Consider the following 56,717-nt stretch of genomic DNA (forward strand, 5'->3'; position numbering starts at 1 on the left):
GGGCTGAACTCCGTCATCCAGTCGGTCAAGCGCGCGGCGAGGGGGTACCGCAACTTCGAGAACTTCAAGGCGATGATATTTCTCCACCTGGGGAAGCTGTCGCTCGGGATCCCCGAGAGGTATGGTACCCACTAGAAACAGCGAAGGACCAACACTCTGCAGGAAAATCTTCGCGTTGCTGCAAATCGCGGCAGCGTGTCGCCTCGAGGAGGGGTACACTCTTCTCTGGGGTAGCATGTTTGAGCACGATAGGCGGTGATTGCGATGAACGTGAACGCGAAGACGGCGCATGGGGCTCTTCTCGCGAGCGCACTCGTATTATGCGGGGCGTCGGGGATGCTGCTCGGTTCGTGCTCGACCGGCCAGCCTTCCGCGCAGGAGTCAGCGAACCAGTCGGCGTACGAGACGGCTGCGTCGGCTGAAGGAAACGTTCTATCCCGTGCGGCTTCCGCGCCAGATCCGGCTTCGGCTGCGGTCGATGCTGCTGGATCCGTGCGCATCGGCAAGGACCAGGTGACGGTGCTCGTGCTCAACGGCTGCGGCGTCGAGGGCGCAGCTGCCGAGGTGGCCGAGAAGGTGCGCGGCGCGGGGTTCGAGAACGTGACGGTGGACAACGCGACCTACTTCAACGCTGCGTTGACGCGCGTGTCGTACTACCACAAGGAAAACAGCGCGGAAGCGGAGGAGCTGGCCGAGCTGTTGAAGGTGGTCGGGCCGGGGAGCGTGTACTGCTACGACAGCGATCAGTCGGGAGGATGGAGCGAGGATTACGACATCCTTGTTTTGGTGGGCGATCCTTCGGTTGGCGGCTTCGCGCCGCAGGGTGCGCAAGTATGACCGTTCCGTAAAATGTTATCAACAAAGTATCATTTGGCGGTATCATAGGTACGATCACAGACGAAGAACAACCCCTCGTTGAAAGAAGGACCCATGGCTTCCAGCATCTATGACTTTACCGTAAAGGATCAGCAGGGCAACGACGTGTCGCTCGCCGACTACCGGGGTCGCGTGCTGCTGGTGGTGAACACCGCCACTGAGTGCGGCTTCACGCCCACGTACGCCCAGCTCCAGGAGCTGTACACCGCGTTGCATGAGCGAGGCCTAGACATCCTCGACTTCCCGTGCGACCAGTTCGGCCACCAGGCGCCCGGCACGAACGAGGAGATCGCGCAGTTCTGCACGTCGCGGTTCGGCGTGACGTTCCCGCAATTCGCGAAAATCGAGGTCAACGGCGAGGGAGCCGACCCGCTGTTCACCTACCTGCAGCAGCAGAAGGGCTTCGAGGGCTTCGACGACGGCCACGAGTTGACGTCCATTCTGGAAGACCTGCTGTCGAAGGACGACCCCGACTACGCCGGCAAGCCGGACATCAAGTGGAACTTCACGAAGTTCCTCGTCGACCGCGAGGGCAACGTCGTGCGCCGTTTCGAGCCCACCGCGTCCATCCCCGATGTCGTGGCGCCCGCCGTGGAGGAGCTGCTGTAGCCTTTTCGGATCGCACCTATCTCGCGCAAGCGCATGAAGCGCGAACCCGCGAACCTGGCCGCCGCATCCATCGTGATGCGGCGTTTTTTTGTGCGTCCGAGTGTTTCACGTGAAACATTTGTACGGATTTGCTACTGGGAGAGCATCGGCCGAAATGCTCGCCTAAGGGTTGTTCTGGGTTCGCGCCCAGCGGAGGTCTTCTTGCATCGCGAATCGGGACGCGTTGCCCCTCCGTGCGGCCAGTCGCCCTCGAAATGGCAAAAAGGCATCGAATTCGGAAGGAATCGCGAGCCTCGGACGAGCTCGATGCATGGTGCCGGAAGCGAGCCATCCTGTGACCTGGTGTTATGCGAGGAGGAGGATTCCCGGTGCTCTTGCGCACTGGATGGAGACTTCCGAATTCGATGCTTTTTCGCCATCAAGTGCGCCGTCGGCCGCACGGGATACTTCGTGCACGGCCAGGGCGTGCAGTGGGAGGACTATGCCCACGTGCTGCCCGATCTCGCGCAGCGCTACCACGTGTTCGCCGTCGACTGCTTCGGTCACGGCGAATCGAGCCACGATCCGGCGCTTTACTCATGCGAGGCCATCGGGCGGGCGCTCAAGTCCTTCGCTGCGCAAAAGATCGGCGCGTGCTATCTCGTGTCGGGCCATTCGTCGGGCGGCATCATCGCCGCGTGGCTGGCCGCCAACGACGCCGAGCGGGTATCGGCATGCGTGCTGGAGGATCCGCCCTTCTTCCGCGTCACGCCGGTCGAGATGCAGCAGGAACCGGGCTGCTTCTCATGGAAAGACGGCTTCGTGGTGACGCACGCGTTCCTCCGGCAGGGCGACGTTGCCGACCCAACCGTGTACTACGCGCAGCACAGCTACCTGTTCAGCCTGTTCGGAGAGCTGCGGCCTAAAATCGCGGAGTGGACGGCGCAGGAGCGATCAGCGAACCCCGACGCGCACCTCACGCTGGCCTGGGTGCCGCACGACTGGGTGCGCGGCCTGTACTTCTACGACGACTTCGACGTGCGGTTCAGCGAGACGTTCTACGACGGCACGTGGTTCGACGGCATCGACCAGGCCGACCTTCTGCGCTGCATAACCTGTCCTGCCGTGTACCTGAAAGCGAAGACGAACTACGGCGAGGATGGTACATTGCTCGCCGCCAACTCCGACGAGGACGCCGCACGCGTGCAGCAGCTCGTGGCTGTCTGCGAAACCGTCGTCGTCGAATCGGGCCACGACATCCACTACGAGCGTCCGAAAACGTTTGCCGCCGTCGATCAGATGGCGTCGAAGTACTCGTGCCCCTCGTTCAGCGCGGCCTCGTACAGCTCGCGAGCCTGTGCGATGTCGTCGGTGACCAGACCGTCGATGCCATAGTCGATGAGGCGCGACATGTTGGCGGGGTCGTTGACGGTCCAAGCGTATATGATCTTCCCCGCCCCTTGCACTTCGTCGACGAGTTCCTGGGTGACGAAGAAGTCGTCGACGCTGAAATAATCGACATGCTCGATGCTCGAGATGGAGCCGTAAGCCAACGTCATGTCGTACATGGTGGGCATGGAGGGGTCGATCTCCTTCACCTTCGCGAGCGACTCGTAGGAGATGCTCGCGACGGCCACCTGGTCTCTCATATCGTAGGCGTTGATGAGGTCGACCGTCTTTCGCTCGAGGTCGACGCCGTGGCCGTCCGGCTTCACCTCGATATTCAACTTGATCTTGCCTTTGCACAACGCAAGCGCCTCTTCCAGCGTGCATATCCGCTGGTCTGCGAATGCGGGATCGAACCAGCTGCCGTTGTCGAGGTCTTTGATCTCGTCGTACGTGACCTGCCAGAACTCTTTATCCAGACCCGTCGTGCGCTTGAGGTTGGCATCGTGCATCACCACGAGCACGCCGTCGGCCGTCTGCTGCACGTCAAGCTCCACCCAATCCGCGCCTTGGTCGATAGCGTTCTGGAATGCAGCCAAGGTGTTCTCGGGAGCCTCGCGCGCGCCGCCCCGATGCGCGGTGATCGCGAAATCCGGCGCGGGCTCTCGCTGGCTTTCGGATTCGAATACCCCGTGCAAAGGGTCGTAGGACAGCAACGAAACGAGTCCGAGCATGGCGAGAAAGGAGCCGACCGCTGCGCGCGCGAGCCTCGTCCTGCACGTACGCGAGGGCTCGTCGATGCGGTAAGGGATGTCGATGCCCCGCTCCTGCGAGAATTCGTAGAACGTGGCGCTGAGGGCGGCATAGCTCAGCGGCGCGAACACGCAGTCGACCACGATAGTGAACGCGAACATCACGAGCGTGAGCGCGAAGGAGACTCCGAACGGCAGGCCGCCTTCTAGGATGGCGGCCAAGATGAGGACGCCGACGACTATGGCCGCGACCGCTCCCGACGCGAACACGGCGAACAAGGCCAGCAGACGGCGCGCCAGCCGCCAGGCGTTGCCGCGCAGCAGGCTCCTGCTCGAGATGCGTGCCTGCATCCAGGATTCGTCGCACAGCGTGAAGAAGTGAATGCCGAACGCCAGAAAAAACGCATGCAGGTACAGTGCGGCCATCACGATGACGAACACCGCGGTCAGCGCGCCGTTTTCCCAGATGAAGTCCATAATGAACTCGGGAAGCCGCACGCCGGTGAGCGCCGAGGAAGTGACGGTCAGGTTCGTGAGCGGAACCAGCAGCAGCACGAACAGCGCAAGAAGCCAGTTCGATGGGCGTGCGATGCGCCGGGCGGAAGAGAATGCGAGCCGGCTCGTTTCGAACACTCCGATGCGCCGACCCGTCTTTCCCGCCTGCATGACAACGACGAGGGCGCACATCTCGAAAAGGGCTCCGAGGGCTAGCACAAGCGCGGCCACGAGCAAAAACACCCACGCCAGCGGATTCGCGAATAGAGTCGTCATGTTCGTGTCGGCCAAGTAGGCAAGTCCGGCCGCTTCCATCGCGAGATCCACCATGCCGAAACATGCCGGTACGAACAGGATGGCGAACAAGAATCGGAAACCGAATTCGAACAGGATAGCGGTTCGCGCATTGGCGGCGAACAGCCTCCATGTGCTGCGTGCGAACTCCATGGCATGCGTCCTTTCGTCGGATGCGGTGGCTGGTTGTTCGAGCCATTCTACCTGATGCGCTGGTTGGGAGCTCGCGCACTGCGGCGTTAATCGAGGGCGAGCAGCGCTTTCGCTACGGCGTCGATATCCAGCAGGGGAAGCGTTCCCGACGGGAAGCTCGGACGGCGCTCGATGGCCAAGAGGGCATGTTCGGTTTCGTCGAGGTCGACGACGTAGGGCGTGCCGTAGAACTGCAGCCCCAACAGGCATCCTTCCCCTTCGACGAGCACGACGTGCCCCGGTCCAGTGTCGGGGGCTCTCGTGTCGACGATGGGAGCCAGCTCGTTGCCGCGGAACAGCACGCCGCAGAACTGCTCGGGCAAGAGGGCAAGGGGCTGCACGCGGCTGGCGGCGACCACTTCGACGATGGATGAGAACGCGATGGCCATGTCTCCGTCATCGGTGGGGATGACCAGCGCGTTATTCCGCCGAGCCTCTTGGCGGTCCTTGCCGATGAGCGTTTCAATCCAGTGCAGACGTTGGCTACGGTCGCGCATGGGTTCCCCTGTCCTTCGCCGCGTCGTTCAGAAAGCGCCGTACGCTTATCACGATGCAGGGTGAACCGTCTTGCAGGATGGCGTATCCGATGTAGCTCAGTTCGTGCATGCACCGGCGGTCGAGCAGTGCCGGAAGCTGCAGCATCGAGATCCGCTCGTAGCCCTCAACGTCGTCTGCGGCCAAAGCGTATCGTTCCCCCAGAGCTTCAAGCAGGACGGTATATGCGGGGTGCGCCGCGTCAAGCGGAAAGGGCTTGGCACCTTGGTTGAGCATCTCAATATGCGCGCCGTGTTCGTCCTCGTACCAGGTTGAGGTTGCTTTCGACCCTTCTCCCGCTGCGCCGCCGCGCTGGACGCGGGCGGGGTCGAACGCCTCGAAGCGCACGATCTGCTGTGCGGGAACTGCGAAGCGGACGCCTCCGGTGCGCAGCAGGGCGGCTTCGAACACGGTGAACGGCACGGGAAAGCGTAGGACGATCTCCAACGTGCCGCGTTCGGTGTTGCGCATCGTGCCGCGCCCGCCGATGCGCTGCAGCATGCAGCCTATCTCGTTCAGTTCTGCGAAGGCGTTGCCATCGCTGGCGGCGCTCGGCAAGAAGAATTGCGGCAGAAGGATGAACGCGCCTATCTCCTCGTCGGAATACGCGTCCAGCGGACGGGCGAGAAGGCCGCGTTTCGACGCTATCGTGGCGATACGGTGCGCGTCGAAGGGCCTGCCGTCGTGCTCGATGCGGCAAACGACATCCGAGCCTTCGTTTTCCAGGCGCAAGCGTATGGTTGCGCGTTCCGGTTTTCCCAGGTCGGCGCGTTCCTCGGCGCTTTCGATGCCGTCGCGGATACATGATCGAAGGGCGCGTCTGAGCGTTTCCTCGATGGATGCGAGCACCGAACGATCCAGATCCATGCGTCCTTGCTCGAGCTCCAGATCGACGGGAACGCCGAACTGGCGCCCGTAGTCCTCGACGAGCTTATGAAGCGATGGGGCGATGCGGTCGAACGCTTCGATGCGCGAAAGGGCGACGGTGGATCGCAGGTGGTCGAGGGTCTGCGCGTACGAGAACGCGATATCGCTGAGCACGCGGTCGTTCGGAAGGCTTTCGGCGTGCGCTCGCAAAGACCGGTTCGTCTCCTCCAGCTGCGCGATCAGGTTCGACAGCTTTTCGTCTCGCTCGCTGCGCGCATCGCGATCGGCGAACGAAGAAATCGCTTCGATCCCTCCGTTTTCTGCATCGTCTTCCTGGGGTGCGGAAGGCATCTCGAACGGCGGGATGCCTTCGGGATCCTCCACGATGGTGCAGCTGTCCACGAAGAACGCACCGCTGATGGCTGCGAGCACCCGCTCGGGCGTGCGCGAGACGAAGGTGACGAACAAGCCGTGGTCGCGCAGGTAGGGAATCGTCTCTCGACTGCTCTTGATCGCGTGCGGATGGCATGTTGCCGAGTCGCACAACGGCGCGATGCGGCGCATGACGAGCGAAGCGCGCGTGTTCTCGAGCCCGCAATTGGGCTTGAGCTTCGCCTGCACGGTGATCTCCTCGCGTTTCACGACCGGTTCCCTCCGTCGCGCTCTATCTGGTTCGATTGCGCGAACACGCAACGGTTCTTGCCCGTCTCCTTGCCGTGGTACAGCGCGCGGTCGGCCGATGCGAAGTTCTCGCCGAACGTGAGTTCCGGATCGTAGGCGCTCAGACCGAACGTGAGCGTGCACGAAAAATCGCCTAAGTCGTCGCTGATGGGATAGCTGGCCACTTCCTCACGCATCTGGTTGCACAGACGCAAGGCCTCGTGGTCGGGCGTGGAGAACAGCACGAGCAGCAGTTCCTCGCCGCCCCATCGGATGACCGGATGGTTGCCGGAGAGGTCGTCGAGGATGTCGGCGATGCAGACGATGGCGATGTCGCCGGCCTGATGGCCGCGCACGTCGTTGATGAGCTTGAAGTCGTCGATATCGCACAGGGCGAGCACGATGTTCGCTTCGCCGCTCATGCGTTCGATCTCTTGCTCCAGGTAGTCGGTTAAATAGTGGCGGCTGAACAAGCCGGTCAGCTGGTCGCGGAATGCGAGCGCCCGCATGACGTCCAGCTGCTGCTTCAGGGCGGCGTTGTCGGCGCGCAGGCGTTCGCGGTCTTCTCGGATGCCTTCCGATCCGCTCGGCGCGCTGCCTGTTTCGGTTCGGAATCGCGTCATGCCCCAGCTTCGCTTTCGTGCGGATCTGCATCGATTTTGAAGCGGCCGATCAGGTGCTTGAGTTCGTTCGCGCGATCCGCAAGCTCCTCTCCGATGACCGCGCTTTCCTCGGAGGCGGCCGAGTTCTCCTGCACGACCTGGGAGAGGCTGTCCATGCTCTCCTGTATCTGGGCAACCGCTTCGAGCTGCTGCTCGGAGGCGTGAGCGATGGAGGACATCGCCGTCTTGATGTCTTCGATAGAGGTAACGGCTTCCTCCATGTTCGAAGATGCGGAGCCGATCAGCTCGCTTCCGGCCTCGACGTTTTCGATGGCGCGCCCGGCGAGTTCGTCAGCCGCACGCGACGCTTCGCTCACCTGCGAGGCGAGGCGGCGGATCTCCTCGGCCACAATGGCGAAGCCGCGTCCGGCATCGCCTGCGCGCGCGGCTTCGACGGAGGCGTTCAGCGCGAGGATGTTCGTCTGGAACGAGATGTCTTCGATGGAGTTGGCCAGCTGCGAGATGCTCTGGGCGTTGTCTTTGATCTCCTCGATGGCGCACACGGTGCGGGCTATCGAGTCGCTGCTTTCCTCGACCGCGCCCAGTACATCGGAGGTGTTGGAATTCACGGTCAGGACGCTTTCGGTGTTCTCTCCCACCACGTGCGTGATGCTCTGAACGTTGGCGGCAAGCTCTTCGATGGCGGTGGCTTGCTCGGCGGAGCCTTGCGCGACGGCTTGGGAGCTGTCCGACATCTGCGATGACGAGCGAGCCACCTGCTCGGCTGTTTCGCTGAGCTGCTCGGTGGCGAAGCGCAGCGAAGCTACCGTTTCGTTCATGGACGAAGCGAGCGAGCCCAGCTCGTTGCCGGACGTGCAGGATGAGCGCACCGTCAGATCGCCGTCGGCCAACCGCTTCGCTATGCGGTCGATCTCCTGAATGGGCGCGGCGATGCTGTGCGTGATGCGCCTCCACATAACGATGACGAGCACGATGGCCGCCGTCCCTAGAAGCCCGATGGCCAGCGAGGTTCCGACCTCGACGCTGAACGAGTCTTTGACGAAGGCCTGCGCTACGTGCTCTGCGGTGTTCACGACCTCGGTGGACAGGTTGACGGTCACTTCCTTTTGCGCGAGGTACTCGTTCGAGTACAGGTCGATGGCGCGGTTGATGTCTCCCGCTTCGGCTGCACCGATCACGGCGTTGCGGCGCGCGCCCAGCTCGTCGCAGGCGTTCGAGAAGCGTTCTAGAAGATCGGGATCGGCTTTGAACAGCGACCGGACGACGTTCAGCTCGTTCATGCGTTGTTCAGTGAGATCCTCGATGGCCACCAGCGCTTTCTGTTTCGCCGCGTCGTTTTCTGCGTTAAGCAGCTGCTCGACGTACGTCGACATCTCCTCGATCGTGAAGCGAAGCGCCACGGCGCTTTTCGAAACCATGTACGGCCGGTTGTAGAACTCTTTGGTCATGGAGGCGTTCGCGTGGACGCCGTAGAGCGCCACTGCGATCGAAAGGGCGAACAGGGCGATGACGATGCCGTAGGATATCATCAAGATGCGGCTTATGCTGATGTTGCTCGGTTTCATGCTCATACGTTGGTCGCTTTCGCTTGTCTTCGATAAACGGAGTTCCCCTGGTATTCGAACAGCGTACGTTCGCGGATGATCTCGGCGTGCCCCAGCATGAGGTAGCTCGATGGGGCGAGGTGGCGGTGCAATGTCGCGATCACCCGGTTGCGAACTTCGGCTTTGAGGTAGATGATGACGTTTCGGCACATGATGAGGTCGTACGTCCTGCGCAGGACTTCGTCGTCGCAGAGGTTGCCCTGCGCCAGAAAGACGCGCGAGCGGATGCGCTCGGCAACGGTGTACAGCTGACCGTTCCGAACGAAGTACGCATTGCGCCAGCGACGGGGCACCCTGTTGATGCGCGATTCGGGATAGGCGGCCGTACGCGCCTCTTCGATCGCAGGTTGCGACAGGTCGATGCCGGTGATGCGAACGGAGGGGATCGGGTGGGTTCGCGCGTAGTCCTCGACCAGCATCGAGACGCTGTAGCATTCTTCTCCCGTGGAGCAGCCGGCGCACAGTATGTTCCACGGGCGGTTCGGCCGCTTGGCCAGCAATTCCGGGAAAGCCGTGGCGAAGAGGAACTTGAACTGCGCGCTTTCGCGCAGGAAGTAGGTGTAATGGGTGGTGACGAGGTTGACGAACCGGTTTCGCTCCTGCTGGTTTCGCCCTGACTCCACGAGGTCGAAGTACGCCGAAAACGACGGCAGCTGCAAACGATCGCGCTCGCGCGCGAGGCGGCATTCTAGCAGGGTGCGCTTCGAATCCATGTCCAGACCGTACGTCTGGGCAAGAAACGAGCGTACCTGCTCGAATTCGCTGTCAGTCATATGTTCCACGCGCACCGCTTCGTCGATGGATGTTCATGATGGCTACAGAATACCATTGATAGGGGCTCGATCCGGGGATGAGCGGGGGGGGGGGTGCATTTTTATGCGTTTTTTCCTGTTGCGGCAGGATGCGGCGCATGCCGGGCTCGGCTACGCAGACGGCTGTCCGGCCGCGAGGGGGCTTTGCCCTCGTGCAAGCGCCTGCGTCGATCCTTCTTATGACGCAGGCGCTTTTCCCCGTTGGCGTGGCGATGTTCGGCCTTGGCCAGTGCAGCTTACCTCACGTGGTCGTCGAGCCATTCGATGGCATCGCGGATGACGCGGTCCTTTTTGAACTCGTTGAATATCTCGTGGTAGAGGCCCGCGTAAATGCGCAGCGACTTGTCAGCCGACGACGCTTCGCGGAACATGTCGATGCTGTCCTGCGGGCTGACCAGGCCGTCGTCTCCGCCGTGCAGCAGAAGCACCGGGTCGGCGAAATCGGCGGCCTGCGCGCGCAGCCAGAGGTGGCCGTCGTGCACGGCGCGCAGCAGCGCCACCGAGAACTCCTTGATGACGAAGGGGTCGGCCAGGTAGGCCTCTCCCACGGCGGGGTCGGAGCACACGCCGTCGCCCAGCTCGTTGGGGATGTACGTCTCGGGGTCGAGCCCCTGCTCGACGGCGCCCGAGGCCAGGCTCGCGTGGTCGCGCGTCCAAGCGCCCGACAGCACGTAGCCGTCCAGCTTGCCGGGATGGGCCGTGCCGTAGCTGGCGGCGCCGAAGCCGCCCATAGAGTGTCCGATCATGAACACCGGCAGGTCGGGGAACTGCGCGCGGGCTTCTTCGACGAACAGGTCGGTATCGGATACGATCTGCGTGCGGTCGTCGTACCACACCTTCTTGCCCATGGAGCGCCCGTGCCCGCGATGATCGAAGCGCACGACGGCGTACCCGGCTTCCAGCAGCCGCTGCGTCACGTAGTCGTAGCGGCCGAAGTGCTCGCACAGCCCGTGGACGATGACGACTGCCGCCTTCGGCTGCTCCGGCGCGTCGATGCGTCCGACCAGCAGGAAGCCCTCGGGGGTCTGTTTCGTGAGTTGCTGCTGCATGCGCGTTCCCTTCTCTCGGGTCGATAAGCTGGAGCTATTGTAGCGCGTTGACGCGCGGGTATGGAGGGCAGGGGAGGAAGAGGAGAGGAGGCGGGGGAGGCGGGGAAGGTGGCCTCGGGTGGGGCCCGCTCTTCTGGGCGCGGGGTGGCGCTTGCGAGCGGGTGGGCGCGTTCCGCGCCGATTCGTGGCGGGCGCGGCGTGCGACCGGCGCGGCCGCTGACACCTAAGTCCCAAATCCCACTCCGCGCCAGAGAAGGGCTTGCGCCCTATCCCCGCGCCAAAAAGGGCTGACCCGACCCGGCTGCTCGCGTGCTTTCCATCCTGCGCGTTTGCCAAGGTTGCCCGTTTGCCCGACAATGGACGACAACGAAGAACGGCGCGGCGCGCGCAGCAATGGAAGGAAGCACATGGCCGGCAAGCTCATCATATGTCCTACGCCCATCGGCAACTTGGGCGACATGACCGAGCGCGCGCTCGAGGCGCTGCGGTCGGCCGACGCGGTGTGCGCCGAGGACACGCGTGTCACAGGCAAGCTGCTAGCGGCATTCCGCATCGAGAAGCGCATCGAGCGGCTGGACGAGGCGCTCATCGGCGAGCGCGCGTCGTCGTTGGTTGAGCGCGTGGCGGCAGGCGAAGTGATCGCGTACTGCTCGGACGCCGGCATGCCGGGCGTGTCCGATCCGGGGCTGCGCCTCGTGCGCGCCGCCCGCGAGGCGGGCGTGCCGGTGGAGGTGCTGCCGGGCGCCACGGCCGTGGCCACGGCGTACGTGGCCAGCGGCAGTGCGAACCCGCGCTTCTATTTCGGTGGCTTCTTCCCGCGCAAGGACGCCGAACGTCGCGCCGTGGTGGAGAGCCTGCGCGCGCTCGATGCGGCGCTGCTGTTCTACGAGAGCCCGAACCGCCTGGTGGCGGCCTTGACCTCGCTGGCGGAAACGGTTCCGCACCGCGAGATCGCCGTGTGCCGCGAGCTGACGAAGCTGCACGAGGAAGTGGTGCGGGGCCCGCTGCCCGAGGTGCGCGACGCGTTCGCCGCGCGCGAGCGGGAGGGCGCGGGCATCAAGGGCGAGATCGTGCTGGTGATCGACGGTCCGAGCGAGGCCGAGGACGCCGCCGCCGAGCAGGACGCCGAAGTCGCAGCCCGCGCCCGCGCCGCCGAGCTGAAGGCCGCCGGCGTGCGCAGCAAGGACGTCGCCCGCGCGATAGCCGAAGAGTTCGGCATCGCGCGCAACGCGGCATACGACATCTCGCTCGAGGCGTGAGGCGGCGCGCGATGGCACGCGGTGCCGGCATGGCCGGCTCGTCGTCGATGGCGCGTCCGTTCGCGCGGTACGTGTCGTTCAACGTGCTGGGCATGGTAGGCGTGTCGGTGTACATACTGGCCGACACGTTCTTCATTGCGAACGGGGTGGGGTCGGACGGCCTCGCGGCGCTTAACTTCTCCATCGTGCTGTACACGGTGCTGCAGGCTACGGGCCTCATGCTGGGCATCGGCGCGGCAACCGAGTTCCAGGTGTGCTCGGCGAGGGGCGACCGCACGGGGGCGAACCGGGTGTTCACCACGGCGCTCGTCATGGCGGGCTGCGCGGCCGCGGTGCTGCTTGCGGTCGTGGAGGCGTTCGCGACGCCGTTGGCGTCGCTTTTGGGAGCGGACGAGGCCACGCTTCCGCTGACCGTGACGTACCTGCGCACCATCTTCGCGTTCGCGCCGCTGTTCTTGTTGAACAACGTGCTGCTGCCGTTCGTGCGCAACGACAGTAGCCCGCAGCTGGCCATGGTCGCCATGCTGGTGGGAAGCTTCGGGAACATCGCGCTCGACGCGTTGTTCATATTCGGGTTCGGGTGGGGCATGTTCGGCGCGGCGTTCGCCACGGGGTTTGCTCCGCTCATGAGCATGGCGGTGCTGTTGATCCATTTCCTCAGGAAGCGCAACACGTTTCGGCCGGTGCGCTTGCATCTGCGCGCGCGGCTCGTGGGGCATATCGCGGCGCTCGGGTTCTCGTCGTTCGTGGTAGAGCTGTCGGGCGGGCTGGTTTTGCTGGTGCTGAACTTGGTGATCCTTGCGTTCGAGGGAACCATCGGCGTGGCGGCCTACGGGGTGGTCGCGAACTTCGCGTTCGTGGCGAGCGCCCTGTTCGTGGGCATCGCGCAGGGCATCCAGCCGCTGGCCAGCAACGCGTACGCGCGTGGCAGCGACCGCGACGTGCGCGCGGTGCTGCGCCTGGCGCTGCTGACGGCTCTCGTCATCGCGACGACGACGTACGCTGCGGTGGCGCTCGCCGCCGAGCCGCTTGCGCTCGCGTTCAATCGAGACAACGATCCGCAGCTCACGGCGCTTGCCGTGGACGGCATGCGCGTGTACTTCCTCGGGTACTTCTTCGCGGGGGCGAACATCGTGGCGGCGGCGTTCTTCAGCGCGGTGGAGAAGCCGGCGTATGGCCTGGCTATCTCCATCGTGCGCGGTCTTCCGGCCATGCTCGCGTTCGCGGCCGTGCTGGCGGCGCTGTTCGGCATGGCGGGCGTGTGGGCCACGTTCCCCGCGGCCGAGGCGGCCACGTTCGCGCTGACCGCCGTGCTTCTCGTGCGGTTCGTGCACGGGCCGCGCCGGCGCGATCGGGAGGTGGTCGCGTGAGCCCGCGGCAGCGTGCGGCGCGGGGGCGGGCTTCGGCCTCGCGTCCCGTTGCGCCCGTCGAGCCCGTCGAACTCGTGGTGGACGGCCTGGTCGTGCGGCTCACACGCAAGCGCATCAAGAACCTCAACCTGCGCGTGCATCGCGGCGGCGGGTTCGTAGAGGTGTCGGCGCCGGCGTACGTGCGCGATCGCGACATCGAGAGGTTCGTCCGCGAGAAGCGCCCGTGGATCGACGCGAAGCTCGCGCAGGTTGCCGCCTCGCCCGCCGCCGTGGCGGCCGAGGCGGGGCCCGAGGAGGTGGCGGCGTGGCGCGCCGTGGTGGAGGCGTGCGTGCCCGCGCTGGTGGAGGCGTGGGAGCCTATCATGGGCGTGAAGGCGGGCAAGCTGGCGTACCGCAACATGACCAGCCGCTGGGGCAGCTGCCAACCCGCCACGGGCCGCATCTGCATCAACGTGCGTTTGGCGCTCTATCCGCCCGAGTGCTTGGAGTACGTGGTGGTGCACGAGCTGTGCCACCTGCTGGAACGCGGCCACGGCTCCCGCTTCAAAGCGCTCATGGACGCCTTCATGCCCGACTGGCGAGATCGGCGCGCGAAGCTGCGCTAGGGCCTTGGTAGCGCCGCGCCCGTAGGCGCCCAAGCGTGGCGAGCACCGAGTGCTGAGCGCCACCCCGAAGGGCGCGGGTCGCGTCCGTGCGCGGCGCGCATTACGCGCCGGCTCGGAATGCGCGGGTCGATCTCGATACGCCCGCGTGCACCGTATGAAAGCCGCAGGTCGTGCCCTGCGTTCGTCCGAGCGCGTTCCCGATGCCCTTCTGCGCGTGGCCGGCGGGCCGCTTGACGGGACGTTCGGGCTTCCGCGGTAAAAACGGAACGGTGGGGGTGTTTTGCGCCCAGGTCGGCCTCGCAGCTGCGGGCGAGCGTCCGGCACGGTGAGGTTCCGTCGGGCGCAGGCGAGCGTCCGGCACGGCGGTCACCGTCGGGCGCGGGCGAGCGTCCAGGGCGCGGGCGCGACTGGCCTTGCCCAGGCCTGATCGCGGAATGTGTGCATCCTTCGCAAACCGCTTGCGCACGCTGCTATCATGGAACTATGGAAAGCGCACAGGCGATAGAGCGAGAACGGAACTATGGCAGCGCGGGTGATACCGCGCAAGGGGTATCCGACGGCTTGCCGAAGAGACAGCGCACCATCGTGCTTGCGGTCATGATGTCGGGCACCACCGCCGCGTGCATCTCGCAGAGCATGATGATAGCCGCGCTTCCCACCATCATGCACGAGTACTCCGTGAGCGCCTCGCTCGGCCAGCTTCTCACCACGTCCTACATCTTCACGCTTGGCCTCATCTCGGCTATGACCGCTTATCTGGTGCATCGCGTTGATTCGAAGAAGCTGTTCATCGCAGCCATGGTGTGCTTCGTCGCAGGTTGCGCGGCCGCGCTCGTCGCACCGAATTATCCGCTGCTGTTGGCATCGCGCCTGCTGCAAGCCGGCGGCGCGGGCATCGCGCTGCCGCTTATCCAGGTGGTGGCGCTGTCAGTGTACCCCAAAAGCGAGTACGGCCGTGCGATGGGCCTGGTGGGCCTCATCATCGGCTTCGCGCCGGCCATCGGGCCCACCGTATCCGGCTTCCTCATCGACTTCTGGGGCTGGCGCTCGGTGTTCGTCATCTTGGGCGCGGTGTCGGCGGTGGTTGTGGTGCTGTCGTTCTTCGTGCTGTCCGACGTGGTGAAGCGCGAAGGGTCGCGCGAGCGGTTCGACGTGCCTTCGGGGCTTTTGTACACGCTTGGCTTCTGCGGCATCATGCTGGGGACCACGGTTATGGAGTCGGACGCTGCGTTCGATCCTGTGTCTTTGGCGGCGCTCGCAGGCGGCGCGCTTGCGCTCTTCGTGTTCGCGAGGCGTCAGGCGCGCATCGAGCAGCCGCTGCTCAAACTGTCGTGCTTTCGCAACCGCACGTTCGCGATAGCCACTGTGCTGGTGATGATGTCCCAGATGGCGTTCATGGTCGGTTCCATCATGGTGCCGTTGTTCGTACAGGACGTGCAGGGCGGCAGCGCCACGGTGTCGGGGCTGACTATCCTGCCGGGCGCGGTGCTGCTAGGGTTCTTGAACCCGGTGACGGGACGCCTGCTCGACCGTTACGGTCCAAGGCCGCTCGTTGCGGTGGGATGCGCGGTGCTGGCTGCGGGCACGCTGGCGTTCGCGGCGTGCGACGCGGGTACGCCCGAGTGGGCGATAACCGTGTTGTACGGCGTGCGCACGGTGGGGGTCGCATGCCTCATGATGCCGATGACCGCTCACGCTTGCGCGGCGCTGTCTCTTGAAGACATCGCGCAAGGCACGGCCATCATCACGTCGTTTCGCCAGATCTTCGGTGCGCTCTCGTCGTCGGCGCTTATCACGGTTATGGCGCTCGCATCTTCCAACGAGCTAGGCATCGACGTCGGCGGTTTCGCTTTAAGCTTCGAAGTGCAGGCGGCCGTCATCGTCGTGGGCTTCGTCGTGGGCATGGCGTTTCTGCCGCGCCCGCAGCGGAAAACGCGCTAGAGGCGGCTCGGCTGAGCGTGGTTCGCGCTATGCTGCGGCTGCCAGGGACGGCTCGGCGTAGCGGGCCCTGATGTAGCGGTCGATGGCGTCGGCGGTTTGGCTCTGCTGTTCCGCGGGGGTGATGCTGGCTTCGCCATCGCCGCTTTGCGGGCCGTAGGCGCCGAAGCCGGCATGGTTGCCGCCTTCGATCTCCACGGTTTCGGCTCCCTTGGGCAGCAGGTCGGCGTTGTCCTCGAGCTTGGCGCGGTTGAGCATCTGGTCGTTCGAGCCGTACAGGGAGATGGCGCCCAGGTTCGTGCTCGACAGGTCGCTGGCGGAGTAGGATCCCAACAGCACGAGGCCGTCGAGCGTGCCGTCGCCGGCATGGTCGACCGCGTACTGCGCCGCCATCGAGCCGCCCAGCGAGTGGCCGCCCACCCACCAGGTGCCCACGTCGGGGAAGTCCGCGCGCACGCGGTCGGCTGCGTTGATGTCGAAGAACGCGAAGTTGAACGGCATCTGGACCACTACGGCCAGGTAGCCGCGCTCGGCCAGATCGCGCATGAGCGGCGCGTACGCGCTGTATTCCACCTTCGCGCCGGGGTAGAACACGAGGCCGACGGCTGCGTTCGGGTCGCCGAACGCAAGGTAGTTGTCTCCCTGCTGAACGGGCAGCGTCTCGGTCGACACGAGGTTGCGATGGTTCGCGTCGAGGTCGTGGTACGAGTCGCTCGCGTACGCGAAGAACGCGGCTGCCAGCACGCACAGCAGGATGGCGAGGGCCGTCAGCGCGACGACGAGCTTGCGCGGCTTGCGGCGCGCGGCGACGGGCGTGCCGCTTTCGGCCGCTTCCGTCGTGGGTGTGGGTTCGTTCGTTTCCATGACGAGCATGGTAGCAAAAGAGTGCCATGCGCGGTTCCGGATCTGCAACGCTTGCCTTGCATTTCCTCTTCGTGATAAGTATACTTGACATTGTGATAAGAAAACTTGGCAGAATGAACCAATGAAAACCTTGGGATGCCGTACGAGGATGCCCAGTTGGCAAAAAGCAATCGAATTCGGAAGGTGAGCGCGGTCCGATTCGGTGGCAAGTCCAACGTGATTGAGGATGTCGGCTCGCGACCAGGTATTTTGCAGAGTGGGTAGCCGCGTATCGCTGCGATCAGGGATTCAAACTTCCGAATTCGGAGGTTTTTCGCCACCGAGAAGCTTTTTGCGTGCTTGGTGAGGCATGAGTACAAATGTTTCACGTGAAACATCCGGAAGCGAACGGGCGATGCAGAAGGAGGCAGCCATGAACAAGGACGAGATTCTGGAGAAGAGCCGTCGGGACAACGACGGAATGGACGAGCGGTTCAAGCTGATGCAATGGCGTGCGAGCTACCTTATGCTCTCCGTGATGATGGTGGTATGGGCGTTGTTGTTCTTGTGGGATTCGCTTCATGGTCAGAGCACGGATGTGTCGTTCGCCATTGTCATGTCGGGCATAGCCGCCATGAACTTCTACCAGTTCTACCAGTTTCGTTACAAAACCGCGTTGGGTGCGGGCGTTTTGGTGACGGTCGCGGTCATCAGCGTCGTCGTCCACCATATATTCGCGACGATGTAGGGGCACTTCATGATCAAGCTACCGTCTCTCGGATTCGACGATGTGCATGACAACGACGGCGAGCTCGAACTCTGCAACCGGCTGAAGGCGGCGCGCGCCGAGGCGGGGCTTTCGCAGGCAGAGCTCGCGGGGCTCGTGGGCGTCTCGCGCCAGACCATCTCGTCCATCGAGACGGGCCTGTTCAACCCTACGGCAAAGCTGGCCCTCGTCCTCTGCATCGCGCTCGACAAGAAGTTCGAGGATCTGTTCTACTTCGAGTGAGGCGCGTGCAAGGGCGCGTCTAGGATCGACGGACGCGCCTGGCTCACTTCCAGATCTTGCAGGCTTCGGGGTCTTCGGCCAGCAGCAGGTCGCGTAGGGCTTGCAGGTCGTCGGCCGAGACGTCTTCGGGGTTCTCGTACTCCAGCGTGTCCGCCACGTGAAAGTCGAAGCCGTTCTCGCCGTGCTCGCTCCACAGCTGCTGCAGCGGACGGTTCGGGTGCCCGCCTCCGTTCAGCTTCGCCCGCAGGCTGTTGAGCTCCTTCGCCGCGTCGCGCGTGATGCCCAGAAAGTGCTGGCCCGTGGCAGTGCAGCGCAGTTCAACCACGCCCATGTCGGGGCGGCGGCTCTTGTATGCGTCTCGCAATTCCTTGCGTCGGTCGGTTTGCATGCGTATCACCTCGTCGTCCACGGTACCGCATGCCGTCCGGGCGCGCAATCTACGGAACGTCGACCGTTGCCCTCGCTCGCGGCGCTCCGTGCCCTCAATCAGGCCGAAGCCGGCTGATCGGCCGCGCCGGCCTGCATCCAGGCGATGTACGTGTCGGGGTAGTGGGCGGTCAGCGCGGCCGAAAGGTCGAGGCCGAGGAGCGACTGCACGGCACCGACGATGCCCAATGGGCTGACCAGCGCGTCGAGCGTGGGCACGCGGGTGGATGCCGTGGAGCCGAACGTGCTCAGCGTGGCGAAGTCGTCCTCGTCGCATCCTAACGCGTAGCCGGTGTTGCGCTGGTAGGCGGTCTGCACGATGGCGTACGAATCGTCGAAGTCGACGCTTACGGTGCTGGGCAGCGTGATGGTGGAGCCGTAGCGTCCGAAACCCCAGGAGGAAAGCGGCAGCTGCGTGACGATGTCCGCCTCGTTCACCACGTTGAAGATGTTGCCGAACCTCGGATCGTGCCGGTCGTCAGCGCGCGTGGCGCACGGGGCGGCGAACGTGTAAGCGTAGATGCCGGACGAGGGCGCCAGCGCCGACGCGTCGTCGTCCGGGTCGCCGAGGTCGGCGGCCAGCAGGTTCGCGATGGCCCCGCCGCGGCTGTGCCCTGTGATGAGAATGCGCGTGTGAGCGGGGTCGATGCCCAGATCGCTCGCGTAGGAGCGCACTGCTTTCTCGACCTCTTCCTCGGCCGCTTTGAACCCGCGGTGGTCGGCATCGTCGGAGCCGGCGCCCAGGAAGTTGAAGTTGCTGAGCCACTCTGCGCCGTACGTGCCGCGGATGCCCACGAACAGAAGCGTGACGGGCTTCCCGTCGCCGTCCGAAGCGATGGTCTTGCTGGCCAACGTGTACGCGGCCACGTCGCTCGATCCCACCAACAGTGAGCTGACCTCGTCGAGGACGCTGCTGCGCATCGCGTACGACTCGGTGCGCACGTCGTGGAATCCCAGCGCGCCAAGCGTCCGCTCGGCGTAGGGCAGCGAACCGGCCACGCCGTCGTAGTACTGGGATTCGGAATTGCACACCGCCGCCAACACGGAACAGGCCGTGGCCAGATCGTGCTGGTAGGTGCGGGCGTCGTGGAAGAACCAGGAGTCGTCGAACGTCAGCTGCGTGGATGTTCGTCCTGACGGGTTGTTTGGGTCGAGGGCGGCCACCACCTCGCTGCAGTATTCGGCGGTGACGGTGGTGCGCGGGGAAGCGGGGACGTGCGCGACGACCGCGTTTCCATTGGCGTGCGCGACGGGAACGAGCCCCGATTCGTAGCCCGTGTACCGGAGCTGTACCATGAACAGCGCGATGAGAAGGAGGCAGCCGAGCAGGGAAGCGACAGCCGACGCGAAGCGTCGCGCGGGGTTCGTCTGCATCGGTCCTCCTTCGCCATCGGTGAGTGCTTCCTTCGTTTCGGCCAGTATACGGTGTCGTGCCGCCGCGGTTACCGGTGCTGGCGCAACGCAAGTGAAACTTAAGCGTGCTGTAAGCATTTCTTAAGGTTTGGGGCACGTTGCGGCAAGGTTCGGGATTCCTTTGCATCGCGGGCGTGAAACATTCGCGTGCGATCTGCGGGGACGAGGGGTCGAAGCGTTTCCTCGTGCTAGAATATCCAGTTGCTTGCCAACTGGCGAACGAATGCTGGTTGGCGCGCGTCGTCCAAGCGCGCCGCATCATGAGCGGCGGCGCTCGAAAGCCGGCTGACGAGGCATCATGCGCCGCGCGGCCCCGAAATGTGAGGAAGCACCATGTCAAAGGGAACCTACTCGTTCACCACCCCCATCTACTACGTCAACGCGGCCCCGCACCTCGGCACCGCGTACACCACCATCGCCGCCGACACCGTGGCGCGCTACCAGCGCATGAACGGCTACGACGTGGCGTTCGTGACGGGCATGGACGAGCACGGCCAGAAGGTGGCCGACACCGCTGCCGACAAGGGTATGACCCCGCAGGATTGGTGCGATTCCATGGAGCCCGCATTCCGCGACGCATGGGATATGCTGGGCATCACCTACACCGACTTCGTGCGCACCACCGAGCCGCGCCACGCCGTTACCGTGCAGAAGTTCTGGCAGGACCTCTACGACAAGGGCTGGTGCTACAAGGGCAGCTACGAAGGCTGGTACTGCGTGCACGAGGAAACCTACTACGCCGAGAGCGACCTCGAGAAGAACGACGAGGGCGAATTGGTGTGCCCCGACTGCAAGCGCCCCGTGCAGAAGGCGGGCGGCGAGGAGAACTGGTTCTTCAAGCTGTCCGAGTTCGGCGACAAGCTGCTGGCGTTCTACGAGGAGAACCCCGACTTCATCCGTCCCGAGACGCGCAAGAACGAGATCGTGTCGTTCGTGAAGAGCGGTCTGAAGGATCTGTCCATCTCGCGCAGCACGTTCGACTGGGGCGTGCCGCTGCCGTTCGACGAGGGTCACGTGGCCTACGTGTGGGCCGACGCGCTGCTGGCCTACCTCACCGGCATCGGCTACGGCGACGAGGGCGAGCGCGCCGGCGAGTTCGACGCCCGCTGGCCCATGCAGTACCACTTCGTGGGCAAAGACATCACGCGTTTTCACTGCGTCATCTGGCCCGCCATGCTGATGGCGGCCGGGCTGCCCATCACGCACACGGTGTTCGGCCACGGCTTCCTGCTCACCAAGGGCGAGAAGATGTCGAAGTCGAAGGGCAACGCGCTGAAGCCCGCGGACCTCTGCAAGGTGTTCGGCGTGGACGCGTACCGCTACTACTTCATGAGCGACGTGCAGTTCGGCGCCGACGGCTCCATCTCCATGGAGCGCATGGTGCAGGTCTACAACGCCGATTTGGCGAACACCTGGGGCAACCTGTGCAGCCGCGTGTTCAACATGACGAAGAAGTACTTCGACGGCCAGGTTCCGGAGGTGTCCGCCGGGGTTCTCGCGAAGGAGAACCCGCTGCGCGCCATCTCGGACGAGCTGTACGCCGAGTACGACGCCGCCCTGGGCGCCGTCGACTTCACGGCCGCCGCGGCCGCCGTGCAGAAGCTGGCCGGCCGCGTGAACCTCTACGTGGAGGAGAGCGCCCCGTGGAACCTCGCGAAGAGCGAGGAGACCGCCGGCGAGCTGGCCGAGGTCATCTACAACGCGCTCGAGGCCATCCGCATCATCGCGCTGTACATGGCGCCGTTCATGCCGAACACGTCGGCCGAGGTGTTCCGTCGCCTGTCGCTGGGCGACATCGAGGCCGTGACCGACATCGAGGCCGCGACGGCCTGGGGCCAGCTGCCCGCCGGCAACCCGGTGGAAATCGGCGACCCCCTGTTCCCGCGCCTGGACATGGACGCCATCGACCTGAGCATGGAGTAATCGCGTGGCCGACGACGAACGACAGGAACCCGTCTTCGACGATCCGCAGTTCCGGCAGAAGCGCAAGCACGGCCGTTACCGCGTGGTGGACGCTCCCCAGCTCGAGGGGCCGGTGGCCGACACGCACGCCCACCTGCAGCTTCTGCCCGATCCGTCGTACGCGCTCGCGCGCTGCGCAGCTCACAAGGTGGAGTTCGTCTGCACCATCGTGGACGTGTTCGAAGACGGAACGACCACGTTCGATCGCTTGAACTCGTGGCGGTTCGAGGCCGCTGCGGCTGCCAAGCGCTTCGTCGGCTGGACTTGAAGCGACCCCTTCCCGCGCGTGCCGCGGGTTCGGATCGCCGTCGGGTGCCACCCGCATAACGCGAAGTACTACGACGACGGCTTGGAGGCCGATTTGCGCCGTATGCTCAAGGACCCGCGCGTGGCCGCGCTCGGCGAGATCGGCTTGGACTACCACTACGACTTCTCGCCGCGCGACGATCAGCGCGAGGCCTTCCGTCGTCAGCTCCGCTTGGCGAAGGAGGCGGGGCTGCCCGTCGCGCTGCACCTGCGCGAGGCGCATGACGAGGCGCTGGCCATCATGCGCGAAGAGGGCTTCCCCGAGGCGGGCACGCTGTTGCACTGCTTCAACCTGGACTGGGCCACGCTGGAGCCGTGGGTCGAGGAAGGGTGCTACGTGGCCTTCGGCGGGGCGCTCACGTTCAAGAACGCCGACGACACGCGCGAGGCCGCGGCCCGCGTGCCGGTGAACCGCCTGCTCACCGAGACGGATGCGCCGTACATGACGCCCGAGCCCATGCGCGGCATGACCTGCCTGCCCGACCACGTGCTGTTCACGGCGGAACGGCTGGCCGAGGCGTGCGGGCGGGCGCCCGGGGCCCAGCGCGAGGAGTTCCTCGCTCGGCTCATGGACAATGCGCGCGAACTGCTGGATCGCCCGGCCACCGCTTGGCAGAAGAACAAAGGAGCGTGACGCTTGTGAAGCGACTCATCATCAGCGGTTCCCCTCGGGCGCGGGGGCGCAGCGCGGGCGTCGCGGAGGCCGTGCGCTTCGCGTTCGAGGACGCCTGCGCCGACGACGACGTGCGGCTCGTGTCGCTCGCGGACGTGCGCATCTCGCCCTGCACGGGATGCGAGACGTGCGCGCGCACCACAGGGCGCAACGAGCTGTACTGCATCATCTCGGACGACATGCTGCGCGTGCGCGAGATGCTGAACGCTTGCGATCAGCTGACGGTGGTGTCGCCGGTGTACTTCGCGGGCGCGCCGTCCCAGCTCAAGGCGTTCCTCGACCGCCTGCAGCCGTACTTCTACGCCAACTGGCGCGCCAAGCCGAAGCGACCGGCAAGCCTGTACGTGGTGGGCGAGGGGGGCGACCCGCACGGGTTCGGCCCGCTTGTGGGCGAGGCGCGCTCGGCGTTGGCCGTGGCGGGCTTCGCGCTGGAATCCGTGCACGACTGGGTGGGCCTCGTCAGCGCGGACGGCGCGCTCCCTTCGGGCTCCGACGTGCTGGAGGGCGGCCGCGTACATCCGGCTTCGGCCTACACGTGCACTGGTCCCGAAGGCACGTTTCCACGCGCGGTGGGGCAGGTCTGATGACGAAGCTGTCGCCGCTGGCCAGCGTGTCCGAGACGCGTGCCGTCCTGGAAGCGCACGGGCTTTCGACCAAGTACTCGCTCGGCCAGAACTTCCTCATCAACGACGCCATCTTGCAGAAAATCGTCGCCCTGGCCGATCTTGTGCCCGACGATTACGTGCTGGAGGTGGGGCCGGGCATCGGCACGCTCACCGTCGCGCTGCTGAAGAGCGTCGGACGCGTGCTGTCGGTGGAGCGCGACCCCGACCTGCCCGCCGTGCTGGCCGAGACGCTGTCCCCCTGGGCCGACCGATTCGCCCTGCTCAACAAAGACGCGCTTGATTTATGTTCCGCTGATTTCCAATCAGCGGAACCACTCGACGCTGCGGCTTCCCGTGGTGCCCGATCTCGCGGCGAGGCCCAAGGCTCGCGTACCGAAGTACGCAGCGCCTTCGCCCTCCCCACGATCTCGGGCACCACGGAAACCCTCGCTGACGTAGCTGGACCCATGAGGCTTTTACCCAACAAGCTGGTGGCGAACCTGCCCTACGCCGTGGCCGCCACCGTGGTGCTCGACTACTTCGAGCGGTTCGCGTCGCTGGAAAGCGCCACCGTCATGGTGCAGAAGGAAGTGGCCGACCGCATGGCCGCCAGCCCGGGCACGAAGAACTACGGCGCCTACACGGTGAAGCTGCGCCTGTACGCCGAGCCGGCCGGGCGCTTCGCCGTAGGGCCGGGCAACTTCTTCCCGCCGCCGCGGGTGGAGAGCGCCGTGCTGCGCCTGAACCGCCGCCCGGTCTTCGACGACCAAGGCGTGCCGCTCGATGCCGATGCGATCGCCGCCGCCTGCACCATGGCCGAGGCCGCGTTCGCCACGCGCCGCAAAACGCTGTCGAACTCCTGCAAAACCTACTTCGCCGGACGAGGCCCGCAAGGGGCCGCCGTCATCGCCCGGCTCCCGCAGTTGTTCGAGCGCGCCGGCATCGATCCCCGCCTCCGCGGCGAGACCCTCGACCTCCCCGAGTTCGTCCGCCTCGGCTGCGCCTTCCAGCAGATCGCTTGAACGGTTCGGTCGCTGAAGAGGGCTCGTCTGCCGAGGGGCTTGCCGCCGAGCAGCTCGCGGCCCCCCTCGCGTCGCAAATCCGCGGGCGATGTGCAGCAAAAACGAGGTTTTGGCAGCGCGAGCCACCTCGCCGGCGCATAGAGCGAAACGCGACCTGGGGTTTCTTCGTCGCGCTGCCCGCAAAAGAGCTTCCCGCGACGGCCGAATGAGGTTCCGACTGCCAAAACCTCGTTTTTGCTGCACATCGCCGTGCGTCCGCTGTTAAACCAATATTGACATGCGCCGCCGTGCGCCGCCTCCTCTGTCGGGGAGCCGGCGATCGAGCGGGACGGGCGCCCGGCCGACGGCCGAAGAGGGCCTCCGAGCCGCCGGCGAGTCCTCGCGGGACGGCCCGGCCCGGCTATGTCAATATTGGTTTAACAGCGGAACCGTGCGAATCGGTGCACCCGTGGACCGAACGGGGCGGTGCGCCTTCGCGAGTCTCGGTCGCGGGCTAGGCGTCCTTCAGCGCTTTGGCGCGCACGGCCTTGCCTTTGCTGCACTTGGGCTTCGCAAGCGGGCAGTGCTTCTTGCAGCAGGGGCACACGCGTCCGTCGAGCACCGATGCCGTCTTTTTCGCTTCCGCCTTCTTCTTGTCCGGTTTCTTCTTCTTGTCTTTCTTCGAGCTCACGTGGATCCTTTCGCACTATGTTCGCGGCCATTCTAGCATGTGCGTCCGTGAGGAGCTCGAAGCCTCCGCGGACGGCAGCGCTCGCACGGCGCCCGCTTCCACGGGGGTTTCACGTGACGAGGCGCGAGGTTTGAATTGTTATGGACTTGGGGACAATCCGTGCAGATTCTGTAGAGTATTGACTCAGGTGGTATAATTTGAGGCTGTCATTTCTGCACACTGGCATACGCGAGAAAGAGTGAGCATGGATTTAGCGAAACAAGCCAAAATCGTCGACTCCATTCATGATACGTTACACGACTTCGTAGGTCAACGCCTGAAAGTTCGGGCCAATATGGGTCGGTCGAAAATCGTCGAGAGCGAAGGCGTTCTCATGCAGGTGCACCCGCAGCTGTTCATCCTCGAGGTGGATCGCAAGCGCGGCCGCACCTCCCGCCAGTCCTACCAGTACGTCGACGTGCTGACGGGCATGGTGGAGCTGTCCCAGAACGGCGAGCCGCTGTTCGAGCCCTTCGTGCCCGAGTCGGCCGACGGTGCGCCCGCCGCGGATCTTATGGACGAGCAGGAAGAGGAGAAGGTCCTGTCCTAACGGCTCAGGGCTGGTTCCGGCAAACCGACGGGTGTCGCAAGCGCGGCACCCGTTTTGCGTTTCCGGCCTTGTTTCTTCTGTCGTGCAGCGAGGTCAGCGTATAGAATAGCGGGGTGGAAAGCGGGTCGGGGATCGACGCAAGAGGAGGGACCGTGGCGCAAGATCGGGCAAAGGAAGGCGTGCGTTTGCCGTACGTGCTGCGGCATTTCGACGTGTCGTACCTGGGCATCTGCGCACCGCATGTTTGGATATACTGCGTGGCGCACCGCGCGGGGCTCGACTTCGGCGGCGTGGTCATCGGCATCCCGCTGTACATCGCGCTGTCGGCGTTCATGCTGGCGGTGATGCTGCTGGCCTGGAAGGGCAAGGCGCAGCGCGTGGCGCCCAAGCTGGATTGGCCGCTGGCCGCGTTGCAGGCGGCTGCGACCCTGCTGCTGGTGGTGCCGTTGCCCCTGACGGGGGCCGCCAGCGCCACGGCGGCCGCGGTGGCGGCGGGCATCGGCGTGGCATGGCTGTACCTGCAATGGGCGCCGTTCTACGCGAAGCTCGACGTTCGCGAGGCCATCGCGTGCATCTTCTGCGCCATGGCCGTAGGCTCCGCGCTCAAGGTGCCCATCGACCTGCTGCCGCCCGTTCCGGCGGCCGTCGTGCTCATGGCGCTGCCGTTCGCCTCGGCCGCGCTGGCGCGCCGCGCGCAACGCAAGCAGCCGCCGACGGAGCGCGAGCCGCGGATGTTCTACGACCAGAACCCCATGTCCATCCCGTGGAAGATCCTGTTCGGCGTAGCTGCGTACAGCCTGATCATCGGCGTGATCCAGGGCATGCCCATCCAAGCCGACTACACCCCGTTCTGGATGATGACGTCCGCGCACCACGGGGCCGAGATCGCGGTGGCTCTGTGCGTGCTGTGGTGGGTGTTCGCGAAGGGCGGCCTGCTGCGCTTTTCCAGCCTGTGGCGCGCGATCCTGCTGTTCACGGCCACGGGGCTGTTCTTCCTGCCCGTCATCGGCTCGGCGTGGGCGGGCTGGGCGCTCGTGCTCATCTCCATCGCGCAGACGCTCGTGGTCATGCTGTTCTGGACGATGCTGGCCGACGTGGCGCATCATTCGCGCACGTCGCCTTACGTCATCTTCGGCTCGGGCTGGATCGCCTACTCGCTGCCGTTCGCGTTGGGCGAGCTGGCGGGCAAAGCGGAAGGGCTGCACGGCGCGGGATCCGCGGTGCTGTTGGCGTTGGCCTACCTGCTGACCATCGCCGCGGTGTTCGCGCTCAACGAGGCGAACTTCTCGCAGCGCCGCATCTTCGCCGATTTGGAAGGCCCCGCGCCCGAACGCTCCATGTTCGCGAGCATCGACGAGGGCTGCGAGCGCTTGGGGTCCCAGCGGGGCCTCACCGCGCGCGAAGTGGAGGTGCTGCAGCTGTTGTGCAAGGGCCGCTCGAAAAGCTATATTGCAGAAAGCCTGTTCATCAGCGAGAACACCGTGCGGTCCCACTCGAAGCACATCTACGCGAAGCTCGACGTCCATTCGAAGCAGGAGATCTTGGACCTGATCGCGCAGGGCTAGGCGATCCCTGCCACCTTGCCGTCCCGGTCCACGAAATACGCGCCCAGGATCGCATCGCGCTCGCGGGCGAACGCCAGGCCGCGTTCGATCCCCAATGCCAGCAGGGTGGTCGAGTAGCCCTCCGCATCGATCGAACGGCGCGCCACCACGGTGGCTCCCGCGGCATCCGTCTCGACGGGGAAGCACGTCTTCGGGTCGAGGATGTGGTGGTAGAACACGCCATCTCGCTCGAAGCAGCGCTCGTACACGCCGCTGGTCACGGCCGAGGCGTCGCGCACGGTCACGGCGCCCACGATGGAGCCCTTGTCGCGCGGATCCTGCAAGCCTACGCGCCATGGGCTGCCGTCTGGCTTCTGCCCGTGCGCCATCACGTTGCCGCCCAGGTTCACCACGAACGAGTCCAACCCGTGCTCGGCTAGCACCGCGGAAAGCCGGTCGGCGATCCATCCCTTCGCGATGCCGCCTACATCCACGGCCGCCTGCGGGTCGGCCAGCTGCGCCCAGGACCCGCCGGGCTCTCCGGCCTCGCTTACGCGCAGCGCGCGCCAATCCACGTGCGTCAGCGCGCGCTCCACGTCGGCGCGCTCGGGCACCGTGCCCTCGTGGAAGTTCCACAGCCGCACCGCCGAGCCCACGGTGACGTCGAACAGGCCCTCGCTGTCGGCGCAGTACCCGATGGCCGCGCGCAGCAGCTCGGCCGTGTCGTCGTGGACGGCCACGCGCTTGCCTGCAGCCGCGTTCAGCCGCGAGATGTCGGAGTGCGGCAGCGTGCGCGAAAGCCGCCGCTCGAACGCGCGACTCGCGCCGCGGGCCGCGTCGAACGCGGGGGCGCACTGCGCGGCATCGGCGTAGGCTTGCAGGGTGATGATCGTGTTGAACGCGTAGAACTGGTGCGTCATCATGCCCGCGTCGTTGGGCCCGTGCGTTTCGTGCACGTCTTCCAGCGGGATGGGGTCGTATGCGTCGCGATATTCCATGCCGCACAGTATATCACCCGGTTCGTGTCATGGCACAACCTGCGAAAACACCCCGTCCGTGTACTGTTGCGCCACCCGTTTGCGCCGCATCATGAACCCATCGTGATCGACCGGCGGGCATTCCCTCCCTGATCTTCCCGCTCGTCAGCCGATCGCGATCCGGCAGCGGCTGAGCGAAGGGTCGCGCCGCGACGGTGAGGGAAGCAGACACAACCAAGGAGGAGCCATGATCCAGAACCCGAACGAAATCGCCGCCCGCCAGCGTATGGAAGAAGCCATGAGTCGCATCGAGGCGAACGTGCGCACGCGCCTGCAGATGAACCGCCGCCAGTTCGTCTGCGGCAGCGCCGCAACCATGGCGTTGGCCATGCTCGGCCTGGCCGGCTGCTCGCCGAAGGCCGACGCGAACGGCGGCGTGGGCTCGCAGGCGTACAAAGCCGGCACCTACGAGGCCAGCGCCGAGGGCCGCAACGGCGCCGTCAACGTGAAGGTCACGTTCACCGACGACGCTATCGACGCCATCGATGTCGAGCACGAGGAAAGCCGCAACATCGGCGATGCCGCCATCGATATCCTCAAGGACAAGTATCTCCAGTCGCAAAGCCTCAACTTCGACACCGTCACGGGCGCTTCGCTGTCGTCCATGGCCTTCGCCACGGCCGTGGCCGAGTGCGTCGACCAGGCGGGCGGCGACGTGAAGGCCCTCAAGAAGGCCGACACGGGCATCGAGCCCGCGGCCGCTATCGACGAAGACTGCGACGTGTGCGTCGTGGGCTCCGGCGGCGCGGCGTTCGCGGCGGCCGTCACCGCGGCGGAGGCCGGCAAGACGGTGGTCATGCTGGAGAAGATGGACATCTACGGCGGCAACACGAACGCCGGCGAGGGCACGCTCAACGCGCCCGACCCCGAGCGTCAAGAGCCCCTCGGCATCGAGGATTCGCCTGACCTGTTCTACCAGCAGACGTTCGAAGGCGGCGACGAGTTGGGCGATCCCGCGCTCGTGCGCATCCTGGCCGACAACGCGCTGGACGCCGTGCACTGGATGGAGGACCACGGCCTGGTGTACGAGAAGGAACCGTTCACGGCCATCGGCGGCCTATGGCAGCGCGGTCACGCCGTCGAGGTGGAGAAGAAGGGCGAGCAGGGCGGCAGCTACTACGTGTCGTGCCTGAAGGACAGCGCCGACAAGACCGGCAAGGTCACGCTGTACACCGACGCGAAGGTCGAACAGCTTGTCGAGGAGGGCGGCAAGGTGACGGGCGTCGCCGGAACCCGTCCTTCGAGCGGCGCTTCCGTTGCCGTGCGCGCGAAGTCCGTGGTGCTGGCCACGGGCGGCTACTCCCGCAACGCCGAGCTGGCCATGGAGTACGACAAGCGCGTGACGAAGGACATGCCCTCGTCGAATGTGTGCTCGTCTACCGGCGACGGCCTGGGATTGGGCGAAGGCGTGGGCGCGGGCCTGCGCAACATGGAGCTGGTGCAGATCCACCCGCTGGGCGACCCGCAGAACGGCGGCGTGGCCACGTTCGTGGGCAACTGGCTGGGCGTCGAGGACTACGTGATGGTCAACGACGAGGGCAAGCGATTCATCCGCGAGGACGAGCGCCGCGACACCATCGCCGACGCCATCCTCGAACAGCCCAACGACGAGATGTGGCTGCTCGTGGACTCCACCGACATCGCGGCCGACCGCGCCGACCAGATCGCCGAGCTGGTGGAGAAGGGCCACAGCTTCAAGGCCGACGACATCGAAGATCTGGCGAACCAGATCGGCGTGCCGGCCGATGCGCTGGCCGAGACGGTGGAGGGATACAACGCCTGCGTGAAAGCCGGCGTCGACACGCAGATCGCCCCAGGCAAGGAGCTGCTGGGCACCGAGCTGTCCGATCCCGCGTACTACGCCTCCAAGCGCATCCCCACCATCCACTACACCATGGGCGGTTTGTGCATCACCACCGATGCGCAGGTGTGCACCGAGGCGGGCGAGCCCATCCCCAACCTGTTCGCGTGCGGCGAAGTCACCGGCGGCGTGCAGGGCGGCAACCGTCTGGGCGGCAACTCGTTCACCGACCTCATCGTGTTCGGCCGCATCGCCGGAGCCTCGGCGGTGGCGAACGCTTAAAGGACAGCGTTCCTATCGCGGATTGCGTTTCATCTGCGGTCAAGAAGGTCGGCGTCCGTGCAAGGGCGTCGGCCTTCTCCCGTTCGGCGCTACTTTCCCGAGGCGGCGCGCGAGAGCTTCAGCCGAGCCAGCTCCGATTGCTCCGCAACGGTGCGAAGCGCCTCGTCGCGGATGTAGGCGGAATCGTCGACGGTAGAGGCTCCGCAAAGAAGCGTAGTCAAAGCTTTGGAGATGTCGATGAGGCGCTTGTTCAGTTCACGATCTGCGGGAGTGTTCATCAGCGTCATCCCTTTCAAGTCCGGTGGTTCGCTCGTGGTATCATCTAGTGCGATCGTTGAAGATCGCGTTTATGCGCGCAATGGCAATGAGAGGCTTCCATTGCGTCCGGCGGTCACGATATGCTCCGATCGGCTGATATTCATGACGGCGGCTCTTTTCCGATGATCGTGGCTCTGCAGTAATCTTAACGTCAGACAATTTATCATAAAACATTAAATCTGTGATGGTGGCTTCGCCGTTTTGTTCCGACTGAATGCCCAGATGGACTGCAAAATTCCTAATTGTAATCATCGGATTACGCAACTTGTCGCACCGGTATTTCAGAAGCCCCCTAGCAGCAAGGTTTCATTGAATGCTAGTATGCTTTTGTAAGCGTGGAGAGACGGTTTTGCGCCATGTTTGTTCGGATGCATCGATCGTACGACGAGGGGCTGGGTGTATGAGGTTTACCGAAGAGGTAGTTCTGTTCGACTTCGCGGGAATCCCGATGGTGGGCTGCCTCGATACCGGATATGCGATCGGTTTGACCGAGCGGGGCGCTGCGGTTTGCTCGCGCATGCTCGAGGAGGATGTTCCCGAGGACGATGTGACCGCGGTGGATCCGGCGTTGCTGGAACATCTTGCGCGCGGCGGCTTCTTCCAGCGGGTCGTTGCCGAGCCGCGCGTGCTTTCGGCGTACCTGCACGTCACGCAGCGCTGCAACCTCGCATGCGCAGGCTGCTACTCGCTAGACGAGCATCGCAACCGCCTGGCCGACGCGCCTCTGGCCGACATGAAGTGCGCGGTGGAAGGGCTTGCCGCCGCCGGATTGTCGCAGCTGATCATCTCGGGCGGCGAGCCGTTCTTACGCGAGGATCTTCCCGACATCGTGGAGCACGCGAAGCGCGCCTGCGGCATCGCGTCGGTCACCGTGCTGTCGAACGGCACGCGCATGACCGAGGAATCGCTGGAGCGGCTGGCGCCGAACGTCGATTGCGTGTCGGTGTCGTTCGACGGCTGCTCGGCTGCCGCGCCGGCGTACATCAGAAGCGAGCAGCGCTTCGACGAGCTGGTGGAAGCCGTGCGCATGGTGCAGCGTGCGGGCATCCCGGCGCACATCATTCCCACGGTACATGCGAAGAACGTGGACGATCTGGCCTTGTACGTGCAGCTGTCGCGCGATTTGGGTGCGTCGCTGAACTTCAGCCTGCTTACCTGCGAGCCTGACGACGAGGTGTTGGGAGGCCTGCTGCCCGGCGCGGACGAGCTGCGCATGCTGGGCCGCGCGCTGCTGACGCTTGACAACGGCAAGCCCCTTCCCGCGATGGATGCGCCCGTAGGCGTGAACCTCACGGTGAAGCGCAACTGCGGGGCCGGCTGCAAGTCGCTCAGCGTAGACGCCGACGGCACCATCTACCCGTGCCACATGCTGCATCGCCCGGAGCTTGCCATGGGCAACGCGTTCACGGGCGCCGTGCTCGATGCGTTGCAGACGGATGTGTCTCGCACGTTCCAAACGCTCGACGCCGAAAAGTTCGAGGACTGCGGATCGTGCCGGTATCTGCGAATCTGCGGGGGAGGCTGCCGAGCCCGCTCGCTGTTCGAATCGGGCAATTTGGAGTCGAAGGACTCCTACTGCCTGATGACCCAGGCATTCTACGACGTCCTGGGAAAAGCCATGTCAGAATCGCTACAACAAAGGAGGTGAAAGAATGCTGTTCTATAGCGACGCGGAAACGCTGTCTATTTGTTTGCCGATCGGTCTTAATGGAGGACCGTGTTTGGCTATTGGAATTTAATCCAACAAATGATTGATAATTGCGTTATTACAAGGCCTCTTTCATACTTGAGGAAGAGGCCTTTTTGTTTGTGGATGCAAAATGAGAGGTTGGGGTTGATGGATGCCGATGTAAAAGAAACAGAGTTGTCGCTTGATAGGACGAACAAAGTATGCAAATTTATTTGTGCGCTTATGAAGCTGGTTTTTGCTTTGGTATGCATTTGGTGGGTTGCCACAATAATTGTCATGACCATAGCTCTTTTTGATTCGAACTCAATCAATAATGTGGGCTATTTAAACTTACCGGCACTGGTCATGTATGTTTTTTCTTGTGCGGTTATGGCTGTAACGTGCGTGACTCTCATTAAGATATTTTCGGATGCTTCAAAAGGATGTTCGCCGTTCACAATGATCCAAGTGCGAAGGCTGCGGCTGATGGCGGCTTTACTTGTTTATGCAATTCTGGAGTTCGCTATTACCTACTGTTCTTCATTTGCTCGACAAGATTGGGCTGGACCATCGGTTGCGACGGTTGATCTGTTTGCTATTATAGCCGCGGCTGTTGTATTCGCTTTTTCTTTTGTGTTCAAATACGGCATACTTCTGCAAAAGCTTTCGGACGAAACCTTGTAGGTGGGCTCGATGCCAATCGTTCTTCATCTTGACGAGATCATGGCGGATCGGCATATCTCGCTGAACGAGCTTGCTGACAAGGTGGGAATCACCAACGTCAATCTCTCGCGCATCAAGACAGGCAAAATCAGAGCCGTCCGTTTCAGCACGCTCGACATGCTGTGCGAGGTGCTTAAATGCCAGCCGGGAGATATCCTCAAACACGTTTCCGCCGACGAGGCGAACGCCATGTTCATCGACGAGAATGCCGAGCTGTAAGCCCCGTTCGTGTGCATTTTGCAGATCGTCTGCAATTGCCATTTGACAAATGCCTCCAAGACAGGCAGAATATTGCCCCGCGCGATAAGCGCACTACCCGTGGGGATGTAGCTCAGCTGGGAGAGCATCACGTTCGCAACGTGGGGGTCGTGGGTTCGAATCCCATCATCTCCACCACGGAAACCTGATCGGGGCGAGGCCAACGGCTTCGCCCCGATTTTTCAAGGTGCGACCATGAAATTGCTCCCTGCTTTTCAAATCTTCTTCAGTCGTTCGAGAAGGCCTTCCACCATCTGGGCATCTTGGATTTTCGTTATGGCAAAACACTTTTTGCCGGCGTCTTTGAAGGATGCGCCAATGTGATACCCGATCGAACGGTCTATGATCAAGAAGCGATCATGAAAGGCAGAGGTACGTTGCACCGTCAGTGTCGGGTATTGAGAGTTGAACGTGTTGATGTCGGCCCTTGTTAGCCGTGCATTGGGAAGCGTGTGCACGGATACGGAAACGCCTGCCGCTTTCTTTGCCAAAATATTTAGAGTCGAAACATCAACATAGCTATCTATCAGCTCGATCTCTCGTTGAGCTTTCTGGACGAGCTCGACCATGAGACTGAATGCGTCAAATAACTGGCCGTCAAAGAAAATCTTCTGAGTCGTTTCAGGCGTATCTTCTAGGTAGGCGAAAATTTGATCGAGCCTTTTGTTGGTGGTCTTCTGGTATTCGAGTTGTTTTAACTCGACCTGTCCGATGCGCTCGAAAAGCGCTGCATTGCTTGTGAGGAAGCGACGCGTCTCTACGAAAGCGTCCATGATGCGAATGCTCGTCTCGATCGCGACATCGCTGCGGAGAACCGCCGAAAGCATCGCGATGCCCTGCTCCGTGAATGCGTAAGGGAGGTAGCGCCTTCCGCCTCTCCCGTTTGAGGTCACAGTTTGTGACCTCAAACGCTCGTACTCTTCAGAGGAAAGCCGGAATCTGAACCTATCGGGAAAACGGCTTTCGTTGCGCTTAACTGCTTGATTGAAGACCTTGGTCTCTACGTCGTAGAGAGAAGCCAGATCGCTATCGAGCATAACCTGCTGGTTCCTCACGACATGGATAAGGCTCTTGACGTCGATGGAGCGAGAAGAAACCAATGCAATATCACTTATGGCTTTGGCCCCATCGTCGATTCCGTCGCTATCGTTTTCCAAGATCGCCCCTTTCGAAAGCCGATAAAGGGAGTATGCCCAAAACCAATCCTGCAATCAAGGGCGGAGACTCTCCTTGCCCGGGAAAGCGAGCGGCCCGAAAGCGAAGGACGTATCACCATTTTCATACATTATTTCTGTTGTTTTTTGGCTTTATTATATGTATTAGCTAACTGTCCACAAGCTGCTTTAATCTCTCTACCATGAGAAACTCTCATGGTAACTTCAAGTCCTGTTTGCTCTAATTGATGTTTGAACGCAACCATTTCTTGTTTTTGTGGTGCTCTAATTTTTGAATTACTCGTCGGGTTGTATTGCAGCACGTTAATCATAACATTTTTGCCCTTAAACCATTTTGCAAGTTGCCTTATATCTGAGGAACGGTCATTTATACCTGGTAAAAGCAAATACGCAAATACCACTTTTCGATTATGCCTTTGAGAATAGGACAATGCTTGCTTAACAACATCTTCAATAGCGTACATGTGCATATGAGGAATGATACAGTTTCTCGCAGCCTGTGTTGCTGCATGTAAAGATATTGTCAACTGAATTTTTAGATGTTCTTCGCGCAATTTTTTTAATTGATTAACTGGACCAACTGTTGATACGGTAATGCCGTCGGTTGGAAAGTTAAGTCCATTTCTATCTCGAAGAATATGGATTGCTGCAATCAAGTTGTCGTAATTGAATAAAGGTTCTCCCATTCCCATAAAAACGATACGATTTACTTTTTGACGTATCAATACAACCTGCTGCACAATTTCAGACGGTGTTAGATTACGAACAAAACCATTGCGTCCGGACTCACAAAAAATACAGCCAACAGAACAACCAACTTGCGTACTTACGCAAACAGTCCCACCATCTCGCCGTTTAATAAAAACCGTTTCAATATACCTGTTATCTTTCAATTCATAAACATACTTTTCAGTATCGCTACTTTTATAGACTTTTTTGTTGATATTGATAGATTTTCTTTGTGAAATGGCTGTTTATACAATTCCGTATATAAGGCTCTTGCTTTATCCTCTCCAATTACTTCCGACATTTCTTTGTAAGTAAATCCGTATGGGTCATTCAATATTTCCGTAGGTGTACTTTTAGGTAAGTGTTTCATTTAAATATCCTTCCTTTTCAAAATTAAAAAGTTTGTTTTTCAGAGTTTTTGATTATGATTTCTAGTTTTTCAACATCAACGATATGCGTTAATTTACATTTAGGGCAGAAAAGAGGAAAATTTCTTAATACCGTATTATATAATACTTGAACCCTCGTCTTTCCGTTACAAATTGGACATTTTATCCAATATTTTTCAAGCATAAAATCAAACGTGATGCTATACGTACTTCTTGAGAGAGCATCACGTTCGCAACGTGGGGGTCGTGGGTTCGAATCCCGTCATCTCCTCCACGAAATGGATAGAGCCGGAAGTCGCTTCCGGCTCTATTATCCTCGAGCGGAGCAAACCCACCTTTCCGCTTAGTATAGGATCTTGCTATAGGATCTTGCCATGTTTGACGGTAAAATGACGAAAGGTCAACTTTTGCATATGCTAAAGAAGCTATGCGAACTTGCCGGAAGGCGCGAGGAAGGGATAGGGGAAAATGGAAAAGTTCTGTTCCGCTTGGTGGCGTATTTCGCCAAAGAGGGCAATGGCCGAGCCGAACGGAGAAGAGAATAAGCAGCTTGTTCCTGAATCCTACGAATCCTTCGATAAGGCCGGAAATGGCTCTATTGAAGACTACCGACGCGTTGTATCCAGCATAGAGCTTCGAAGCTTGAAAGACAAAACCCAGGTTTTCCCTCTCGATCAAGAGCATCACGTTCGCACTCGTTTGTCGCATTCGTATGAGGTTGCGACCACCGCAAGCAGCATTCTCGAAGAAATACTTTCTCGCAACGCTGAGAATCCCAACAATGCGTGGCATGCGCGTCGCAACCGCGAAGCGGGCATCGGAAAGAGCATAGGGTCTTGTATCGACAGCGAGCAGGATGTTACTTCGCTGCGTTACTCGTTGATGGCCGCTTGCCTGTTGCATGATGCGGGGAATCCTCCGTTCGGTCATTTTGGAGAGCAGGTGATAGGCTCTTGGTTTAGCGAAAACGAGCGAACGTATTGCCTGGAAGGCAGCGATGGGCATCGGGCTGGTATTTGCAAAGAGGGCTACGCTGACTTGAAGAAGTTCGAAGGCAATGCCAATTCGTTGCGAATCGCTCTCTGTTCCTCATGCATGTACGACGGCAGGAGGCTTAACCTGACGGCGACGACCCTTTTCTCGATTGCAAAGTATCCCTGGGTATCGGACTCCGAAGAGGCGAGCGCCCATAAGGGGAAGTACAATTGCTTCTTGTCTGATCGAAAGCGGGTCGAGGATTTTATCGAATCGGTTGCAGAGGATTCGAGGCTTTACTCGGAAAGCACTCCGGGTTGTTATGTGAATATTCTGGAAGGCTGCAGGCACCCGCTCTCGTTTATTCTCGAGGCTTCGGATGACATTTCTTACGTAACCGCGGATTTCGAGGACGCTTTTCGCAAGGGTATGTTTTCTGTAGGCGATGTTGTGCGCTCGTATGCGGCAGGCGTAGGTGGGATGCCTCAAGGATACGAAACGTACACAGCTACTCTTATGGACTTGCTTGTTGTCATGGCGGGATCGATGGACGACAGGCGGCTACTCGATGCCCTGTGCCCAAATTTGCGATCTCGTCTCAAAGGCGAAGGAACGCATTCGTTTTTGGGAGAAGGAGAGCTGCATACGTTTCAAGCGGCTTTGAGGGAAAACCCCTCTATCGCTAACGATGACCATCAATGCTCCCAGCTCCAAGAAACCTACGTTTCTCGATGGGTGGACATCACGCGCAGGTGGTTGCGGTTTTCTGCTGCGGGCGGGATTGCCGGCAGCGACATTTTCTGCGGATCGAGCGTGGAGCTTCGAAAATGCGCCGATGTCGATTCCGTCATTTTCGGGAACCACTACGCAACCATAAAGTTTTTGAAGGTCATCATGAACAAGTACGTGTACAACTCCCCGCAAAACATGAAGAAGAATCTGACCGCGAACACGGTTCTCAGGGGCCTGTTAGATAAGTTCGTTCCGGCTGCCATTCATTGCACGAATCCCGTTAATATCGATTCAGATGAAAATAGCGAGATGAAGGCGTTTGAGAAGTCTCTGATCCTCTCCGTCCCGCTTCGATTCCGTCTCGACTATCAAGCAAGGAAGGCAGCCGGTAGTTGGAAGCTGGGAGAAGGAAGAGACGAGTACGAAAGGGTGATGATGGTTTTGGACTATATCACCAGCATGACCGATGGGTTTGCCGTGCAGCTTCATAAAGAGATCTGCTAGATCTTCCCACCGATAATTTCTCGTGCGCGCTGGTCGGCTAAGCGGCAGAATGGCTCCATACTTCTCTCTGACCTGCGATTCGATACCGGAAGTTGTCATGCTGTCCGCGAAAAAGAAGCCGGAAGTTGGTTGAGTGTGGGCCGGGTCGCCCGCAAGATAGGGGCATCGACCGCACGAACGAAGGATGGACCTATGAGCTTTCGCGACAACATGCAGCACTTGCGCGCCACGCGCAACATGACGCAGGAGCAGCTTGCCATGCTGCTGGGCGTCAGCCGGCAATCGGTGTCGAAATGGGAGGCCGAGCGCGCGTATCCTGAGATGGACAAGCTGCTGAAGATGTGTGGTCTGTTCGAATGCACGCTCGATGAGTTGGTGACGGGCGACTTGACCGGCCGTCCGGCCAACGGGGCCGCCAGCATTCCGCCGGGAAAGTCCCAGCAGGACGTGACCGGGTACGATCAAGCCATGCGCGTTTTCGCGTGGAAGCTCCCGCTGGGCATCGCCGTCATCTTCGCGAGCTCGGCATTGGCCCTCATCCTGTCGGATCCCGGACTCATGCCGATAGCCGAAGTGAGGAGCTTCGCATCCGCGCTCGTGTTCGTCGGCGTGGCCGTCGGTCTCGCGCTCATCCTCCCTGCATCGTTCGCGCGCGGCGCATTCCGCAAGGCGCACCCCTTCGTCGACGACTTCTACACGGCCGAACAGAAAAACCAGGCGCGCACCGCTCTGTCGACGGGGCTCGTCGCGGGTGTCGGCCTGCTCATGGCGGAGCTGGCCGCGACTATCGTGCTGCAAGCGGACGTGTGGCTCGCAAGCGCGACGTTCTTGGCGTTCGCCGCGATCGGCGTGTTCGTTATCGTACGAAGCGTTTTGTTGGGGACGCGTTGCAATCTGGAGCGTTACAACCGCGCATCGCTCGGGGGCATGAGCGAGGAGCAGATCGAGGCTATGGGCGACGACGGCCTTGCCGAGCGCGCCCGCCGTGCCAAGCGCGAACGCGGCACCTATGCAGCCGTTATGCTTGCGGCGACGGCGGTCGGCCTGGTGTTGATGTTCACGCCGGCGAGCAGGCTGTTCCTGCTGGCATGGCCGGTCGGCGGCCTTGCGTGCCTTGCGATCAAGGCGTTCCGTTCCGCGCGAAGCGACGGTTAGGCGTTACGCGAGGTTCTTCTCAAGGCGGCGGTTGCGTACTGAGGCGTGCCGAATCCCCGACTCCTCGACGCCTCTGACGCACGAAGGATCGGCTCCATGTTGCCGTTCCGGCGGTTTCGCCGCCCGCATTCCAAACAACAAGCATGTTCGACCAGGGCGAAGCTCGCCTCTGGCACGCCATTCCCAAAATCGGTTCTAAGGAGAGCATATGAGCACGACGATCATCGCGCGAGAGGTGAAGAAATCGTTCAGCATCGGGCGCGGAAGCAAGCGTCGGGTCGCCGACGTGCTGCGCGGCGTAAGTTTGCGCGTCGAGTCCGGCGAGATGGTGGGCATCGTGGGCCCCAGCGGCTCGGGGAAGTCGACGCTTTTGTACTGCCTGTCCGGATTGGAGGCGGCAGACTCGGGCTCCATCCAGATGATGGGCACGCAGATGGTGCATGCGGGCCGCAACGCGCTGTCCAGAACGCGCCGCGACCACGTGGGCTTCATCTTCCAATCGTACAACCTCATCCCGTCGCTGAGCGTGGGGGAGAACGTGTCGCTGCCCGCGCGCCTGGCGGGTCGTCCCATCGCGAAGGCGCAGACGAGCGCGGTGCTGAAAAGCGTAGGCCTCGACGGCAAGGGAAAGAGCCGCCCCGGCGACCTGTCCGGCGGCGAGCAGCAGCGCGTGGCCATCGCTCGTGCGCTTGCGGGTGGCGCGGACGTGATCTTCGCGGACGAGCCCACGGGCGCATTGGATTCCCGGAACGGTCGCGCGGTGCTGAGCATGCTGCGGCGCATCGCCGACGACCCGAAACGTTCGGTGGTGATGGTGACGCACGATTTGGAAGCAGCGTCCATGGCGGATCGCATCCTGGTGCTGCGGGACGGGCAGGTTGCACGAGAGATGGGGCGCTCGACGCCCGCTCAGATCCTTGCAGCGCTGGAAGACGGGGAGGTGCCGGCATGATGCGCTTGGTGTTCTCGGATCTGCGCGATCACGCAGCCACCTGGATAGGGGCGTTCCTCGTGGCCGTGGGCTGCGGCTACATCGGCGGCTGGGCGGTGTCGATACTGACGACTACGGAAACGTATCGGAACTTGGAAACCCTGGTTTGGACGATGGTCGCGTTCTCCTCGTTCGCGGCAGCGGTGGTTCTCGTGTCGGCGGCGAACCTCACGGTGTCTGCGCAGCGGCGATCGTACGCTTTGTGGCAGATCGCGAACGTCAGCCCGCGAAGCGTGAGCGCGGTGGTGCTCGCCCAGCTCGCCGTCGTGGCGACGCTGGGTGCCGCATGCGGAACGCTCGTCGAATCGGTCACGTACGCCCCTTTGTTTCCTTGGGTGTTCAGCTCACCGTTCTACCAGCCGATCGATCAGGTGGTTCTCGAAGTGGGGGCTTCGCGGATGCCCACGGTGTGGCTTGCGGTGGCGGCCGTGTCCCTCGTCGGAGGATTGAAGGGCGCCCGCAGCGCAGGCGAAACGCCTCCTTTGGAAGCCCTGCGCGATTCTGAACCGAAGCGCAGGGGTATGACGTGGTTGAGGGCGATCCTGTTCGCGAGCTTGGCGACGGGCACCTGCGCGCTCTCCGTCTTCATGGTCGAAGCGCAGTCGTACGCCGCACTGAGCAATGCGCTGTTCGTGCCCCTTCTTGCGGTCGCAACGCTCGCGACTGTCGCCCCGGTGGTGCTTTCGGCGCTGATGAGGGCATGGACGTCCATCATGCCGCAATTGCGTTGGAACGCCTGGTATCTGGCGCGGCATACCGCGCGCTACGGCCTGTCCCTCAGCACCTCGGTGGAAACGCCAGTCATGGTCGGGTTCGACCTGTTGGCGGGTGTCGCCTCGCTCAGCAACATGCTGGCGTTCTACGCGCAGCAGCAGGGCTTGCTAGACTACAAGACCTCGCTCGATTTCACCTCGACCATCCTCCTGCTCGGAGGCCCCGTCCTCCTGTGCGCCATCGGGGCGGCGGTCAGCGTGGTCATGACGTCGAAATCGCGCACCCGCGACGTGGCCCTGCTCATTGCCGGCGGCGCTCGGCCTCGAACGCTGCTGGCCGCGGCCGTGTGCGAAGCCTTCATCCATGCCGTCACGGCAACGCTGGCGGGCATGGCGGCCGTGGTCGTCTCCAACGCCGTCACCGCGTGCGCCGTGGGCATGCCGCTGTTCGACGGGTTGGCTTTCGGCGAGGGCTTGGCCGTCTCGCTCGCGGGCTTCGTCCTCGTCCTCGCCGCGACGCTCGTGCCCACGCTCGCCGCTCTTCGCAAAGAGCCTGCAACCGTCCTCGCGATGGGGGAGTGAGTCGCGGGACGTTTCAGGATTGGCCTTCGGCGGCCGCTTCGGCAGGCTCGCGACGGAATCGGCGCAACAGCGGAAGGGGCAGGGTGGCAGAGAATGCACGCTATGCATGATTTGCGGGCGCTTTCCGCTGTGATCGATGAAAGAAACCCCAGGTCGTCAAAAAAGGCGATAAAGAAAATCGTGCATAGCGTTAAATCTCTTCCATGCGGGAGACGACCCGCTGCTGATCCGGCTTCGGCAGCGGGCCGTTCGAGCCCCTCCTGGCTTGCGGCCTGCTTGGGTCGGCGGCTGCTGCGGGAAGTTGGCAAGCCGCGCCAATGTGGCCGCAGGTGCTTCTTTACCATTCTGACCTGCGAATAGTTAACTAGGGTTTTTCCCTAATGGGGTGGTGGGAATCCCCGAATACCCTCGTTTCTCGTGCATTCCGTCAATAAAAGTTGTATATTTTGTGAAGGAGAGATCGTCAGTCGAAGGGAGGAGATTGTATGGTTAAGACCAAGAGGAACAAACTCGCTGTCTGGACCGCCTCCGTCTGCGCATTCGGTATGGTCATGGGGCTGGTTGCATGTGCGCCCCAGGCTACCGAAGACGCTACGGAGCAGAAGGCAGATGAGAACAAAACGGTGCAGCAGGTGGAAACGCCTGAGCCCGATAAGTACGGCGTCGTCACCGCCGAGTCGTGGAAGGACGCGTATCCGGACCAATACGCTTCGTACATGGAGAACAAGTCCAACGCGCCTCTTCAGGATGGCGGCGACAAGCACAATTATCTGGAGCTGTACCCGGCTCTGAACACCATGTACAAGGGTTACGCGTTCGCGCTCGGCTATGACGAGGCGGCCAGCCATCTGTACACGCTGCAGAGCGTGAAGGAAACTCCGCGCACCACGCAGAAAGAGCAGCTCGCCGGCTGCATCACCTGCAAGACCCCGCAGTTCACCGCCATGGTGAACGATGAGGGAGAAGGCGTGTACAAGGAGAAGTTCAACGACTTGATCGGCGAGTTCACCGAGCCGGTCAGCTGCTACAACTGCCACGAGAACGATCCTCAGTCGCTCAAGGTGACCGGTTCGTACTTCGTGAAGGCGCTGGGCAACGACGCGGGCGAGGGCAGCAAGGCCCCGATGAACTCCCAGGTGTGCGGCCAGTGCCACAACGAGTACTACTTCGATGGCGAGACCAAGGCCACGACGAACCCCTACACGGGCCTCGATCAGATGACCCCGGACGCCATCCTGGCTTACTACGACGAGCGCAACTTCAAAGATTGGAACCACGCTGACACGTTCGCTCCGATGATCAAGGTTCAGCATCCCGAGTTCGAGACCATGCACGGCGGCGAGCAGTCCCCGATGGCCAAGGCCGGCTACGGCTGCTCCGACTGCCACATGGCTCCCGCTGAGGGCGCGAACGGCGAGTACACGTCGCATAACTGGGTGAGCCCGCTCGAGAACAAGCAGCTCATCGAGAACGACTGCAGCAAGTGCCACGACGACCTGGAGAAGAAGGTCAAGGACATCCAGGCCAGCGAGGAAGAGCGCGTGACCGCGATCAGCGAGAAGATCGAGGACATGACCAACAAGATCGCTGCGAAGTACGCTGACGAGATCGCCGCCATGAAGGCTGCGAACGAGGCAAAGACCGATATCCCGGCTGCGTCCGAGGAGCTTGCCAAGCTGCAGAAGCTTCAGCGCAACGCGCAGTTCTACTGGGATTTCGTGATGGTTGAAAACAGCGAGGGAGCGCACAATTCCAAGCTGACCAACGAGACGCTCGACAAGGCCGAGGCTGCTGCCGACGAAGCCCTGGCGATGCTCGCTTAGCCGACAACGACGTTCTCTCCAACGTCTTTAGAGGGGTGGGGAAAGGAAGCCTGGCTTCCTTTCCCCGTCTTAGGACCCCTCGACCGGCTTGATGCATTGTTTTTGCCGAAAAAGGGCCGAATCACACGAAAAACGGGGTGAATCCGGGCTAATTCCCCCCAAATGGGTGATAGGTTTTTTTGTCGGTTGACCGCTAGTATGCATGTGGTAAAGTGCTTGTGTTTCCGTTTGGCAGCGAAATCGATGCCACTTTGTAACGGAGACGACGGAAATGCAAGACGAGATCATGAGAAAGGGGGTTAGAGAGCATGAGCGAAGAGGAAACCAAAGTGGAAGCCGCCACTGAGGCACCTGCGACCGAGGGCTCTACGACCGAGGAAGCCGCTCCCGAGAAAAAGGGAAAGAAGTGGTCGATCGTCGTGGGCGTCGTCGTGGTTGTCTTGATTGCAGCCGGTGCCGGCTTCTGGGTTTGGCACGAGCAGCCGAGCTTCTGCGCCGCCATCTGCCACACGCCGATGGACGAGTACCTTGAGACGTACGAGCAGGAGCCTGGCACCACGGGCGTCGACAAGTGGGGCAACGAAGTGAGCAACACGAACGCGATGCTGGCCGTCTCGCACAAGGCCCAGGGCAAGGACTGCATGTCTTGCCACGTGCCCACGCTGAGCGAGCAGATGTCCGAGGGCATCAACTGGGTCACCGGCAACTACGTGTACCCGCTTGAGGAGCGCGACACGGACATGCTGACCGAGGCGCGCGGCCTTGACGGCGACGAGTTCTGCCTGAACGAGAGCTGCCACAACCTGACGCGCGACGACCTCGTGAAGGCTACGAGCGGTATGGAGTTCAACCCGCACAAGGCGCAGCACGGCGAGATCGAGTGCAGCGAGTGCCACAAGGCGCACCGCGCTTCTGTGATGTACTGCACGCAGTGCCACAGCGAGGCCGAAGTGCCCGAGGGCTGGCTGACGGTTGCCGAGGCCAACAAGCTTTCGACTGCGGCGTAAGCCACTGACAGCACCACCGCTCGTTCGCGAGCAAAGAACCGAATAAGCAAGAGGGAGCCCGCCGAAGCGCCATCGTACGCTTGGACGGGCTCCTTTTGTCAAAGGTCCGAGGAACGAAATGGTGGCCCTGCGAATGCGAGATATGCAGGAGGCTTCCACGCCGAGGCGCCGCGCATGGTGAATCTTTGAATTCGGCGCCATTGCGCTCCTCGGAACTTTGAGGTACGTGAAAATGACGGTTGGAGAGAGGCAATTGAGGAGGCGAGCGTGAACGCGAAAACGAAGCGTCGCATGGTTGTGGTGACCGGCATCATCGTCATTGTGCTGGTGGTTATCCTAGCTGTAGTCGGCGGTACGAGCTCGGCGAAGACCGTGTCGGTGGCAGAGGCTGCGACAGGGAGCTATGCGGATCAGAAGATCCAGGTGAGCGGCAACGTCGTCGAGAATTCATTCGCAACCGAAGGCAACGTGCTGACGTTCGACATCTACGATCCGAACGGGGACATCACCCAGCAGCTCCGCGTGCGCTTCGAGGGCGGCGTTTCCGCCACGTTCGGCAACGACGTGACGGCCATCTGCACGGGCAAGGTCGGCGAAGACGGCGTGCTCAACGCCAGCGAGCTGGTCACGAAGTGCCCGTCCAAGTACGAGAACGCCACGAACGCGTTGACGGTTTCCCAGTTGACGGGATACGGCGACGAGGTCGTCGACAAGCCGGTGAAGGTGGCCGGCGCGGTGAAGGACGGCACGCTGAAGGCGGCGGGCGAGGGCGACCGGTTCGTGCTCGTCGATCCCGAGAACGGCGAAGAGCTTGCCGTCGAGTTCAACGACGCGATCTCGGAGGAAGTGAAGGACGGCTCTTCGCTCGTCCTGACCGGATCCATGAACGCGCAGGGCAAGTTCTCCGCAACCGAAGTGGCCCTCGAAGGCTAGACCGGTTTCTACAAACGAAGGGCGGTCGCATAGCCGCCCCGAAAGGATAGTACATGCCAACTATAGGTTTGATAGGAGTGCTCGTCGCATTCGCCGGCGTAGCGGTGTCCATCGTGTGCCTGGTCGCGGGAGCCCTGTTGTCCCGCAAGAAGTCGGGCGGTGCAGGCGAGACGCTGACGTGGGGCGGGCATGTGGCCGTGCTGGTGACGCTGGCGGCTCTGACCGTGTGCTGCGGCGTGCTGGTGTACTGCTTCATGACCGGCGATACCAGCATCGAGTACGTGCTGCGCTATCGCAGCGACTCGTCCAGCGACATCGCCTGGCTTTACAAGCTGTCGGGTCTGTGGGCAGGCCGCGAAGGCTCGCTGTTGTTCTGGGGTTGGCTCATCGCCATCTTCAACTCGGTGGTGGCCGTTCGCAATATGAGGCAGGGCAGGAAGCTGGATTCTATGGCGCTGCTCGTGTCGCAGCTGGTGCTGGCGGCGTTCGTGGGCGTGATCCTGTTCTCCGAAAGCAACATGCCGTTTGCAGCTACGCCTGCCAAGTACTTCGACGGCTCGGGCAATCTGACGGCTGCAGCTTCGGTGCTGGGTATGAACACGCTGCTGGAGCACTGGGCCATGGCCATCCATCCGCCCACTTTGTTCGTGGGCTACGCGGGTCTCACCATCCCGTTCGCGTACGCCATCGCGGCTATCATCGTGAACGATTCTTCTAAGGAATGGGTCGTGCGCTCGCAGCGCTACACGCTGTTCTCCTGGTTCTTCCTGGGCGTGGGCATCGGCCTTGGCGCCATCTGGGCGTACGTCGTGCTCGGCTGGGGCGGCTACTGGGGTTGGGACCCCGTCGAGAACGCCAGCTTGCTGTCGTGGATCGTGGGCGTCGCGCTCATCCACAGCTTCACCGTGTACCGCCAGCGCGGCGCGTTCAAGCGCTGGTCGGTCATGTGCGCGTGCCTGACCTTCGCGTTCGTCATCGTGGGCACGTTCATCTCCCGTTCGGGTCTCGTGCAGTCGGTGCACGCCTTCGAGGGCGATCCCGTGTCGCTCGCGCTGTTCGGCGCGCTCATCGGTGCGTCCATCCTGGCCGGCATCGTGGGCCTTATCGTGCGGTGGAAGAGCTTCGGCCCGGCCTCCTCGGGCGCCGACGACGTGGAGAACATGCTGTCGAAGGATGCCGCCTACTATTTCAACAACGTCATCATGGTCGTGTTCGCGGTGCTGCTGACGTACCTGACCGTCTCGTCGGCGCTTCCTGCTTTCCTGCCGTTCGGCGGCCAGACGGTGTCGGCCGGCACGTACAACGCCATCGCCCGTCCGCTCGGCGTGATCTACCTGGCCATCCTGGCCGTGTGCCCGCTGCTTTCGTGGGGCCGCACCGAAGGCAAGCAATTCTGGAAGCGCGCCCGCATCCCGAGTATCTGCGCCGTCGTGCTGTTCGCCGTGCTCATGTTCTACTTCGTCACCTACCTGCTGCCCAGCTACGACGCCATCCTGGCGGCGGGCGGCACCGAGGCCGACGGCCTCTTGGAGCAGGGCCCGTCGTGGTACTACAACGGCGTGGCCGTGGTGGGCTTGCTGGTGGCCAGCCTGCTGTTCTTCAATTCGCTGTTCATGCTGGGTCGCGCCATCCGCGGCTACCAGAAGGGGCACCAAGGCAACGTGCTGGCGTCCGCTTGGGGCATGCTGGTGAACCGCGCGTCCACGTTCGGCGGCTTCGTCGCCCACCTGGGCATGGCCGTGATCCTCGTGGGCCTCATCGGCTCCTCGATGTACGTGACCGAGAAGACCGGCTATGTGAAGTACGATGAGGAAACCGACTCGGCTTCCGAGCCTTTCGTCATCCAAGACTTCGAGCTGCGTTACACCGGCAATAATATCGCTCCGCAGCCGAACGACGATGACATCCTCTACACCGTGTACTTCGACGTGTACAAGAACGGCGAGTTCGTCGGGGCCGTTGATCCGACGGTGCAGTTCGTCCAGTCCACGCAGCAGCAGAAGCTGGTGGCCAGCGTCATCACGTTCCCGACCGAGGATCTGTTCGTCGTGTACCGCGGCGTGAACTCCGACGGTGACTTCTCGATGGACGTGCGCGTGAATCCGCTGATCCTGGAAGTGTGGATCGGCTTCGGCCTGCTGATGGCTGGCGTGCTGATAGCCACCGTCGGCCGCCGTGGCGCGAAGCGCAAGCTGGCCGACGGCACCGCGGCGCCTGCCGACGCGGATGCGGAGGCCGAGGTCGAGACCGCCGAGAAGCCCGAACCTGAGAAAGTCGAGGCGTAAAGCGCCATGGAGGCCGTTGTGGAACCTGCGATCAAGACCAAGAAGCTCTCGAAGGTGTTCGGCAACCGCCGGGCCGTCGACAACGTGTCGATCGAGGTGCCGCAGGGCGCGTTCCTGTCCATTTTCGGTCCGAACGGCGCGGGCAAGACCACGCTGCTGCGCGTGTTGTCCACGCTGTCGAGGGCCACGTCGGGCTCGGCCACGCTCATGGGCGTGGACTTGAAGGAGGATCCGGACAAGGCGCGCGACCACATCGGCCTCATCTCGCACAACTCGATGCTCTACCCCGATTTGACGGCCGAGCAGAATCTGATGATCTACGCGCGCCTCTACGGGGTGGTCGACCCCGAGGCGCGCGTCCTCGAGCTGCTGGAGGCGGTGGAGCTGAAACACCGCCGCCTCGACGTGGTGCGCACGTTCTCGCGCGGCATGACGCAGCGCCTGTCCATCGCCCGCGCGCTCATCCATGATCCCGACGTGGTGTTTCTGGACGAGCCGTACTCGGGGCTCGACCCGCACGCGGTGGAGATATTCGACGGCCTGATCGACCAGCAGCGCGAAGGACGCACGTTCGTTATGGTGAGCCATGACTTGCAGAAGGGCTTCGCCATGTGCACGCATGCGCTGGTGTTGGCGAAGGGCAAGGTGGTGGCGTTCGACGAGAAGGATGCGTTCGATTTCGACGAGTTCTCGACGCTGTATCGCTCGACGGTTGGCATGGGGGTGGCGTAGATGGCGGTCGAGCTGAAGAAGCCCTCGACGTTCCGGCAGTACAAGACGCTGCTGCGCAAGGACTTGGAGCAGGAGTTCCGCACGAAGGAGATGCTCACGTCCATGGGCATCTACGCGCTTTTGGTGATCATCGTGTACGGGGCGGCGCTGGCGCAGACCTCGCAGACCACCGACGTGCTGCAGATGAGCGGCGGCCTTCTGTGGGCGCTCATCGTGTTCACGTCGCTTTTGGGCCTGAACCGCTCGTTCGCGCACGAGAAGGAGCAGGGCTGCATGGAGGGCATCCTGCTGGTGCCGATGGACCGTTCGGTGGTGTTCCTGGCGAAATCGACGTCGAACCTGCTGTTCTTGCTGGTGGTGGAAGTGATCGCCGTGCCGCTGTTCTACTTCTTCTTCCTGACCACCACCACGCCGTCCGAGAGCTTCTGGTTGCTCGTGGTGCCGCTGCTCGTGGGCACCGTCGGCGTGGCGGGCATCGGCACGCTGCTGTCCACTATCACCATCAACACGCGCGGCAAGGACGTGATGCTGGCCGTGCTGTTCATCCCGCTGATCTTCCCGCTTCTGTACGCATGCGTGTCCGCGACGACGGCGGTCATCGTGGGCGCGGAAGGATACGCGGACATCATGCTGACGTCGTTGGCGCTTGCGGGCGGCTACGACGTGATCATGATCCTCGCATCGTGGGTTCTGTACGATTTCGTGATTAGCGCTTGATGTTCCGTCGGCCTGCCGGCCGACGGAACTGCTCGATGCTGCGAGGCGCCCTGGCGCCGAAACTCGCCGCTTTTGCGCTTGCCCTTGCGTGCGAAAGCACCCGCGGCCGCGCAACACGGCGATTTTCAGCACCAGGACCCTTCTCGCTGACTTTGGTTGGATCCGTGACAGAAGGAGAGTAATGACTGAGAAAACGAAAAAGGCGCTCAAGCTGCCGGAAGCGGGGCAATGGCCCGACCGGATAACGCCGACGGTGCTCGTTGCGGGCGCCGTGCTGTCGACGATCGGCTTTTTGCTGGCGTTCCTGTGGGCTTCGCCGGTGAACGGTGCCGCGGTGAACGGCGTCGAGATGATCGGCGGCCAGATGGTGACCAGCGTGCTGCTGTTGTCGCAGAAGATCTTCTACTTCCATATGCCGGTGGCTATCACGTCGTTCATCGCGCTGGCGTTCGCGGGCTATTACGCGGTTCGCTTCCTCATGACGAAGAACCGCCGCTTCGACACCTGCTCGAAGATCGCGATGGAGATCGCGCTGCTGTTCGTGGCGTGCACGATGATCACGGGCGACTTGTGGACGAGGTTCGAATGGGGCGTGTGGTGGACGTGGGATCCGCGCCTGACGACGTACCTCATCCTCATGCTCATCATCATCGCGTACTTCATCCTGCGCAACGCCATCGACGAGCCCGAGCGTCGCGCGACGTACGGGGCGGTGCTCAGCATCATCGCCCTCATCGACGTGCCGATCTGCTTTATGGTAACGCGCCTGATTCCCTCCAGCATCCACCCGGTGGTCGTGCGCGAGGGCGGCATGTCGGCCGATATGGGCATCACGCTCATGTTCTGCCTCGTCGGCATCATGCTGATCGGGTTCGCCCTGTACCGCTTCCGCTTCCGCCAGGTTCGCCTGACCGAGCGCGTCGAAGCGCTGAAGGAGCAGTTGGAAGACTGAGGGTCCGCCGTTCTGCGAACGGCGGAGCGGGGCGATCTCGGGCACTGCGGAAGCCCTCGCTGACCTTGCTGGACCTGTGGGATGTTCGTTGTTGATAAAAGGAGAAACTTATGAATCCGGTTCTCGTAGAGATATACAGCACCATCGTTCCGTCGATGCCGTTCATCATCGGAGCGTACGTGCTCATGTGGTTGGCTATTCTGGTGTACATGCTGGTCATCACGCTGAGCTACAAGAAGGCCGAGAAGCAGATGGCGGTTTTGGAAGAGGCCGTCGCGGAACTGCAGGCAAAGTAGCAGGATGGCGACGGGTTTTCCCGTCGTGCTACAATAACCGAACACCATGGACGAAGCGCCGCTTCTGCGGCGCTTCGCGCACGTTACAGAGAAAGGTATGCCCATGAAGGCTCTCATTCCCGCTGCCGGCCTCGGCACGCGCTTCCTGCCCGCCACGAAGGCGCAGCCGAAGGAAATGCTGCTGGTAGTCGACCGACCGGCCATCCAGTACGTGGTGGAGGAGGGCCTCGCGTCTGACGCCGACGAGGTGGTCATCATCAACAGCCGCGAGAAGAAAGCCATCGAGGAGCACTTCTCGCCGAACCCGGAGCTTGTGGAGCTGTTGCGCGCCCGCGGGAAGGATGCGTATGCCGACGCAGTGGAGCGCGTGGGCAACTACAACGTGAGCTACGTGTACCAGGACGAGGCGCTGGGCTTGGGGCATGCGGTGCGGTGCGCGCACGAGAAGACGGGCGACGAGCCGTTCTACGTGCTGTTGGGCGACGTGCTGGTGCCCGACAACAAGATGCTGCCGCGCATGCAGAAAGTGTCCGACGCGCACGGCGGCGCCAGCGTCATCGCCGTCATGCCGGTGCCGGACGACCAGGTCAGCCGCTTCGGCGTCATCGCGGGCGAGGCCGTGGCCGACGACGTGTGGAAGATCGACGCGCTGGTGGAGAAGCCGGCGTTGGAGGACGCGCCGTCGAACCTGGCCGTGTTTGGCCGCTACCTCCTCAGCGCTCGCGTGATGGAGCTTTTGGCCGACGTGGAGCCCGGCGTGGGCGGCGAGATCCAGCTGACCGATGCGCTGGACGCCGTGCTGCGCGAGGAGGAGATGTACGCGCTGATCATCGACCCCGCCGACGGCTTCGACACCGGCACGGTGGAAAGCTGGCTGGAAACCAACAACGTGCTGTTCAGGCGCGCAGCAGAATAGCGAGAACAACCGTCGCCGAGCGTAACGGAGCGATTGCGAAGGCCTGCCGTCATCTGGCAGGCCTTCGAATAGTATAATGTCCTCGAAAAAGCGTATCCGGCAGCTGGAGGTGTCATGAGGCACGCGCGCGGCGAAAGAGGCATGATCGGGCTTGCGGCTGCCGTTGCCTCCGTGGTCATCGTCGCCGTTATAGGAGGAGCGCTGCTAGTCCACGCGTACTCGGACACGGTTCGCAATCTTACCCGCAAAGACAGCATCGGATACTTGGCTGATATATCCAGCCAGATCACCGAGAACGTGCGCACGGTCACCTCTCAGATATTCTCGGCGATGGAAACCATCGAACGCGGTCAGATGACGTTGGTGGAGAACGGCGCCACGCTCGACGAGCTGAACGGAGAAATGGCCGAGGATAGGGATCGGTGGAATCTGTCCCGCCTTGCTTATGTGGACGAGGACGGCGTGTGGTACTTCGCCGACACCACGCAGCGCTACACCAGGTCGCAGGACTATCTCAACAAGACGTTGCTTGAAGGCAAACGTTCCATCTCGGGTATCGAGACCATGGACGGCCAGGATGTGCTCGTGTTTTCAATTCCCGTGAACGCGGTCATCGATGGGCATCACATGAAGGCGCTTGCGGGCGTGTACGGGGTGGACGAGATGCTGCAGCTCCTGTCCATCGATTCGTTCGAAGGGAGAGGATACGCCTGCATCGTCAAGGACGACGGTTCGGTGGCGGTGCGTCCCGAGGATCAAACGGCCATCAGCGGCGAGTACAATATCGTGTCGGCTTTGGAGAGCCAGAACGCCGATGACGAAGAGCCGGTCCACGTTCTGCGGGCGGGGCTCAAAAAGGGGGAACAAGGCGTCGTTCTTGCGAAGTACAACGGCGTCAGTTCGTATTTCTGCTATACGCCTGTGGGCGTGAGCGATTGGCATCTGCTGTCCATCGTTCCCAGCGATTACGTCGATCAGAGGACGAACAGCCTGTATCTGCTGACCGTGGCGGTGGGCGTTACGGTGGCGTTGGTGTTCGGCGTGATCATGCTGTTCATCGTGATCGTGCAGCATCGCAATCGTCGACGGTTGGAGGCCATCGCCTACGTGGATCCTGTTACCGGCGGAGACACGGCCGGCCGGTTTCGCGAGCGCTATTACGACGTCGTCCGAACGGATCCGCGTAACTTGGTGCTCGTGTACGCCAACATAGCCAAATTCAAGTCGTACAACGATCGCGAGGGCAAGGAGGGCGGAGACCGTCTGCTCAGGTCGGCGTACGACATGATAGAGCGGCAGCTGCGCGAAGGCGAGTTCGCGGCACGCGTCTCCGCAGACCATTTCGTCATTCTGTTGCGCGAGCCTGACGAGGCGTCGACGAAGGAGCGTCTAAACGAGTTCAGGCTCACGTCCGAGAGCGTCGGCGAGCAAGTGCTCGTGTCGATGGACTTCGGCGCTTACATACTGGACGACGATGCGCTCGAGCAAGAGTTCACGCTCGTGACCGATGCGGCTAACTTGGCGCGTGCGAGCGCGGAGAAGCGGATGCTTCCAAGCGGTGCACGCGTTGGCTTCTATGATGATCGCCTCCGTCGGCGCTTCCTTCGAGAGAAGGAGCTCGAGGATCGCTTTCCCCATGCGCTTGCGAACGGCGAGTTTCATATGTATTTGCAGCCGAAGGTTGCGCTGCCCGAGCGCTGCATCGTCGGTGCCGAGGCGCTCGTGCGCTGGATCTCTCCGGAAGGCATGCTCTGCCCGAACGAGTTCGTTCCGCTCTTCGAGCGCGACGGCGTTATCGCCGAGCTGGATTTCTACATGTTTTGCCAGGTGTGCGCTTTGTTGAAGCGATGGGAGCGGGAGGGGAGGCCGCTTTTCTGCGTTTCAGTCAACGTCTCGCGCTCGAACTTCGACGTTTCGGATTTCTTCGCGCGCTACGAGCGCCATATCGCCGAGAACCAGGTTCCGGCTCGCTACCTGGAATTCGAGTTCACCGAGTCCGTCGTGTTCGATCGCACCGGCGAGATCAACCAAGTTATTCGGCGCATCCACGCGTTAGGCGCACGTTGCTCCATGGACGATTTCGGGAGCAGTTACTCCAGCCTCAACATGTTGCGTAGTCTCGAAGTGGATATCATCAAACTTGACCAGGGGTTCTTCCGCGGAGATACCGACATGGACAAGGCAAGGAGCATCGTCAACGGCATCGTGGGCATAGCGCGCGACATGCGTATCGAAACGGTTGCCGAAGGGATCGAGGATATGGGACAGGTGGATTTCCTCGAGAGCGTCGGCTGCAATGTGGTGCAGGGGTACGTGTTCGGAAAACCAATGCCCGCCGATGAGTTCCAGGATTTCAAACTAGACGATACGATGAGGGGAAACGGAGATCGCGGTGAAAGCGTTGAAGAGAGCCGGTAAGGCGGCGAAGACGTTCGCGTCGATCGCGCTAGCGGGGTCGCTGGTCGGCATCGGACTGGTCGGCTGTTCCGGCGAGGCTATGGGCAATGCGTCCGGACGCGACGATGAGATAGTGCTGACGGTATCGAAATGCCAGACCAAGGAGCTGCCGCAGGAGCTGTTGGACGAGATGACCAATCGTCACCCCAACCTGCGCTTCGAGTTCGATACGTATTCGAACAGCAACTATTCCGCGCAGATCGTCACCGAGCTCGAGCAGCGCGATATCCCCGATATCCTGATCAACACGCGCAATCAGGATCTGACCGAGGATTTGGAGCATAATCTGGTGGATCTCGCGGCGTACGATTTTTCCAGCGAGTACCTTCCCAGCGTTCTCGATCGCATGACCATCGACGGCAGCCTCTACTATCTGCCGGGTTACCTGACGCTTGCAGGGTTCTTCTACAACAAGGACCTTTTCGCCGAGCACGGCTGGGAGGCGCCTCAGTCGCTCGAGGAACTCATTGCCCTCAACGAGCAGGCGAAGGCGGAGGGCATCCGGCTTATGGCGTACTCGATGGAGCTGACGGGTCAACGCTTCCTGCAGCTGACCAATATCGCTTCGGCGCAGTTTCTGCACACGCCGCAGGGGTCGTCTTGGGAACAGGATTATCTTGCGGGCGAAGCGAGCATGGTGGGCACGTTCGAGCCTTTCATGGACGAGTATCGGCTTTGGCTCGACAGCGGATTGATTTCGGCTGACGACTTTTCCCTGTCGAATTCGGACGCCGCGGAGATGTTCGCGAACGGTGACGTGGCCATGATCTACGGCGTTGCCAACAACGTGAAGACCACTGATTTCGACTTCGATTTGGGCCAAGCTCCGTTCCTTGCGAGAGGCGAGGGCGAAGATAACGGCTGGTACCTGTATGCGGTCAGCTCGTACTACGGTATTAACAAGAAGCTGGAAGAGCCGGGCAACGAGGAGAAGCTGGCCATAGCGCTGGAGATGTTCGACCTGATGAGCACCCCCGAGGGCCAGAGCATGTTCACGGATGGCGCGGAAGGGCGATATCCGGCCACGAGAAAGGCGGACGGCGAGCTCCACGCGCCGCTTTTGAGCGATTACCGCAACGTGGTCGACCGCAATAACCTTGTGGAGTTGGCGGCTTACACTGCGCCGCTCTTGCTGGGAGGAGAGGCGCTGGGCGGGTACATCGCTGGCACCGTCAGCGCCGAGGAAGCGTTGCAGGCCTGCGACGAGGCTATGAAGTCCAACAAGTCGGAAACCCAGATCGGCGACGTAGTGGCACATATCGAACGCGACCTGAGCCGGGAGGAGACCGTCCGATACTTCGCCGACGCGTTCAGGGAGTACGGGGGCACCGACCTGTGCCTTATGCTGCCTGGCGGCATGGCAGACGGGCAAATGCATCCTTATGGGATTTCCGGCAAGCTGTACGAAGGGGAGCTGCACGCCAATGAGCTGACCGTGCTCTTGCCCAATGCGGGGAAGCCGGTGCCCACGCTGGCCCCTGCGCGCATTTCGGGCGAAGACCTGCGCGCGGTGCTAGAGAGCGGGCGCACGTTCGAGCGGAAGGACGCGTCGAGGGAGGCCCTTGCTCCGTTCCGCTACGAGGTGTCGGGAGCCGAGGTGGACTATGATGCAGACCGCAAAGTGCGATCGCTCAAAGTGAACGGCGTTGAAGTCGCCGACGAAGACGTATTCACGGTGACGTATTTCGACGGGGCGGTCGAAACGTCCCGCTTGACCGATGCGGCGGTGTCGGACGTGAAGCCCGTCCCTGCGTTCACTGCTTGCAAGGCCGCGCGTTGATGCACTGCCGCCCGTCGTGCGACGGGCGGCAGAGTGAGGTGAAGCCGGGATGCCGCGGAAGCGGCCGGGTTCCGGGACGCAGTCGTACGTAGCCGTCTAATTCACAACGTTCTGCGGTGCACCCTCCACGAACGCGCCGACGTTAGCGGTCACGGTAGCCAGCAAGCGTTCGCGGGCTTCGTGGGTAGCCCAGGCAATATGGGGCGTTACGATGATGTTCTGGCCTTTCGCTTGCAGCAAGGGGTTGTCGGGTTGCATGGGCTCCACCGACACGACATCGGCTGCGAAACCCGCCAGCTTGCCGGATCGCAGTGCGTCCACCACGGCCTGCTCGTCCACCAGCGTGCCGCGCGCGGTGTTCAGGAGGTATGCGCCGTCCTTCATGCGGCCGATGGTCTGGGCGTTCATCATGCGGTCGGTTTCGGGCGTGGCCGGTGCGTGCAGGGTCACCACATCCGAAACGGCCAGCAGCTCGTCGAGGCTCACTTGACGCACGCCATCGCTTTCCAATTGGGGTTTTGCCGATCGATTCTCGAACACCACGGGCATGCCGAAAGCACGCGCGATGCGACATACTGCCTGCCCGATGCTTCCCATGCCGACGATGCCCATCGTCTTGCCTGCCAGCTCCACGAGCGGCGTGTTCCAGAACGAGAAGTCCTTGGCGCGCGTCCAGTCGCCTTCCATGACCAGATTGGAATGCTCTCCTACATGCAAGCACAGCTCCAGCAGCAACGCGAACGTCATCTGCGCCACGTCGGGCGTGGAGTAGGCGGGCACGTTCGATACGATCACGCCCGCATCGCGCGCTGCGTCGAGATCCACCACGTTGTAGCCGGTGGAGGTGAGTGCGATCATCTTGAGGCGAGGAGCCCAGCCGAGCGCCTCGGCGTTCCATTCCGTCTTGCTCGACACGACGATGTCGGCTTCGGCTACCCGAGTTTTCAGCTGGTCGCGCGACGTGCGGTCGTACACGGTGACGGTGCCGAACCGGTCGAGCGCGTCCCAGCTCAAGTCGCCGGGGTTGTTCACCTGTCCTTCGAGGACCACGATGTTCATAGGCGTTCCTTCCCGAGAAAAGGATCGGCCCGGGGAGAGGGGAGCTCCACCGGGCCACAAGGAGGGGATGATGCGGCACCTATTGGGTGCCGCTCTGCTTTAAGGGGTAAGCAGATGCAAACTGAAAAGGAGGGGAGCCTTTCGTTTGCTGAAGCTATTATAAAAGTTGACATTGAATATCATATGATGCACGAGTGCATGTTTTGTGAATTGGAGGCCTCGAAAGTAACAGATAGGTAAACATGACGCAAAACCCTAGGGAAAAACCCTGACGCGGAAGCTCGAGCTGATTGTCCAACGGAGCGCCGGGGGTTTGACGGCGAAAACGACGTCAAGCGGTAGGAATCGACCGGTTTGGCAATTCTGGCGAGGGCCCGGCTGCGGCGCTTCGGGCTTGCCGAACGCGATCGAAGGCGTTTCCCCAGCTCGGGTTCTCGAAACGTCAAGTGAATCACTCGGCGGGATTACCAAACCGGTCGATTGCTGCCAAGAAGCGGGGGTCTTGCCGTCGAACCGAGGACATCGCGGGCCTGTCGGGTCCGTGGTCGGGGATCGTCCGAAGCCGTGCGGTTCCACGTGGAGCTGCAGCCGGGATCCCGCCCCAAACCGTGGAGTCCCTCTTAGTGTTTCATGTGAAACGTTTGTACGCGCATGCTTGTTCGGCCGCCGGGGTTCGCCCCATGCTCCGCCTGCCATCTGCGCTCGTTCGCGCCTATGGCGCGGGCTCGCGCTGGCATTCCGTTTGGTTCGCGCAGTCTGCC

Annotated in this window: 53 protein-coding genes, 1 tRNA gene and 1 pseudogene; 38 read left to right on the top strand and 17 right to left on the bottom strand. The window is 62.2% G+C overall.

Translation table 11 applies throughout. The features are described from left to right. The first annotated feature begins 3 nt into the window (after positions 1-3). The 4 genes from GT590_RS14840 (at position 4) to GT590_RS13400 (ending at position 2,859) form a co-directional block, all read left to right on the top strand. Complete coding sequence (locus tag GT590_RS14840) at positions 4-135, top strand: transposase (RefSeq protein ID WP_368854010.1); 132 nt, start codon at positions 4-6, stop codon at positions 133-135. A gap of 129 nt (positions 136-264) precedes the next feature. Continuing rightward, entirely contained in the window at positions 265-837 is a 573-nt protein-coding gene (locus GT590_RS13390) for a LytR C-terminal domain-containing protein (RefSeq protein WP_057385332.1), read from the top strand. A 93-nt stretch (positions 838-930) separates the two neighbouring features. Beyond that, the gene (locus GT590_RS13395; protein ID WP_021410799.1) at positions 931-1,485 is read left to right on the top strand and encodes a glutathione peroxidase; all 555 of its coding nucleotides are present in this window, start codon (positions 931-933) and stop codon (positions 1,483-1,485) included. Positions 1,486-1,935: 450 nt separating this feature from the next. Then, positions 1,936-2,859 carry an alpha/beta hydrolase gene (locus tag GT590_RS13400; RefSeq protein WP_258552962.1) on the top strand — a complete coding sequence of 308 codons (924 nt, stop codon included), beginning with the start codon at positions 1,936-1,938 and terminating at the stop codon, positions 2,857-2,859. Here the strand turns inward: GT590_RS13400 and GT590_RS13405 are convergent. The 7 genes from GT590_RS13405 to GT590_RS13435 form a co-directional block, all read right to left on the bottom strand. Further along, positions 2,760-4,544 (bottom strand): glycerophosphodiester phosphodiesterase family protein, encoded by a 1,785-nt coding sequence (locus tag GT590_RS13405; protein WP_114513745.1) that lies wholly within the window; start codon positions 4,542-4,544, stop codon positions 2,760-2,762. The genes GT590_RS13400 and GT590_RS13405 overlap by 100 nt on opposite strands. An 86-nt stretch (positions 4,545-4,630) precedes the next feature. Next, entirely contained in the window at positions 4,631-5,080 is a 450-nt protein-coding gene (locus GT590_RS13410) for a bifunctional autolysin (RefSeq protein WP_009306754.1), read from the bottom strand. Next, positions 5,067-6,626 (bottom strand): hypothetical protein, encoded by a 1,560-nt coding sequence (locus GT590_RS13415; RefSeq protein WP_009306752.1) that lies wholly within the window; start codon positions 6,624-6,626, stop codon positions 5,067-5,069. The genes GT590_RS13410 and GT590_RS13415 overlap by 14 nt, the downstream gene beginning before the upstream one ends. Next, the gene (locus GT590_RS13420) at positions 6,623-7,267 is read right to left on the bottom strand and encodes a GGDEF domain-containing protein (protein WP_009306750.1); all 645 of its coding nucleotides are present in this window, start codon (positions 7,265-7,267) and stop codon (positions 6,623-6,625) included. Before GT590_RS13420 ends, GT590_RS13415 begins: the two co-directional genes overlap by 4 nt. Continuing rightward, the gene (locus GT590_RS13425) at positions 7,264-8,838 is read right to left on the bottom strand and encodes a methyl-accepting chemotaxis protein (protein WP_009306749.1); all 1,575 of its coding nucleotides are present in this window, start codon (positions 8,836-8,838) and stop codon (positions 7,264-7,266) included. The genes GT590_RS13420 and GT590_RS13425 overlap by 4 nt, the downstream gene beginning before the upstream one ends. Beyond that, positions 8,835-9,644 carry a protein-glutamate O-methyltransferase CheR gene (locus GT590_RS13430; protein WP_015761341.1) on the bottom strand — a complete coding sequence of 270 codons (810 nt, stop codon included), beginning with the start codon at positions 9,642-9,644 and terminating at the stop codon, positions 8,835-8,837. Before GT590_RS13430 ends, GT590_RS13425 begins: the two co-directional genes overlap by 4 nt. 275 nt (positions 9,645-9,919) lie before the next feature. After that, positions 9,920-10,732, bottom strand: a complete 813-nt coding sequence (locus tag GT590_RS13435) for an alpha/beta hydrolase (RefSeq protein WP_015761340.1) — start codon at positions 10,730-10,732, stop codon at positions 9,920-9,922. Between the two features lie 407 nt (positions 10,733-11,139). On the opposite strand from GT590_RS13435, the gene rsmI reads away from it, so the two are divergent. The 4 genes from rsmI (at position 11,140) to GT590_RS13455 (ending at position 15,907) form a co-directional block, all read left to right on the top strand. Next, positions 11,140-11,991, top strand: coding sequence for a 16S rRNA (cytidine(1402)-2'-O)-methyltransferase (rsmI, locus tag GT590_RS13440; RefSeq protein ID WP_015761339.1), 852 nt, complete (start codon positions 11,140-11,142; stop codon positions 11,989-11,991). Positions 11,992-12,002: 11 nt separating this feature from the next. After that, entirely contained in the window at positions 12,003-13,361 is a 1,359-nt protein-coding gene (locus GT590_RS13445) for an MATE family efflux transporter (protein WP_015761338.1), read from the top strand. Then, positions 13,358-13,966 carry a M48 family metallopeptidase gene (locus GT590_RS13450; RefSeq protein ID WP_009306739.1) on the top strand — a complete coding sequence of 203 codons (609 nt, stop codon included), beginning with the start codon at positions 13,358-13,360 and terminating at the stop codon, positions 13,964-13,966. The genes GT590_RS13445 and GT590_RS13450 overlap by 4 nt, the downstream gene beginning before the upstream one ends. Positions 13,967-14,527: 561 nt before the next feature. Beyond that, positions 14,528-15,907 (top strand): DHA2 family efflux MFS transporter permease subunit, encoded by a 1,380-nt coding sequence (locus GT590_RS13455; protein ID WP_229061476.1) that lies wholly within the window; start codon positions 14,528-14,530, stop codon positions 15,905-15,907. Positions 15,908-15,934: 27 nt separating this feature from the next. On the opposite strand, the gene GT590_RS13460 is transcribed toward GT590_RS13455, so the two are convergent. Continuing rightward, the gene (locus tag GT590_RS13460; protein WP_227110058.1) at positions 15,935-16,768 is read right to left on the bottom strand and encodes an alpha/beta hydrolase; all 834 of its coding nucleotides are present in this window, start codon (positions 16,766-16,768) and stop codon (positions 15,935-15,937) included. 412 nt (positions 16,769-17,180) lie between these two features. Here GT590_RS13460 and GT590_RS13465 point away from each other — a divergent pair, with 412 nt between their 5' ends. Together GT590_RS13465 and GT590_RS13470 are read left to right on the top strand one after the other, a co-directional pair. Continuing rightward, positions 17,181-17,495: a DUF6442 family protein gene (locus GT590_RS13465; protein ID WP_015761335.1), complete on the top strand. Its 315-nt coding sequence runs from the start codon at positions 17,181-17,183 to the stop codon at positions 17,493-17,495. Positions 17,496-17,504: 9 nt separating this feature from the next. Further along, positions 17,505-17,756: a helix-turn-helix transcriptional regulator gene (locus GT590_RS13470; protein ID WP_009306731.1), complete on the top strand. Its 252-nt coding sequence runs from the start codon at positions 17,505-17,507 to the stop codon at positions 17,754-17,756. A gap of 43 nt (positions 17,757-17,799) precedes the next feature. Here GT590_RS13470 and GT590_RS13475 read toward each other — a convergent pair whose 3' ends face one another. Then, positions 17,800-18,144 carry a GIY-YIG nuclease family protein gene (locus tag GT590_RS13475; RefSeq protein ID WP_015761334.1) on the bottom strand — a complete coding sequence of 115 codons (345 nt, stop codon included), beginning with the start codon at positions 18,142-18,144 and terminating at the stop codon, positions 17,800-17,802. A 98-nt stretch (positions 18,145-18,242) separates the two neighbouring features. Further along, a complete protein-coding gene (locus tag GT590_RS13480) occupies positions 18,243-19,556 on the bottom strand; it encodes a lipase family protein (protein WP_015761333.1) in 1,314 nt (437 codons plus the stop codon). A gap of 372 nt (positions 19,557-19,928) precedes the next feature. On the opposite strand from GT590_RS13480, the gene metG reads away from it, so the two are divergent. Genes metG through GT590_RS13505 form a run of 5 tightly spaced genes read left to right on the top strand, consistent with a single transcriptional unit; the run spans position 19,929 to position 24,163 of the window. Then, positions 19,929-21,518, top strand: coding sequence for a methionine--tRNA ligase (gene metG / locus GT590_RS13485; protein WP_015761332.1), 1,590 nt, complete (start codon positions 19,929-19,931; stop codon positions 21,516-21,518). A 4-nt stretch (positions 21,519-21,522) separates the two neighbouring features. Then, a complete protein-coding gene (locus GT590_RS13490; RefSeq protein WP_161171166.1) occupies positions 21,523-21,825 on the top strand; it encodes a nitrate ABC transporter substrate-binding protein in 303 nt (100 codons plus the stop codon). Positions 21,826-21,843: 18 nt separating this feature from the next. Continuing rightward, positions 21,844-22,497 carry a TatD family hydrolase gene (locus GT590_RS13495; RefSeq protein ID WP_161171167.1) on the top strand — a complete coding sequence of 218 codons (654 nt, stop codon included), beginning with the start codon at positions 21,844-21,846 and terminating at the stop codon, positions 22,495-22,497. Between the two features lie 5 nt (positions 22,498-22,502). Continuing rightward, complete coding sequence (locus tag GT590_RS13500) at positions 22,503-23,120, top strand: flavodoxin family protein (protein ID WP_015761331.1); 618 nt, start codon at positions 22,503-22,505, stop codon at positions 23,118-23,120. Next, complete coding sequence (locus GT590_RS13505; RefSeq protein WP_015761330.1) at positions 23,120-24,163, top strand: rRNA adenine dimethyltransferase family protein; 1,044 nt, start codon at positions 23,120-23,122, stop codon at positions 24,161-24,163. The genes GT590_RS13500 and GT590_RS13505 overlap by 1 nt, the downstream gene beginning before the upstream one ends. A 493-nt stretch (positions 24,164-24,656) precedes the next feature. Here GT590_RS13505 and GT590_RS14340 read toward each other — a convergent pair whose 3' ends face one another. Beyond that, complete coding sequence (locus GT590_RS14340; RefSeq protein ID WP_015761329.1) at positions 24,657-24,833, bottom strand: hypothetical protein; 177 nt, start codon at positions 24,831-24,833, stop codon at positions 24,657-24,659. A 244-nt stretch (positions 24,834-25,077) separates the two neighbouring features. Between GT590_RS14340 and GT590_RS13510 the strand changes: the two genes are divergently transcribed. Both GT590_RS13510 and GT590_RS13515 read left to right on the top strand, forming a co-directional pair. Beyond that, on the top strand, positions 25,078-25,422 hold the full coding sequence (locus tag GT590_RS13510; protein ID WP_009306718.1) for a Veg family protein: 345 nt from the start codon (positions 25,078-25,080) through the stop codon (positions 25,420-25,422). A gap of 152 nt (positions 25,423-25,574) precedes the next feature. Continuing rightward, the gene (locus GT590_RS13515) at positions 25,575-26,987 is read left to right on the top strand and encodes a helix-turn-helix transcriptional regulator (protein WP_015761328.1); all 1,413 of its coding nucleotides are present in this window, start codon (positions 25,575-25,577) and stop codon (positions 26,985-26,987) included. On the opposite strand, the gene GT590_RS13520 is transcribed toward GT590_RS13515, so the two are convergent. After that, positions 26,984-27,964: an FAD:protein FMN transferase gene (locus GT590_RS13520; RefSeq protein ID WP_161171168.1), complete on the bottom strand. Its 981-nt coding sequence runs from the start codon at positions 27,962-27,964 to the stop codon at positions 26,984-26,986. The two genes, GT590_RS13515 and GT590_RS13520, sit on opposite strands and share 4 nt — an antisense overlap. A 226-nt stretch (positions 27,965-28,190) precedes the next feature. Here GT590_RS13520 and GT590_RS13525 point away from each other — a divergent pair, with 226 nt between their 5' ends. Next, positions 28,191-30,086: a flavocytochrome c gene (locus GT590_RS13525; RefSeq protein ID WP_086414331.1), complete on the top strand. Its 1,896-nt coding sequence runs from the start codon at positions 28,191-28,193 to the stop codon at positions 30,084-30,086. Between the two features lie 89 nt (positions 30,087-30,175). On the opposite strand, the gene GT590_RS13530 is transcribed toward GT590_RS13525, so the two are convergent. Further along, entirely contained in the window at positions 30,176-30,364 is a 189-nt protein-coding gene (locus tag GT590_RS13530; RefSeq protein WP_021409720.1) for a hypothetical protein, read from the bottom strand. Positions 30,365-30,804: 440 nt separating this feature from the next. Here GT590_RS13530 and GT590_RS13535 point away from each other — a divergent pair, with 440 nt between their 5' ends. The 4 genes from GT590_RS13535 (at position 30,805) to GT590_RS13550 (ending at position 33,192) form a co-directional block, all read left to right on the top strand. Next, positions 30,805-32,052, top strand: coding sequence for a radical SAM protein (locus GT590_RS13535; protein WP_021409712.1), 1,248 nt, complete (start codon positions 30,805-30,807; stop codon positions 32,050-32,052). A 189-nt stretch (positions 32,053-32,241) separates the two neighbouring features. Next, positions 32,242-32,757: a hypothetical protein gene (locus GT590_RS13540; protein WP_161171169.1), complete on the top strand. Its 516-nt coding sequence runs from the start codon at positions 32,242-32,244 to the stop codon at positions 32,755-32,757. Positions 32,758-32,766: 9 nt separating this feature from the next. Next, positions 32,767-33,015 carry a helix-turn-helix transcriptional regulator gene (locus GT590_RS13545; RefSeq protein ID WP_015761323.1) on the top strand — a complete coding sequence of 83 codons (249 nt, stop codon included), beginning with the start codon at positions 32,767-32,769 and terminating at the stop codon, positions 33,013-33,015. Positions 33,016-33,116: 101 nt separating this feature from the next. After that, a tRNA-Ala gene (locus GT590_RS13550) sits at positions 33,117-33,192 on the top strand. Positions 33,193-33,269: 77 nt separating this feature from the next. Here GT590_RS13550 and GT590_RS13555 read toward each other — a convergent pair. The 3 genes and pseudogenes from GT590_RS13555 to GT590_RS13565 form a co-directional block, all read right to left on the bottom strand. Next, positions 33,270-34,211 carry an ORF6N domain-containing protein gene (locus GT590_RS13555; RefSeq protein WP_197054162.1) on the bottom strand — a complete coding sequence of 314 codons (942 nt, stop codon included), beginning with the start codon at positions 34,209-34,211 and terminating at the stop codon, positions 33,270-33,272. A 128-nt stretch (positions 34,212-34,339) separates the two neighbouring features. Continuing rightward, a pseudogene (gene rlmN / locus GT590_RS13560) lies at positions 34,340-35,328 on the bottom strand (23S rRNA (adenine(2503)-C(2))-methyltransferase RlmN). A 23-nt stretch (positions 35,329-35,351) separates the two neighbouring features. Then, positions 35,352-35,531 carry a cysteine-rich KTR domain-containing protein gene (locus tag GT590_RS13565; protein WP_161171170.1) on the bottom strand — a complete coding sequence of 60 codons (180 nt, stop codon included), beginning with the start codon at positions 35,529-35,531 and terminating at the stop codon, positions 35,352-35,354. A gap of 190 nt (positions 35,532-35,721) precedes the next feature. Here GT590_RS13565 and GT590_RS13570 point away from each other — a divergent pair, with 190 nt between their 5' ends. The 16 genes from GT590_RS13570 (at position 35,722) to GT590_RS13645 (ending at position 54,897) form a co-directional block, all read left to right on the top strand. Next, the gene (locus GT590_RS13570; protein WP_161171171.1) at positions 35,722-35,892 is read left to right on the top strand and encodes a hypothetical protein; all 171 of its coding nucleotides are present in this window, start codon (positions 35,722-35,724) and stop codon (positions 35,890-35,892) included. Continuing rightward, positions 35,864-37,558: a dGTP triphosphohydrolase gene (dgt, locus tag GT590_RS13575; RefSeq protein ID WP_035585704.1), complete on the top strand. Its 1,695-nt coding sequence runs from the start codon at positions 35,864-35,866 to the stop codon at positions 37,556-37,558. The genes GT590_RS13570 and dgt overlap by 29 nt, the downstream gene beginning before the upstream one ends. A 192-nt stretch (positions 37,559-37,750) precedes the next feature. Continuing rightward, positions 37,751-38,713 carry a helix-turn-helix transcriptional regulator gene (locus GT590_RS13580; RefSeq protein WP_035585706.1) on the top strand — a complete coding sequence of 321 codons (963 nt, stop codon included), beginning with the start codon at positions 37,751-37,753 and terminating at the stop codon, positions 38,711-38,713. Between the two features lie 208 nt (positions 38,714-38,921). Beyond that, on the top strand, positions 38,922-39,665 hold the full coding sequence (locus GT590_RS13585) for an ABC transporter ATP-binding protein (RefSeq protein WP_035585708.1): 744 nt from the start codon (positions 38,922-38,924) through the stop codon (positions 39,663-39,665). Continuing rightward, on the top strand, positions 39,662-40,999 hold the full coding sequence (locus tag GT590_RS13590; RefSeq protein WP_015761262.1) for an FtsX-like permease family protein: 1,338 nt from the start codon (positions 39,662-39,664) through the stop codon (positions 40,997-40,999). The genes GT590_RS13585 and GT590_RS13590 overlap by 4 nt, the downstream gene beginning before the upstream one ends. A gap of 485 nt (positions 41,000-41,484) precedes the next feature. Next, positions 41,485-42,822 carry an ammonia-forming cytochrome c nitrite reductase subunit c552 gene (locus GT590_RS13595; RefSeq protein ID WP_009306706.1) on the top strand — a complete coding sequence of 446 codons (1,338 nt, stop codon included), beginning with the start codon at positions 41,485-41,487 and terminating at the stop codon, positions 42,820-42,822. Positions 42,823-43,130: 308 nt separating this feature from the next. Beyond that, entirely contained in the window at positions 43,131-43,829 is a 699-nt protein-coding gene (locus tag GT590_RS13600) for a cytochrome c3 family protein (protein WP_161171172.1), read from the top strand. 267 nt (positions 43,830-44,096) lie between these two features. Further along, positions 44,097-44,762, top strand: coding sequence for a cytochrome c maturation protein CcmE (locus GT590_RS14775; RefSeq protein ID WP_009609369.1), 666 nt, complete (start codon positions 44,097-44,099; stop codon positions 44,760-44,762). Between the two features lie 53 nt (positions 44,763-44,815). Continuing rightward, positions 44,816-47,047, top strand: coding sequence for a heme lyase CcmF/NrfE family subunit (locus GT590_RS13610; RefSeq protein ID WP_009306703.1), 2,232 nt, complete (start codon positions 44,816-44,818; stop codon positions 47,045-47,047). Between the two features lie 6 nt (positions 47,048-47,053). After that, positions 47,054-47,779 carry an ABC transporter ATP-binding protein gene (locus tag GT590_RS13615; RefSeq protein ID WP_009306702.1) on the top strand — a complete coding sequence of 242 codons (726 nt, stop codon included), beginning with the start codon at positions 47,054-47,056 and terminating at the stop codon, positions 47,777-47,779. After that, entirely contained in the window at positions 47,780-48,496 is a 717-nt protein-coding gene (locus tag GT590_RS13620; RefSeq protein ID WP_009306701.1) for a heme exporter protein CcmB, read from the top strand. A gap of 181 nt (positions 48,497-48,677) precedes the next feature. Further along, positions 48,678-49,448, top strand: a complete 771-nt coding sequence (locus GT590_RS13625) for a cytochrome c biogenesis protein (protein WP_114516374.1) — start codon at positions 48,678-48,680, stop codon at positions 49,446-49,448. Between the two features lie 110 nt (positions 49,449-49,558). After that, positions 49,559-49,744 carry a hypothetical protein gene (locus GT590_RS13630; RefSeq protein ID WP_009306699.1) on the top strand — a complete coding sequence of 62 codons (186 nt, stop codon included), beginning with the start codon at positions 49,559-49,561 and terminating at the stop codon, positions 49,742-49,744. A gap of 103 nt (positions 49,745-49,847) precedes the next feature. Next, entirely contained in the window at positions 49,848-50,660 is an 813-nt protein-coding gene (locus GT590_RS13635) for a UTP--glucose-1-phosphate uridylyltransferase (RefSeq protein WP_114516377.1), read from the top strand. 141 nt (positions 50,661-50,801) lie between these two features. Next, complete coding sequence (locus tag GT590_RS13640; protein WP_114516373.1) at positions 50,802-53,078, top strand: EAL domain-containing protein; 2,277 nt, start codon at positions 50,802-50,804, stop codon at positions 53,076-53,078. Then, positions 53,053-54,897, top strand: a complete 1,845-nt coding sequence (locus tag GT590_RS13645; protein WP_161171173.1) for an extracellular solute-binding protein — start codon at positions 53,053-53,055, stop codon at positions 54,895-54,897. Before GT590_RS13640 ends, GT590_RS13645 begins: the two co-directional genes overlap by 26 nt. 96 nt (positions 54,898-54,993) lie before the next feature. Here GT590_RS13645 and GT590_RS13650 read toward each other — a convergent pair whose 3' ends face one another. Continuing rightward, positions 54,994-55,956: a D-2-hydroxyacid dehydrogenase gene (locus GT590_RS13650; protein WP_009306695.1), complete on the bottom strand. Its 963-nt coding sequence runs from the start codon at positions 55,954-55,956 to the stop codon at positions 54,994-54,996. Positions 55,957-56,717 lie beyond the last annotated feature (761 nt).

The sequence above is a fragment of the Eggerthella sp. BIOML-A1 genome, assembly GCF_009875595.1.
GTDB classification, from domain to species: domain Bacteria; phylum Actinomycetota; class Coriobacteriia; order Coriobacteriales; family Eggerthellaceae; genus Eggerthella; species Eggerthella lenta.

Excerpts from the sequence above, each read along its gene's own strand:
- GT590_RS13630 (WP_009306699.1), top strand. The coding sequence starts at position 49,559 with ATGAATCCGGTTCTCGTAGAGATATACAGCACCATCGTTCCGTCGATG.
- GT590_RS13460 (WP_227110058.1), bottom strand. The coding sequence starts at position 16,768 with ATGGAAACGAACGAACCCACACCCACGACGGAAGCGGCCGAAAGCGGC.
- GT590_RS13395 (WP_021410799.1), top strand. The coding sequence starts at position 931 with ATGGCTTCCAGCATCTATGACTTTACCGTAAAGGATCAGCAGGGCAAC.
- GT590_RS13565 (WP_161171170.1), bottom strand. The coding sequence starts at position 35,531 with ATGCTTGAAAAATATTGGATAAAATGTCCAATTTGTAACGGAAAGACG.
- GT590_RS13580 (WP_035585706.1), top strand. The coding sequence starts at position 37,751 with ATGAGCTTTCGCGACAACATGCAGCACTTGCGCGCCACGCGCAACATG.
- GT590_RS13615 (WP_009306702.1), top strand. The coding sequence starts at position 47,054 with ATGGAGGCCGTTGTGGAACCTGCGATCAAGACCAAGAAGCTCTCGAAG.
- GT590_RS13570 (WP_161171171.1), top strand. The coding sequence starts at position 35,722 with ATGTTTGACGGTAAAATGACGAAAGGTCAACTTTTGCATATGCTAAAG.
- GT590_RS13590 (WP_015761262.1), top strand. The coding sequence starts at position 39,662 with ATGATGCGCTTGGTGTTCTCGGATCTGCGCGATCACGCAGCCACCTGG.
- GT590_RS13640 (WP_114516373.1), top strand. The coding sequence starts at position 50,802 with ATGATCGGGCTTGCGGCTGCCGTTGCCTCCGTGGTCATCGTCGCCGTT.
- GT590_RS13470 (WP_009306731.1), top strand. The coding sequence starts at position 17,505 with ATGATCAAGCTACCGTCTCTCGGATTCGACGATGTGCATGACAACGAC.
- GT590_RS13535 (WP_021409712.1), top strand. The coding sequence starts at position 30,805 with ATGAGGTTTACCGAAGAGGTAGTTCTGTTCGACTTCGCGGGAATCCCG.
- rsmI (WP_015761339.1), top strand. The coding sequence starts at position 11,140 with ATGGCCGGCAAGCTCATCATATGTCCTACGCCCATCGGCAACTTGGGC.
- GT590_RS13465 (WP_015761335.1), top strand. The coding sequence starts at position 17,181 with ATGAACAAGGACGAGATTCTGGAGAAGAGCCGTCGGGACAACGACGGA.
- GT590_RS13595 (WP_009306706.1), top strand. The coding sequence starts at position 41,485 with ATGGTTAAGACCAAGAGGAACAAACTCGCTGTCTGGACCGCCTCCGTC.
- GT590_RS13420 (WP_009306750.1), bottom strand. The coding sequence starts at position 7,267 with ATGACGCGATTCCGAACCGAAACAGGCAGCGCGCCGAGCGGATCGGAA.
- GT590_RS13425 (WP_009306749.1), bottom strand. The coding sequence starts at position 8,838 with ATGAGCATGAAACCGAGCAACATCAGCATAAGCCGCATCTTGATGATA.
- GT590_RS13620 (WP_009306701.1), top strand. The coding sequence starts at position 47,780 with ATGGCGGTCGAGCTGAAGAAGCCCTCGACGTTCCGGCAGTACAAGACG.
- GT590_RS13610 (WP_009306703.1), top strand. The coding sequence starts at position 44,816 with ATGCCAACTATAGGTTTGATAGGAGTGCTCGTCGCATTCGCCGGCGTA.
- GT590_RS13540 (WP_161171169.1), top strand. The coding sequence starts at position 32,242 with ATGGATGCCGATGTAAAAGAAACAGAGTTGTCGCTTGATAGGACGAAC.
- GT590_RS13405 (WP_114513745.1), bottom strand. The coding sequence starts at position 4,544 with ATGGAGTTCGCACGCAGCACATGGAGGCTGTTCGCCGCCAATGCGCGA.
- GT590_RS13480 (WP_015761333.1), bottom strand. The coding sequence starts at position 19,556 with ATGCAGACGAACCCCGCGCGACGCTTCGCGTCGGCTGTCGCTTCCCTG.
- GT590_RS13650 (WP_009306695.1), bottom strand. The coding sequence starts at position 55,956 with ATGAACATCGTGGTCCTCGAAGGACAGGTGAACAACCCCGGCGACTTG.
- GT590_RS13520 (WP_161171168.1), bottom strand. The coding sequence starts at position 27,964 with ATGGAATATCGCGACGCATACGACCCCATCCCGCTGGAAGACGTGCAC.
- GT590_RS13445 (WP_015761338.1), top strand. The coding sequence starts at position 12,003 with ATGGCACGCGGTGCCGGCATGGCCGGCTCGTCGTCGATGGCGCGTCCG.
- metG (WP_015761332.1), top strand. The coding sequence starts at position 19,929 with ATGTCAAAGGGAACCTACTCGTTCACCACCCCCATCTACTACGTCAAC.
- GT590_RS13410 (WP_009306754.1), bottom strand. The coding sequence starts at position 5,080 with ATGCGCGACCGTAGCCAACGTCTGCACTGGATTGAAACGCTCATCGGC.
- GT590_RS13475 (WP_015761334.1), bottom strand. The coding sequence starts at position 18,144 with ATGCAAACCGACCGACGCAAGGAATTGCGAGACGCATACAAGAGCCGC.
- GT590_RS13525 (WP_086414331.1), top strand. The coding sequence starts at position 28,191 with ATGATCCAGAACCCGAACGAAATCGCCGCCCGCCAGCGTATGGAAGAA.
- GT590_RS13510 (WP_009306718.1), top strand. The coding sequence starts at position 25,078 with ATGGATTTAGCGAAACAAGCCAAAATCGTCGACTCCATTCATGATACG.
- GT590_RS13430 (WP_015761341.1), bottom strand. The coding sequence starts at position 9,644 with ATGACTGACAGCGAATTCGAGCAGGTACGCTCGTTTCTTGCCCAGACG.
- GT590_RS13600 (WP_161171172.1), top strand. The coding sequence starts at position 43,131 with ATGAGCGAAGAGGAAACCAAAGTGGAAGCCGCCACTGAGGCACCTGCG.
- dgt (WP_035585704.1), top strand. The coding sequence starts at position 35,864 with ATGGCCGAGCCGAACGGAGAAGAGAATAAGCAGCTTGTTCCTGAATCC.
- GT590_RS13390 (WP_057385332.1), top strand. The coding sequence starts at position 265 with ATGAACGTGAACGCGAAGACGGCGCATGGGGCTCTTCTCGCGAGCGCA.
- GT590_RS13635 (WP_114516377.1), top strand. The coding sequence starts at position 49,848 with ATGAAGGCTCTCATTCCCGCTGCCGGCCTCGGCACGCGCTTCCTGCCC.
- GT590_RS13505 (WP_015761330.1), top strand. The coding sequence starts at position 23,120 with ATGACGAAGCTGTCGCCGCTGGCCAGCGTGTCCGAGACGCGTGCCGTC.
- GT590_RS13625 (WP_114516374.1), top strand. The coding sequence starts at position 48,678 with ATGACTGAGAAAACGAAAAAGGCGCTCAAGCTGCCGGAAGCGGGGCAA.
- GT590_RS13435 (WP_015761340.1), bottom strand. The coding sequence starts at position 10,732 with ATGCAGCAGCAACTCACGAAACAGACCCCCGAGGGCTTCCTGCTGGTC.
- GT590_RS13585 (WP_035585708.1), top strand. The coding sequence starts at position 38,922 with ATGAGCACGACGATCATCGCGCGAGAGGTGAAGAAATCGTTCAGCATC.
- GT590_RS13545 (WP_015761323.1), top strand. The coding sequence starts at position 32,767 with ATGCCAATCGTTCTTCATCTTGACGAGATCATGGCGGATCGGCATATC.
- GT590_RS13530 (WP_021409720.1), bottom strand. The coding sequence starts at position 30,364 with ATGAACACTCCCGCAGATCGTGAACTGAACAAGCGCCTCATCGACATC.